At 65.6% G+C, this 57,041-nt stretch carries 48 protein-coding genes, 1 other RNA gene, 4 pseudogenes and 1 riboswitch (2 of these 54 cut by a window edge); of the genes and pseudogenes, 29 read left to right on the top strand and 24 right to left on the bottom strand.

The genetic code is table 11. The annotated features are described in order from the left end of the window. On the bottom strand, positions 1 to 779 hold the 5' portion of the coding sequence (locus MVA47_RS19630; RefSeq protein ID WP_247209419.1) for an NAD(P)/FAD-dependent oxidoreductase. Its footprint begins 535 nt before the window's first position; 779 of the gene's 1,314 nt are visible here — the first part of the coding sequence; the start codon lies at positions 777 to 779; its stop codon lies off the left edge, out of view. A 133-nt stretch (positions 780 to 912) separates the two neighbouring features. Between MVA47_RS19630 and MVA47_RS19625 the strand changes: the two genes are divergently transcribed. Then, complete coding sequence (locus MVA47_RS19625) at positions 913 to 1,791, top strand: LysR family transcriptional regulator (protein ID WP_247209418.1); 879 nt, start codon at positions 913 to 915, stop codon at positions 1,789 to 1,791. Positions 1,792 to 1,809: 18 nt separating this feature from the next. Here MVA47_RS19625 and MVA47_RS19620 read toward each other — a convergent pair whose 3' ends face one another. Further along, the gene (locus tag MVA47_RS19620) at positions 1,810 to 3,057 is read right to left on the bottom strand and encodes an SLC13 family permease (protein WP_247209417.1); all 1,248 of its coding nucleotides are present in this window, start codon (positions 3,055 to 3,057) and stop codon (positions 1,810 to 1,812) included. Positions 3,058 to 3,128: 71 nt separating this feature from the next. Here MVA47_RS19620 and rnpB point away from each other — a divergent pair. Both rnpB and MVA47_RS19610 read left to right on the top strand, forming a co-directional pair. After that, positions 3,129 to 3,540, top strand: an RNA gene (gene rnpB, locus MVA47_RS19615) — RNase P RNA component class A. A 63-nt stretch (positions 3,541 to 3,603) separates the two neighbouring features. Continuing rightward, complete coding sequence (locus tag MVA47_RS19610) at positions 3,604 to 5,016, top strand: RNB domain-containing ribonuclease (protein WP_247209416.1); 1,413 nt, start codon at positions 3,604 to 3,606, stop codon at positions 5,014 to 5,016. 15 nt (positions 5,017 to 5,031) lie between these two features. On the opposite strand, the gene MVA47_RS19605 is transcribed toward MVA47_RS19610, so the two are convergent. The 3 genes and pseudogenes from MVA47_RS19605 to panB form a co-directional block, all read right to left on the bottom strand. After that, positions 5,032 to 6,555, bottom strand: coding sequence for a CYTH and CHAD domain-containing protein (locus MVA47_RS19605; protein ID WP_247209415.1), 1,524 nt, complete (start codon positions 6,553 to 6,555; stop codon positions 5,032 to 5,034). Continuing rightward, positions 6,552 to 7,538, bottom strand: coding sequence for a prolyl aminopeptidase (pip, locus tag MVA47_RS19600; RefSeq protein WP_247209414.1), 987 nt, complete (start codon positions 7,536 to 7,538; stop codon positions 6,552 to 6,554). The genes MVA47_RS19605 and pip overlap by 4 nt, the downstream gene beginning before the upstream one ends. Before the next feature lie 63 nt (positions 7,539 to 7,601). Continuing rightward, positions 7,602 to 8,470 (bottom strand): annotated as a pseudogene (gene panB / locus MVA47_RS19595) (3-methyl-2-oxobutanoate hydroxymethyltransferase). Positions 8,471 to 8,774: 304 nt separating this feature from the next. On the opposite strand from panB, the gene MVA47_RS19590 reads away from it, so the two are divergent. From MVA47_RS19590 to MVA47_RS19575, 4 genes are all read left to right on the top strand, one after another. Further along, on the top strand, positions 8,775 to 10,298 hold the full coding sequence (locus tag MVA47_RS19590; protein WP_374474435.1) for an alpha/beta hydrolase: 1,524 nt from the start codon (positions 8,775 to 8,777) through the stop codon (positions 10,296 to 10,298). A gap of 85 nt (positions 10,299 to 10,383) precedes the next feature. After that, positions 10,384 to 11,727 carry a type I glutamate--ammonia ligase gene (gene glnA / locus MVA47_RS19585; protein ID WP_023953813.1) on the top strand — a complete coding sequence of 448 codons (1,344 nt, stop codon included), beginning with the start codon at positions 10,384 to 10,386 and terminating at the stop codon, positions 11,725 to 11,727. Between the two features lie 68 nt (positions 11,728 to 11,795). After that, positions 11,796 to 14,807 (top strand): bifunctional [glutamine synthetase] adenylyltransferase/[glutamine synthetase]-adenylyl-L-tyrosine phosphorylase, encoded by a 3,012-nt coding sequence (locus MVA47_RS19580; RefSeq protein WP_247209412.1) that lies wholly within the window; start codon positions 11,796 to 11,798, stop codon positions 14,805 to 14,807. Then, the gene (locus MVA47_RS19575) at positions 14,804 to 15,787 is read left to right on the top strand and encodes an endonuclease/exonuclease/phosphatase family protein (protein WP_247209410.1); all 984 of its coding nucleotides are present in this window, start codon (positions 14,804 to 14,806) and stop codon (positions 15,785 to 15,787) included. Before MVA47_RS19580 ends, MVA47_RS19575 begins: the two co-directional genes overlap by 4 nt. A 48-nt stretch (positions 15,788 to 15,835) precedes the next feature. Here the strand turns inward: MVA47_RS19575 and MVA47_RS19570 are convergent, their stop codons facing one another. The 3 genes and pseudogenes from MVA47_RS19570 to glnA (MVA47_RS19560) form a co-directional block, all read right to left on the bottom strand. After that, positions 15,836 to 16,426 carry an FKBP-type peptidyl-prolyl cis-trans isomerase gene (locus tag MVA47_RS19570; protein WP_247209408.1) on the bottom strand — a complete coding sequence of 197 codons (591 nt, stop codon included), beginning with the start codon at positions 16,424 to 16,426 and terminating at the stop codon, positions 15,836 to 15,838. Between the two features lie 118 nt (positions 16,427 to 16,544). Beyond that, a pseudogene (locus tag MVA47_RS19565) lies at positions 16,545 to 17,207 on the bottom strand (NADPH-dependent F420 reductase); the annotation flags it as partial. A 275-nt stretch (positions 17,208 to 17,482) separates the two neighbouring features. After that, entirely contained in the window at positions 17,483 to 18,916 is a 1,434-nt protein-coding gene (glnA, locus tag MVA47_RS19560; protein WP_247209406.1) for a type I glutamate--ammonia ligase, read from the bottom strand. A 261-nt stretch (positions 18,917 to 19,177) separates the two neighbouring features. Here glnA (MVA47_RS19560) and MVA47_RS19555 point away from each other — a divergent pair, with 261 nt between their 5' ends. Beyond that, positions 19,178 to 19,645, top strand: a complete 468-nt coding sequence (locus MVA47_RS19555; protein ID WP_023953801.1) for an RDD family protein — start codon at positions 19,178 to 19,180, stop codon at positions 19,643 to 19,645. A gap of 133 nt (positions 19,646 to 19,778) precedes the next feature. Here MVA47_RS19555 and MVA47_RS19550 read toward each other — a convergent pair whose 3' ends face one another. From MVA47_RS19550 to MVA47_RS19525, 6 genes and pseudogenes are all read right to left on the bottom strand, one after another. Next, entirely contained in the window at positions 19,779 to 20,519 is a 741-nt protein-coding gene (locus MVA47_RS19550; protein WP_030171555.1) for a DUF4191 domain-containing protein, read from the bottom strand. A gap of 86 nt (positions 20,520 to 20,605) precedes the next feature. Continuing rightward, positions 20,606 to 21,658, bottom strand: a complete 1,053-nt coding sequence (gene lipA / locus MVA47_RS19545; protein WP_023953797.1) for a lipoyl synthase — start codon at positions 21,656 to 21,658, stop codon at positions 20,606 to 20,608. After that, the gene (gene lipB, locus MVA47_RS19540; RefSeq protein WP_247209405.1) at positions 21,655 to 22,440 is read right to left on the bottom strand and encodes a lipoyl(octanoyl) transferase LipB; all 786 of its coding nucleotides are present in this window, start codon (positions 22,438 to 22,440) and stop codon (positions 21,655 to 21,657) included. Before lipB ends, lipA begins: the two co-directional genes overlap by 4 nt. Before the next feature lie 7 nt (positions 22,441 to 22,447). Then, positions 22,448 to 23,359 carry a TIGR01777 family oxidoreductase gene (locus MVA47_RS19535; RefSeq protein WP_247209403.1) on the bottom strand — a complete coding sequence of 304 codons (912 nt, stop codon included), beginning with the start codon at positions 23,357 to 23,359 and terminating at the stop codon, positions 22,448 to 22,450. 3 nt (positions 23,360 to 23,362) lie between these two features. After that, positions 23,363 to 25,129, bottom strand: coding sequence for a 2-oxoglutarate dehydrogenase, E2 component, dihydrolipoamide succinyltransferase (gene sucB / locus MVA47_RS19530; RefSeq protein WP_247209402.1), 1,767 nt, complete (start codon positions 25,127 to 25,129; stop codon positions 23,363 to 23,365). A 134-nt stretch (positions 25,130 to 25,263) separates the two neighbouring features. After that, positions 25,264 to 26,773: pseudogene (locus tag MVA47_RS19525) on the bottom strand (leucyl aminopeptidase). Positions 26,774 to 26,866: 93 nt separating this feature from the next. Here MVA47_RS19525 and gcvT point away from each other — a divergent pair. Both gcvT and MVA47_RS19515 read left to right on the top strand, forming a co-directional pair. After that, positions 26,867 to 27,985, top strand: coding sequence for a glycine cleavage system aminomethyltransferase GcvT (gene gcvT / locus MVA47_RS19520; RefSeq protein WP_247209401.1), 1,119 nt, complete (start codon positions 26,867 to 26,869; stop codon positions 27,983 to 27,985). A 91-nt stretch (positions 27,986 to 28,076) separates the two neighbouring features. Beyond that, on the top strand, positions 28,077 to 29,177 hold the full coding sequence (locus MVA47_RS19515; protein ID WP_247209399.1) for a branched-chain amino acid aminotransferase: 1,101 nt from the start codon (positions 28,077 to 28,079) through the stop codon (positions 29,175 to 29,177). A 17-nt stretch (positions 29,178 to 29,194) separates the two neighbouring features. On the opposite strand, the gene MVA47_RS19510 is transcribed toward MVA47_RS19515, so the two are convergent. Genes MVA47_RS19510 through MVA47_RS19500 form a run of 3 tightly spaced genes read right to left on the bottom strand, consistent with a single transcriptional unit; the run spans position 29,195 to position 32,373 of the window. Continuing rightward, entirely contained in the window at positions 29,195 to 29,959 is a 765-nt protein-coding gene (locus MVA47_RS19510; RefSeq protein WP_247209397.1) for an adenosylcobinamide-GDP ribazoletransferase, read from the bottom strand. Next, positions 29,956 to 31,695, bottom strand: coding sequence for a nicotinate-nucleotide--dimethylbenzimidazole phosphoribosyltransferase (gene cobT, locus MVA47_RS19505; protein WP_247209396.1), 1,740 nt, complete (start codon positions 31,693 to 31,695; stop codon positions 29,956 to 29,958). The genes MVA47_RS19510 and cobT overlap by 4 nt, the downstream gene beginning before the upstream one ends. Before the next feature lie 6 nt (positions 31,696 to 31,701). After that, a complete protein-coding gene (locus MVA47_RS19500; RefSeq protein WP_062799566.1) occupies positions 31,702 to 32,373 on the bottom strand; it encodes a DUF3043 domain-containing protein in 672 nt (223 codons plus the stop codon). 123 nt (positions 32,374 to 32,496) lie between these two features. Between MVA47_RS19500 and MVA47_RS19495 the strand changes: the two genes are divergently transcribed. The 3 genes from MVA47_RS19495 (at position 32,497) to MVA47_RS19485 (ending at position 35,245) form a co-directional block, all read left to right on the top strand. Further along, positions 32,497 to 33,552 (top strand): glycerate kinase, encoded by a 1,056-nt coding sequence (locus MVA47_RS19495; RefSeq protein ID WP_247209394.1) that lies wholly within the window; start codon positions 32,497 to 32,499, stop codon positions 33,550 to 33,552. 134 nt (positions 33,553 to 33,686) lie between these two features. Beyond that, complete coding sequence (locus MVA47_RS19490) at positions 33,687 to 34,061, top strand: iron-sulfur cluster assembly accessory protein (RefSeq protein ID WP_247209393.1); 375 nt, start codon at positions 33,687 to 33,689, stop codon at positions 34,059 to 34,061. 206 nt (positions 34,062 to 34,267) lie between these two features. Next, positions 34,268 to 35,245, top strand: coding sequence for a carbohydrate kinase family protein (locus MVA47_RS19485; RefSeq protein ID WP_099384302.1), 978 nt, complete (start codon positions 34,268 to 34,270; stop codon positions 35,243 to 35,245). Positions 35,246 to 35,271: 26 nt separating this feature from the next. Here the strand turns inward: MVA47_RS19485 and asnB are convergent, their stop codons facing one another. After that, positions 35,272 to 37,200, bottom strand: a complete 1,929-nt coding sequence (asnB, locus tag MVA47_RS19480) for an asparagine synthase (glutamine-hydrolyzing) (protein ID WP_247209392.1) — start codon at positions 37,198 to 37,200, stop codon at positions 35,272 to 35,274. A 297-nt stretch (positions 37,201 to 37,497) separates the two neighbouring features. On the opposite strand from asnB, the gene MVA47_RS19475 reads away from it, so the two are divergent. From MVA47_RS19475 to MVA47_RS19465, 3 genes are read left to right on the top strand one after another with little or no spacing between them, the layout of a single operon-like run. Then, positions 37,498 to 38,520 (top strand): cytochrome c oxidase subunit II, encoded by a 1,023-nt coding sequence (locus MVA47_RS19475; RefSeq protein ID WP_374474433.1) that lies wholly within the window; start codon positions 37,498 to 37,500, stop codon positions 38,518 to 38,520. A 17-nt stretch (positions 38,521 to 38,537) separates the two neighbouring features. Further along, positions 38,538 to 38,954, top strand: a complete 417-nt coding sequence (locus MVA47_RS19470) for a cytochrome c oxidase subunit 4 (protein WP_030171513.1) — start codon at positions 38,538 to 38,540, stop codon at positions 38,952 to 38,954. Between the two features lie 43 nt (positions 38,955 to 38,997). Next, positions 38,998 to 39,525 carry an N-acetyltransferase gene (locus MVA47_RS19465; protein ID WP_247209391.1) on the top strand — a complete coding sequence of 176 codons (528 nt, stop codon included), beginning with the start codon at positions 38,998 to 39,000 and terminating at the stop codon, positions 39,523 to 39,525. 273 nt (positions 39,526 to 39,798) lie between these two features. Here MVA47_RS19465 and MVA47_RS19460 read toward each other — a convergent pair whose 3' ends face one another. Genes MVA47_RS19460 through MVA47_RS19445 form a run of 4 tightly spaced genes read right to left on the bottom strand, consistent with a single transcriptional unit; the run spans position 39,799 to position 44,101 of the window. Then, positions 39,799 to 41,415 (bottom strand): cytochrome bc complex cytochrome b subunit, encoded by a 1,617-nt coding sequence (locus MVA47_RS19460; RefSeq protein ID WP_030171511.1) that lies wholly within the window; start codon positions 41,413 to 41,415, stop codon positions 39,799 to 39,801. Then, positions 41,412 to 42,584, bottom strand: coding sequence for a ubiquinol-cytochrome c reductase iron-sulfur subunit (locus MVA47_RS19455; RefSeq protein ID WP_247209390.1), 1,173 nt, complete (start codon positions 42,582 to 42,584; stop codon positions 41,412 to 41,414). The genes MVA47_RS19460 and MVA47_RS19455 overlap by 4 nt, the downstream gene beginning before the upstream one ends. Continuing rightward, on the bottom strand, positions 42,581 to 43,504 hold the full coding sequence (locus tag MVA47_RS19450; RefSeq protein ID WP_023953761.1) for a c-type cytochrome: 924 nt from the start codon (positions 43,502 to 43,504) through the stop codon (positions 42,581 to 42,583). The genes MVA47_RS19455 and MVA47_RS19450 overlap by 4 nt, the downstream gene beginning before the upstream one ends. A gap of 54 nt (positions 43,505 to 43,558) precedes the next feature. Next, the gene (locus MVA47_RS19445; RefSeq protein ID WP_197037988.1) at positions 43,559 to 44,101 is read right to left on the bottom strand and encodes a heme-copper oxidase subunit III; all 543 of its coding nucleotides are present in this window, start codon (positions 44,099 to 44,101) and stop codon (positions 43,559 to 43,561) included. Between the two features lie 217 nt (positions 44,102 to 44,318). Here MVA47_RS19445 and MVA47_RS19440 point away from each other — a divergent pair, with 217 nt between their 5' ends. Together MVA47_RS19440 and trpD are read left to right on the top strand one after the other, a co-directional pair. Beyond that, on the top strand, positions 44,319 to 44,801 hold the full coding sequence (locus tag MVA47_RS19440) for a hypothetical protein (RefSeq protein WP_247209389.1): 483 nt from the start codon (positions 44,319 to 44,321) through the stop codon (positions 44,799 to 44,801). Between the two features lie 9 nt (positions 44,802 to 44,810). Continuing rightward, positions 44,811 to 45,863, top strand: a complete 1,053-nt coding sequence (gene trpD / locus MVA47_RS19435) for an anthranilate phosphoribosyltransferase (protein WP_247209387.1) — start codon at positions 44,811 to 44,813, stop codon at positions 45,861 to 45,863. A 76-nt stretch (positions 45,864 to 45,939) separates the two neighbouring features. Here the strand turns inward: trpD and MVA47_RS19430 are convergent, their stop codons facing one another. Beyond that, complete coding sequence (locus MVA47_RS19430; protein WP_023953755.1) at positions 45,940 to 46,215, bottom strand: Lrp/AsnC family transcriptional regulator; 276 nt, start codon at positions 46,213 to 46,215, stop codon at positions 45,940 to 45,942. A gap of 4 nt (positions 46,216 to 46,219) precedes the next feature. Beyond that, positions 46,220 to 48,007, bottom strand: coding sequence for a DEDD exonuclease domain-containing protein (locus tag MVA47_RS19425; RefSeq protein ID WP_247209384.1), 1,788 nt, complete (start codon positions 48,005 to 48,007; stop codon positions 46,220 to 46,222). A gap of 203 nt (positions 48,008 to 48,210) precedes the next feature. Between MVA47_RS19425 and MVA47_RS19420 the strand changes: the two genes are divergently transcribed. From MVA47_RS19420 to MVA47_RS19370, 11 genes and pseudogenes are all read left to right on the top strand, one after another. Further along, positions 48,211 to 48,435, top strand: coding sequence for a hypothetical protein (locus tag MVA47_RS19420; RefSeq protein ID WP_247209383.1), 225 nt, complete (start codon positions 48,211 to 48,213; stop codon positions 48,433 to 48,435). 109 nt (positions 48,436 to 48,544) lie between these two features. After that, positions 48,545 to 48,724: riboswitch (cyclic di-AMP (ydaO/yuaA leader) on the top strand. Positions 48,725 to 48,738: 14 nt separating this feature from the next. Beyond that, a complete protein-coding gene (locus MVA47_RS19415) occupies positions 48,739 to 49,314 on the top strand; it encodes a C40 family peptidase (protein ID WP_030171502.1) in 576 nt (191 codons plus the stop codon). 381 nt (positions 49,315 to 49,695) lie between these two features. Further along, the gene (locus tag MVA47_RS19410) at positions 49,696 to 50,613 is read left to right on the top strand and encodes an NlpC/P60 family protein (RefSeq protein WP_308280573.1); all 918 of its coding nucleotides are present in this window, start codon (positions 49,696 to 49,698) and stop codon (positions 50,611 to 50,613) included. Positions 50,614 to 50,629: 16 nt separating this feature from the next. Continuing rightward, entirely contained in the window at positions 50,630 to 52,075 is a 1,446-nt protein-coding gene (locus MVA47_RS19405; protein WP_247209381.1) for a hypothetical protein, read from the top strand. Positions 52,076 to 52,094: 19 nt separating this feature from the next. Beyond that, positions 52,095 to 53,218, top strand: a pseudogene (locus tag MVA47_RS19400) (glycosyltransferase family 4 protein). 73 nt (positions 53,219 to 53,291) lie between these two features. Then, on the top strand, positions 53,292 to 53,711 hold the full coding sequence (locus MVA47_RS19395; protein ID WP_116914790.1) for an SRPBCC family protein: 420 nt from the start codon (positions 53,292 to 53,294) through the stop codon (positions 53,709 to 53,711). Then, positions 53,708 to 54,145: an SRPBCC family protein gene (locus tag MVA47_RS19390; RefSeq protein WP_023953741.1), complete on the top strand. Its 438-nt coding sequence runs from the start codon at positions 53,708 to 53,710 to the stop codon at positions 54,143 to 54,145. The genes MVA47_RS19395 and MVA47_RS19390 overlap by 4 nt, the downstream gene beginning before the upstream one ends. Continuing rightward, complete coding sequence (locus MVA47_RS19385; protein WP_281505483.1) at positions 54,142 to 55,398, top strand: ArsA family ATPase; 1,257 nt, start codon at positions 54,142 to 54,144, stop codon at positions 55,396 to 55,398. The genes MVA47_RS19390 and MVA47_RS19385 overlap by 4 nt, the downstream gene beginning before the upstream one ends. Before the next feature lie 38 nt (positions 55,399 to 55,436). Next, the gene (locus MVA47_RS19380) at positions 55,437 to 55,919 is read left to right on the top strand and encodes a hypothetical protein (RefSeq protein ID WP_247209379.1); all 483 of its coding nucleotides are present in this window, start codon (positions 55,437 to 55,439) and stop codon (positions 55,917 to 55,919) included. A 44-nt stretch (positions 55,920 to 55,963) separates the two neighbouring features. Then, positions 55,964 to 56,908, top strand: coding sequence for an ROK family protein (locus MVA47_RS19375; protein WP_030171484.1), 945 nt, complete (start codon positions 55,964 to 55,966; stop codon positions 56,906 to 56,908). 90 nt (positions 56,909 to 56,998) lie between these two features. Beyond that, positions 56,999 to 57,041, top strand: partial view of a 1-acyl-sn-glycerol-3-phosphate acyltransferase gene (locus MVA47_RS19370; protein WP_247209378.1) — the beginning only. Its footprint extends 665 nt past the window's final position; the window shows 43 of its 708 coding nt (coding positions 1-43); its start codon is at positions 56,999 to 57,001; the stop codon falls past the right edge of the window.

The raw sequence follows: 57,041 nt of genomic DNA, 5'->3' as shown, positions 1-57,041 counted from the left end.
GCCGCCCCGTCGCCGATCTTGACGGTGACGCCTTCTGAATCCATCTCGGTGACAAAGGCGTTCAGTACCACCTCGACACCGCCACGTTCCAGGGCCTTCTGCGCGTAGGCGGACAGCGAACCCCCGTACACGGGGAGCGCGGCCCCCGCGCCCTCGACGAGGTAGACCGAGACGTCGTCGAGCTTGTAATAGCGCGTGGCCAATTCGCGAATCTGGCCGGCCACCTCCACGCCGGTGGGGCCGGCGCCCACCACCACGAAGCTGAGCAACCTGCGACGCAGGTCCGGATCGTCCGTGCGCGCGGCCTCCTCGAAGCAGCGTCGGATCTGTGCGCGAAGACGGGTGGCATCGTCGATCGTCTTGAGCGCAAAGGAATATCGTGCGAACTCGTCACGACCGAAGTACGACTGGGTGGCACCTGTGGCCGCGATCAGATAGCGGAACCGGACGGTCTGGGCTGCGCCCTCTCCGCGGAATGTGAGGAGCCCGGCATCGGGATCCACCGCGGTCACCGTTCCCAGCCGCACCTCGATGTTCTTGTGGCGACGGAGGATGCCGGCCACGTCCGGGGCGATCTCCTCGCTGTTCAGGACGCCGGTGGCAACCTGGTAGAGCAACGGCTGGAACAGGTGCTCGGGAGTGCTCGAGACGAGGACCACCCGCAGACCCGACTTGGCGAGCCGCTGCGCTGCGGTGAGCCCACCGAAACCCGATCCGACAATGGCGACGTCGGCGTCGAGTTGCTGATTCGTGCTGGTCGTTGCGAAAGGTGCGTCCATGATCCTTTTATCTCCTGGGTGCGACATCTGCCAAGTACAGCGTCGACTCATCAAGGACTAATCCCTCTTCAGCCACTGATCAAACGAATTCTAAAGATAGGACTTATCGCGATTCGGCATATATGCTGCTCACATGGAGCTTCGCCAGTTGACGTATTTCGTGGCTGTCGCCGAGGAGCTGAGCTTCAGCCGGGCGGCGCAGCGCTGCTTCATCTCGCAGTCGGCAATCAGCCATCAAGTTGCCCGGCTCGAGCACGAGCTCGGGTCCAAGTTGATCGAACGGTCCACCCGGGCCGTGCGGCTGACCGAGCTGGGCGCGCAGGTACTCCCGCTCGCCAGGCAGATGCTGGGCATCGAATCGATGATCACGGCCGCGGCTCGGGCGCCCGGTGGCCGCGTACGGATGGCGGCGAACATGTCGTTCGCTCAGCAGTCGCTGGCCGCGATAGCGCAACTGCGCACCGAGCATCTCGATGTCGAGATCGAGTTCATCATCAAGAGTTTCGATCAGCGCATCGAGGCGGTGCTCGGTGGCGACGTCGACCTCGCGTTGATCCGAGGCGACATCGAACGCCCGGGCCTGGCGGTGCAGCGACTGTGGGTGGACGATCTGGTGGTGGCGATGTCGGATCGGCATCCGCTCGCGGGCACCGGTGACGTTCCGTTGTCCGAACTGGGCGCCTATCCGCTGTTGTTGCCGCCTGCGCGCGATCAGGTGTTGTTGCACAACGTGATCCGGGATGCGTTCGACCGGCACGGACTGGATCGCCCTCGTCAGGCGCCGCCGTTGCCGGTGGATCACACGGCCACCATGGAGCTGCTGAACCACCCCGACGAATGGACGGTGCTGTACGAACGGATGCCGCTGGCGGGTATCGCCTTCACGCGGGACCGCGAACGCGCACTGAGGGTTCCGGTGTCTGCTGTTGTTCGTTCACCCGGTGCGCATTCGGAGATCGTGGACGATCTGATCGCGACGCTGCAGGCCGTACACAAGCGGACCGAAGCGTAGCGGGAGCTCGACCAGGCTTCAGGTCACCAGCCAGAGTGCCACCACGGAGGCGACGAGGGCGGCGGGAACGGTGAGCAGGCCGACTGTGGTGAATTCCTTGACCGTCACGGATTGACCGCCGACCCGGACGAGCTTCAGCCACAACATGTTCGCCAACGATCCGAGATAGGTGAGCGTCGGGCCGATGTTGACGCCGAGCAACATGGCGAGCACCAGCGGAGTCGGGCATCCGGCACCGAGCGCGGCGAGCATCAGCAGGGTTGCGGGAATGTTGTTGATCACGTTGGCGATCACTGCTGACACGGCTGCGACAAGCAGCAGGTCGAGCAGGCCGGTTCCGTTTGGGAGGAACTCGGCGAGCCGGGAGCCCAGTGCGCCGTCGGCGATCCCGACGACAAGCACACCGAGGGCAAACACGAAGGCGAGGAATCCTGCGTTTGCCGACCGCGCGATCTCGACCACGGAGGTGCTGCGTGCGCGAATTGCCAACGCCGCCATCACCGTGGCACCGAGGACGGCAAACCACACCGGTTCGATACCGATCACCGAACTCAGCCCGAACAGCAACAGTGTGGCGGCGAGTACGGCCAGGGCTGCTGCGGGGGCGGGACCGGGTTCCTCGGTGTGTTCTGGACGCGGGAGGGTCTCCAGGTCGTCACGGAAGTACCAGCAGAACAGTATGTATTCGACTGTCACGATCACCAGCCACGGCAGCGCCATCAGCAAGGTGAACTCGACGAAACCCAGGCCTGTCGCGGCAAATGCCAGCAGGTTGGTCAGGTTCGACACCGGCATCAGCGTCGATGCCGAGTTCGCCAGGGTGAGAGAGGCGTAGCTGTACGGACGTGCGGCCACCTGTAGCGTCCGGGTCATCGACAGGAGGACGGGCGTCAGCAACAACACGGTTGCGTCGAGGCTCAGGGCGGCAGTGGTGAGGGCGCCGGCCACGAAGACGAAACCGAGGAGCCGGTACTTCGGCGCCGGCGTGCCTGCGGCCGGAACCGATCGGCGCGCGATGGTCCTGGCGAGCCAGGTGAAGATCCCCAGTGCGGCACACGCGTGCGACAGCACGAGCAGGGCCGCCAGGAACAGGACGGTCGGTGACAGGGTTCGGATCTCGGCCCAGGCCCGATCAGGTGCCACTGCGCCGATCGCGATCGCGAGTCCGGCCGCCGGAACTGCGGCTGCGGCCTCGGGTAGCCCTCGCGGCCGCCAGACAGCAATCCCCAGCGTCGCGACCAAGAGCACCAGAGCCGCAACATCCACGCGATGATTGTTCCCTGCGCCCGGTCGGGTGGACCAATCGGACAGGAGGGAACGTACAGTGATGGAGCGAACGAGTCGGCCGGGCGGCCGCGATCGCGGGAACAGTTGCCTCAGCGACCTGCCCGCGGTCGAGGAAAGTCCGGACTCCACAGAGCAGGGTGGTTGCCAACAGCAACCCGAGGTGACTCGCGGGACAGTGCCACAGAAAACAGACCGCCGGCGAAAGCCGGTGAGGGTGAAACGGTGCGGTAAGAGCGCACCAGCATCACGGGTGACCGTGATGGCTCGGTAAACCCCACCCGGAGCAAGGTCGAAGGTCGCATCAGGCAACTGGTGCGGCTGCGCAGGTGTTCGAGGGCGGCTCGCCCGAGCCTGCGGGTGGACCGCTCGAGGTACCCGGCGACGGTGTACCCAGATGGATGGCCGCCATCGGCGACCGCAAGGTCGCCGGTACAGGATCCGGCTTACAGGCCGGCTCGTTCGCCCACATCCGAATGTTTGCCCCGACAAGCCGTTGCCGGGGGAGCCCGCCGTTAGTCTTGGGCGGTGCAACGCAGACTCCGCGCAGCGGACATAGACTTCGGCGCCATCCGGACCGACCTGGGCTTGTCCGAGGACTTCGGCGCCGCCGCACAGGAACAGGCGCAGAACGCAACCGACCGGCTCGCCGATTCCCGCGCCGACCGCACCGACCTCCCACTGGTCACCATCGACCCGCCCGGTTCGGTTGACCTCGATCAGGCGGTCCACATCATTTCCGACGGTGACGGCTTCGTAGTGCACTACGCCATCGCAGACGTCGCCGCGCTCGTCCCTCCCGAGGGGCCGTTGGATCAGGAGACGCGCCGGCGAGGGCAGACCGTCTACTTCCCCGACGGGAACGTGCCGTTGCATCCTCGGCCGCTCTCGGAGAACATCGGGTCGTTGCTGCCCGATCAGACGCGGCCCGCGGTGCTGTGGCGGATCACCGTGGACTCCGCTGGGGAGCCGACGTCGGTGGACGTGCACCGGGCGTCAGTGCGTTCGGTGGCTCGGTTGGACTACGCAACGGTGCAGAGCGACGCAGACACAGGTCGTCTGCACCCGTCGATCGCGGCGCTGCCCGCCTTCGGTGAACTTCGCAGCAGACTTTCGATCAGCCGCGGTGCCATCGAATTGGGGTTGCCTGAACAAGAGGTCGTCCGCGAGCCCGGGGGCGGCTGGCAGCTGGTGGTGCAACCCCGCACCCGCGCCGACATGTGGAACTCGCAGGTGTCGCTGCTCACCGGGATGTGCGCCGGCCAGATGATGCTCGACGCCAAGACCGGGCTCCTGCGGACCCTGCCCGATGCCCGTCCGGAAGACGTGGACAAACTGCGTGCATCCGCCTCTGCTCTGGATGTGCCCTGGGCGCAGGGTGTTTCGGCGGGCGCCTTCTTGGCCGGGCTCGATCCGGCCGCTCCGAGCACCCTGGCACTGATGTGGGATGCGACCACTCTTCTGCGTGGCAGTGATTATCTGGCGATGTTGGGAGAGATCCCGCCGGACGCGGTCACCGACCACGGCGGTATCGCCGGTGTGTACGCGCATGTGACGGCACCGCTGCGCCGGCTTGCCGATCGTTTCGCGACAGAGGTGTGCCTGGCGCTCGCGTCGGGGGAGTCGATTCCTCCATGGGTTCGCACGGCGCTGCCGACTCTTCCCGATGTGATGCGGAGTTCGAGTTCGGTTGCCGGCAAGGCCGACCGGGCCGGCCTCGATCTCGCCGAGGCGATGCTGTTGTCGAGCCGGGTGGGCGAGAGTTTCACTGCCACAGTCCTGCACGGGAAGCGGGGTAACCGTCACGCTCAGGTCTTCATCTCTGACCCAGCGGTGTTCGGCAGCTGTCTCGGCGACCCGCCGGAAGGCACTCGGATCCAGGTGAGGCTGACCGAGGCCGACCCTCACGAACCGACGGTGGTGTTCACCGCCGTGCCGTGATGGTCGGCCACGCGATCACCGAGCCGAGCGGATCTTGTCGTACTCGGCGAGCGCAGCCTTGGCCGCGAACTCCTCACGTGCGTCGAGGCGTCCGTAGACAAAGGCATCAGCCGGGGTGATGCCGGATGCGGATGCCAGCGATGCGAGGTGCTCGCGACTGACTTCTGCATCGTGGAAATCGCCCAGCACGCTCTGTTCACCCTTGGCGACCTTTGCGACCTTGCGGTGTTTGTTGCTCTGCAGTTGCTCACCCGATTCGGCGCTGTACCGCAATTGCTTTGCGCGTTTGCGGATGGTGTGGAGTTGCTCCACCCATTCAGGTGTGCCGTCGGTGAGTTCCTCGAGTTTGCGTTGAGCCTTCTCGACACGCTTGGCGCTGCGTTTGATCGCGTGGTCGAGCGCGTCGGCGGCGGTGAGTTCTGCATCCTCGCCGGCTTCCGGCTCGGCGATGGTGCGGTCGAGCTCTTCGAGCAGCTCGAAATAGCGCTTCGAGCGCAGGAAGTCGATGGCCAGTTCGAGTGCGATGCGGTGCGTTTCGCGCTGGTCATCGATCAGTGCGGTGACGATCGACTCCGATGCCTTTTCGTTCTCGAGCAGGTGTTCGTTGCGTTCGAGTTGTACCTCGGCGTCCCGGGCTTCGCCGAGAACTGCTGCGAGATGCTTCAGCTCGCCGCCCAGATGTTCGGCCGTGTCAGCGGACAGCACATGCGGGAACGACTGCAGCACGCTACGCGCTCGTCTGGTTGCCACCCGCATCTGATGCACAGAATCGGGCGCATTCTCGCGGACGAGGGGATCCTGAGCGATCAGGTGGTCGCGGTGCTCGGCCAGCTCCGAGATGACGAGCTCGAGAGCGCTGGGCTTTTTCCCGATGGAGTGGGCCTTGCCCGTGGGGGTCGGCCCGATCGTCCTGGCCAACTTCGATGCACTGGACGCGGTGCGGGCTCCATTGGCGCGCAACAACTTGTCGGCTTTCTTGAGCAGCTTCTCGTTGCCGTTGACCAGTTCGAGTTCCCACTCGTTCCAGCTCTGGGCATGTCCGCCGGGAAGCAACGACTGGGCGGTCACGTTGTCGTCGCAGAGGACGGCCAGCACGTTGTCGTCCACGTCGCGCAGTTCGGTGATGTGCCGCACGGTGGCGATCGTCGCGATGGGGATCAGGCGCCGACCTCGGACGTGAACACCGACCTGGTCGGCCAATGCGTGGGGCACCACGGCCGCGAAATGGTCGGTCTGCGTTTCGGTGCTGGCGTCGGTCACCGCGTCCAGCGGGGCGTGTAGCTCGCGGCGGCCATTGCTGTTCGCGGGGGCGGGACGCTTGAGATGCCAGCCCTCGTCGTGTCCTCCGGCCCGTCTGCGCAAGGTGATCTTGTTGCTGGCCAGATCGAGAGCTTCGGTGTCGTAGTAGGTTGCGTCCAAATGCTCGACCACCGGCCCGGACACCGAATGCACCACGTCGAGAGTGGTCAGATCGGGTACGGACGCTCCGGCATTCAGGTCGTACTTGAGTTCGACTTCCAGAACCTCGTCGGCGCTCACCGGGTTCTTCCCTTCTGTTGGTCGAGACCGGCAAAGCGGTCGGTTGCTTCGATCAGGTGGTGGCGGATACCCGTTTCGAACGAGGCATGCCCGGCATCGTCCACCATATGCAACTCGGCCGCAGGCCATGCGCGGTGAAGGTCCCAGGCGCTTCGTGCCGGGCACACCACGTCGTAGCGACCCTGGACGATCACACCCGGAATGTGTGCGATCCGATGTGCGTCGCGCAGCAGTTGCCCCTCGTCGAGGAAACCCCGGTGCGTGAAGTAATGGTTTTCGATTCCGGCGAAAGCGAGTGCATAGCGTTCGGAGTCGCCGTCCTCGTCTGCGTCGGCGCGCTGAGGAAGTAGGTAGCTGGTCGATTTCTCCCACGTCGTCCACGCCACTGCGGCCCGCACCGCTGCGGTGCGATCGTCGCCCGTCAACAGCCGGTGGTAGGCCTCGACGAGGTCGCCGTCGCGGTCCGACTCGGGAATCGGCTCGAGGTACGACTCCCACAGATCCGGGTAGATGTTGGCGGCACCGCCGTTGTAGTACCAGTCGATCTCGCTGCGGCGCAGCAGGAATATCCCACGGAGTACCAGCTCTGTGACCCGCTCCGGATGCCGCTGTGCGTAGGCGAGGCCCAGCGTCGACCCCCAGGAACCGCCGAACACCTGCCACCGGTCGATCGCCAACTCCGTACGCAACTTCTCCATGTCGGCGATCAGGTGGGCGGTGGTGTTGACGGACAAGTCGGCGCCGTCGGCGATGTGCGGCCGGGACTGCCCACATCCCCGTTGGTCGAACAAGACGATCCGATAGGCGTCGGGGTGGAAGAACTGTCGCTGATTGGGAGACGTACCGCCGCCCGGACCGCCGTGGACGAACACCACGGGTTTGCCGCCCGGGTTGCCGCTCTGCTCCCAGTAGATCTGTTGCCCGTCACCGACATCGAGATGTCCGGAGGCGTACGGCTCGATGGCCGGATAGAAATCGCGCATCCGACCACTATGCCGGTCCGCCCGCGGACGGGCCTGCATTTGCGGCCGACCGAGCTGAAAGCCCTAGTAGCTGTGCTCCGGTCCGGGGAACTGTCCGCGACGCACCTCGTCCGCGTACTGCTCTGCGGCACGGCGCAATTCGCCGCCGACGTCTGCGTAGCGCTTGACGAACCGGGCGGTCTTGCCGTGCGTGAAGCCGGCCATGTCCTGCCATACGAGGACCTGTGCGTCGGTTTCGTTGCCGGCCCCGATGCCCACGGTGGGAATGGTGAGTTTGCGGCTGATCTGTCCCGCGAGGTCGGCGGGGACCATCTCCATCACCACCGCGAATGCGCCGGCCTCCTGGACGGCGATGGCGTCGGCGATCAGTTGGTCGCCGGCATCACCACGGCCCTGAACGCGGAAACCGCCGAGGCCGTTGACGCTCTGGGGAGTGAAGCCGATGTGTGCCATCACCGGGATGCCTGCCGCGGTCAGTGTGGCGATCTGGTCGGCCACGCGTTCGCCGCCCTCGAGTTTGACGGCATGGGCGCCGCCTTCTTTGAAGAATCGGATCGAGGACTCCAGGGCCTGCTGCGGCCCGGCCTCGTAGCTGCCGAAGGGGAGATCGGCGACCACCAGCGCGTGCGGCGCACCCTTCACGACCCCGCGGACCAGGGGGAGCAGTTCGTCGATGCTGACGGGGATGGTGGTGTCGTAGCCGTAGACGACGTTTGCCGCGGAATCACCGACAAGTAGAACCGGGATCTGGGCATCGTCGAAGATCCGGGCACTGGAGTAGTCGTACGCGGTGAGCATCGACCACTTCTCGCCTTCAGACTTCATCTGGGCCAGGTGATGCACGCGGGTGATGCGGCGGCGGGGGAGGAGGTGGCTGCTTCGCCAGTAGTTGGTGCGGAGGGAGCAGCGCCATAAACCGAATTTTCGGACATCGTTGTCTCTTTCGTGCCTCGAGTCCCGCATCTGCGGGTACCCGGGTGGGTGGATGACCCCACCAGTGTGGCACTCCGCGGCGCCATGAGAAATGGTGTCGGCAGTGGAACTTGTCACACGGATGTGATCTCGGCGGAACCTCACCGACTTCGCAGCGGGCCTGTACGGCGTCGTTCGCGTGGCACGATGATGACGGTGAGCATGGATGAGCGGCCGACCCGGCTCGTGGACCACGGCCCGACCGGACCCGTGGATCATGGGCCGTGCCTGCCGCGACGACGCGTCACGGTAACGACGATCCTGATGGCGCTGTTGCTGACGGCCGCATGCACCGAAGGTGTGTCGGGAACACCGACCAACGCAACGTTCACCACCGGTGTGGCCCCGACCCCGGACCTCGACCGGTTCTACGGACAAGAGGTCCGCTGGGGTCCGTGCACCGACTTCGCCGACCAGGAGCTGAACGGCTATCCGGCCGACCGCAGCGACTGCGCGACCGTGTCGGTCCCGGTGGACTACTCCGACCCTGAGGGGCAGGTGGCGCAGATCGCGATGTTCCGGCTGCGGGCGTCCGGCGACAAGATCGGCTCGCTGCTGGTGAACCCGGGCGGACCGGGAGCCTCCGCGGTCGAGTTCATCGCGGCGCAGGCGGGCTTCCTCGGCGGTCTCGACGTCTCCGAACGTTTTGACCTGATCGGATTCGACCCGCGGGGCATCGGCAAGTCCACGCCCGAGATCCGTTGCCTGACCGACGAGGAACGCGACGCGGAACGGGCCGAGACCCTCGTCGACATGACGCCCGACGGCATCGCCGCGATCGAGGACCGTGCGCGGTCGTTCGCCCAGAAGTGCGCCGAACGCCTGGGTGCGGGGTACCTGGCGCACGTCGGTACCGACGACGTGGTCAAGGACATGGACGTCCTCCGTGCGGTACTCGGAGACGAGCAGTTGAACTATCTGGGCTATTCCTATGGCACCCGCATCGGCGCGACGTACGCCGAGCAGTTCCCGACCAAGGTCCGGGCCATGGTCAACGACGGAGCAGTGGATCCGTCGGCCGACCCGGTCGAGGATGCCGTCGCGCAGCGAGAAGGTTTCCAGTCGGCGTTCGATGCGTTCTCTGCCGACTGCGCCCGGTACTCCGAGTGTGCGCTCGGTCCGGACCCGTCGAAGGCCACGTCACGGTTCCAGCAGTTGACCCGGCCGCTGATCGACGCGCCGGTCCCGACGACGCAAGACCGTCGACTCACCTACGGCGACGCGATGACGGGGGTGAGTCAGGCGTTGTATTCGGACTCGCTCTGGGAACCGCTGCGTGAGGGTTTGGCGCAGCTGACCGAGGGCAGCGGGAGTACGTTGCTGCGGCTGGCGGACCTGTACGAGGGCCGCGACTCCTCGGGCGCCTACACGAACACCTTGGACACCTTCACGGTGGTGCGTTGTGTGGACGACCCGCCACTGACCGATCAGGCCCAGATCGATCGTCTCGATGTCGAATCCCGCAGGGTGGCGCCGTTTGCCGACGACGGTCGCGGAACCGGCCGGGGCGCCCGTGACGCCTGCGCGTTCTGGCCGGTCCCACCGACGAGCACACCCCATGAACTCGATGTCCCCGCCCTGCCCACCACGGTCGTCGTATCCACCACCAACGACCCGGCGACTCCCTACCAGGCGGGTGTGGAACTCGCGCGGCAACTACGCGCCCGGCTGATCACGTTCGAAGGCGATCAGCACACGGCATCATTGCAGGGCGATGACTGTGTGGATGACGCGATCACCGCATACTTCGTCGATCTCACACTCCCGGAAGAAAACCTCAAATGTTGAGATTCCAGGGTCAAATCCGCTGGATATTCTGGTTGATGCGCGCTTGTAACATCGATTTAACACCGCGCTCCTAGGCTCCGATGTCATGGATCGCCAAAAAGAATTCGTGCTCCGGACCCTTGAAGAGCGCGACATTCGTTTTGTTCGCCTCTGGTTCACGGACGTTCTCGGATATCTGAAGTCGGTCGCGATCGCGCCTGCCGAGCTCGAGGGCGCTTTTGCCGAGGGTATCGGGTTCGACGGGTCGGCCATCGAGGGCTTTTCACGGGTGTCCGAGGCCGACACGATCGCGAAGCCCGATCCGTCCACGTTCCAGATCCTGCCCTGGACCACCAGCACCGGGCGGCACCACTCCGCGCGCATGTTCTGCGACATCGTGATGCCCGACGGTGAACCGTCCTGGGCAGATTCGCGCCACGTCCTCCGTCGGCAGCTCAACAAGGCCGCCGATCAAGGATTCAGCTGCTACGTGCACCCGGAGATCGAGTTCTTCCTGCTGAAGAACCCGCCCAGTGTCGACGGGTCGATCCCGATTCCCGCCGACAGCGGTGGCTATTTCGACCAGGCAGTACACGATTCGGCACCCAACTTCAGGCGCCACGCCATCGAAGCCCTCGAGTCGATGGGCATCTCGGTGGAGTTCTCCCACCATGAGGGTGCGCCCGGACAGCAGGAGATCGACCTGCGGTACGCAGACGCCCTGTCCATGGCCGACAACGTGATGACGTTCCGTTACGTCGTCAAAGAGGTCGCGATCGGTGAGAACGTCTGGGCGACGTTCATGCCCAAGCCGTTCAGCGAGTACGCCGGCTCGGCGATGCACACCCACATGAGCCTGTTCGAGGGCGACACCAATGCCTTCCACAATCCCGATGACCCGATGCAGCTGTCGGACACCGGAAAACAGTTCATCGCCGGCATCCTGCACCACGCCGACGAGATCAGCGCCATCACAAATCAGTGGGTGAACAGCTACAAGCGTCTGATCCACGGTGGTGAGGCCCCGACGGCCGCCAGTTGGGGCGCGGCCAACCGTTCGGCGCTCATCCGCCTGCCGCTCTACACGCCCAACAAGGCCTCGTCGCGCCGTATCGAGGTCCGCAGCCCCGACTCCGCATGCAACCCGTACCTCACCTTCGCGGTACTGCTGGCCGCGGGGCTCAAGGGGATCAAGGAAGGCTACGAGCTACCCGAACATGCCGAAGACGACGTGTTCGCGTTGACTCCCGCGGAGCGACGGGCCATGGGTTACCGCGAGTTGCCGGGAAGTCTGGCCGAGGCGCTCACGAAGATGGAGAAGTCCGAATTGGTCGCCGAGGCCGTCGGCGAACACGTCTTCGAGTACTTCCTGCGCAACAAGTGGGCGGAGTGGACCGAGTACCGCAGCCACGTCACGCCGTTCGAACTGAAGAACTACCTGGCCCTGTAACTCTCCGGCGGCGCCGGCCGTGTGGGCTGATGGTTCCGCCGACAGCTCGACCAGTACCGTTGTGTGTTGTGAACCCACCTGCCTCGCGATCTCGAGTGCCCAGCGTCGGCCGACTCGGACTGCTCGAAGCAACAGCGGCTGCGGATCTGGCGACGCTCGGCTGGGATGCAGAAGAGAGCGTCGATCTGTTGTGGGCGCTTTCGCGCGCACCGAGTGCGGACATCGCGCTCAGAGCGCTCGTCCGGCTGCACGCGGCCGTCGGCTCGGAATGGGCGGACATCGACGGGCTCTTACGCACCGACCGCGGTTTCCGGGGACGTCTGTTCGCCGTACTGGGTTCGTCGACGGCGTTGGGCGACCACCTCGTCGCCGAAAACCATGCCTGGCGATTGCTGACCCGCAACGACCTGCCCGAACCGGCAGAGGTTCTGCGGTCGATGCTCGATTCCGTTGACGCACAACCCGAGCCGGGACACGAAGACAACGGGAACCTGCTGTTCCGGGCACGCGAGACAGGCCCGAAAGCGGTGATTGCGCTACGGCTCGCCTATCGCGACCTGCTGCTGCAGGTGGCCGCCCGCGACCTCGCGCCCACCGTCGAGGACGAACCGGTCCTGTGGTTCAGCGATGTGAGCAACTTCCTGGCCGATCTCGCTGACGCGGCTCTCACCGCGGCCTTGGCGGTCGCCATCGCCGAGATCTGCGGCGACGACCCGCTGACCTGTCGCATCGGTGTGATCGCCATGGGCAAATGCGGTGCGCGCGAACTGAATTACGTCAGCGACGTCGATGTCATCTTCGTCAGCGAGCCCGCCGATGCGCAGACCAGCCGTATCGCCGGCGAGATGATGCGCGTGGGATCGCTTGCCTTCTTCGAGGTGGATGCCGCGCTACGGCCGGAAGGCAAGGCGGGCGCTCTCACCCGAACCCTCGATGCGCATGTCACCTACTACAAGCGCTGGGCCAAGACGTGGGAGTTCCAGGCCCTGCTCAAGGCGCGGCCGATGACCGGCGACATGGAACTGTGCCGCGAGTACGTGGAAGCGTTGAGCCCGATGGTGTGGGAGGCCTCTGAGCGCGAAGACTTCGTCATCGACGTGCAGGCGATGCGCCGCCGCGTCGAGTCGATGCTGCCCGAGGACATGCGCGAGCGCGAGATCAAACTCGGTCGCGGTGGGCTGCGCGATGTCGAGTTCGCCGTTCAGCTCTTGCAGATGGTGCACGGCCGGGTCGACGAAACGCTTCGGGTCAAGGGAACTGTCGAGGCCCTCACCGTGTTGCGGGACGGCGGGTACATCGGCCGCGACGACGGCGCCAATCTCATTGCCTCCTACGAGTTCTTGCGTTTGCTGGAACACTGCCTGCAGCTCCAGCGGCTCAAGCGCACGCATACGCTTCCCGAGTTCACCGATGTGGAGGCCATGCGGTGGCTGGCCCGCGCCGCGCACATCAGACCCACCGGCGACCTCGATGCGGGGGGCGTGCTGCGCGAAGAGATCCGACGGCAGTCGCATCGGGTCCGCCGCCTGCACGAGAAGATCTTCTACCGTCCCTTGCTCGAAGCGGTCACACGTTTCGACAAGGACGAGTTGAGACTGTCGGACGAATCGGCGATCCGGCGTCTGGGCGCACTCGGCTACAGCAAACCGCAGAACGCGCTGGGGCATCTGAAAGCGCTGGTCTCCGAGACCGGGCGCCGCGGCCAGATCCAGGAACTGCTGCTGCCGACGTTGCTCGAATGGCTCAGTCGCACACCGGATCCGGATGCGGGTCTTCTCAACTACCGGAGGCTCTGCGACGCGGCAGCCGATCGCGACTGGTTCCTGCGCCTGATCCGCGATGAGGGTGTGGTCGCCGAACGGTTGATGACTGTGCTGGGCACTTCGGCCTACGCAGCGGAGCTGCTGATGCGGTCCCCGGATGTGATCCGGTTGTATGCCGACGGCGCCTTGGGTCCCAAGCTCATCGAGGTCGATCCCAAGGACGTGGTCGGCGGCATGGTCGCCTCGGCCGTCCGGCAGCGTGACCTCAAATCGGCCATCGCAGTGGCGCGCTCACACCGGCGAGCCGAACTGGCCAGGGTTGCTTCGGCCGACATCCTGGGCATGCTCGACGTCCCGCAGGTGTGTCGAGCGCTGTCGCTGGTATGGGCAGGTGTGCTGAACGCCGCGCTGACGGTGGTCACCAAAGCCTCGGTCGCCGAACGAAAATCACCTGCTCCCGCCCGGATGGCCGTGATCGGCATGGGCCGGCTCGGTGGCGGTGAACTGGGTTACGGGTCGGACGCCGACGTGCTCTTCGTCTGCGACCCCGTGGAGGGCGTGGACGAGGCCGAGGCAGTCCGGTGGGCCAACTCGATCGCCGACCGGGTGCGCCAACTCCTCGGGACGCCGAGTGCTGACCCTCCGCTCGAGGTCGACACCGGGCTGCGCCCGGAAGGCCGCAACGGCCCGGTGGTTCGCACCCTCGCCGCCTACGCGGCGTACTACCAGCAGTGGGCGCAGGCCTGGGAGATCCAGGCCTTGCTCCGAGCGCACCAGGTCGCCGGCGATGAGGACCTCGGAGTCGCCTTCCTGCACATGGCCGACCAGATCCGATACCCGGAGGGCGGCGTGTCCTCGGATGCGGTCCGTGAGATCCGGCGGATCAAAGCCCGGGTGGATGCCGAACGTCTCCCGCGCGGAGCCGACCCGGCAACGCACACGAAACTGGGACGTGGTGGCCTCGCCGACGTCGAGTGGACGGTCCAGCTGTTGCAGTTGCGGCACGGGCACCGGATCCCGGCCCTGCACAACACATCCACCTTGCAATGTCTCGACGCCATCGGCTCGGCGGAACTGCTCGGGGAGAATGACGTCCACCTTCTCAAGGAGGCGTGGCTTACGGCGACAAAGGCACGCAATGCGCTGGTGCTGGTACGCGGCAAGGCGGTGGACCAGTTGCCGGCGCCGGGAAAGACGTTGCGCGCGGTTGCTTTTGCGGCCGGCTGGCACGATGACGACTCGGGGGAGTTCTTGGACAACTATCTGCGCGTGACCCGGCGGGCAAAAGCCGTGGTACTGAAGGTATTCGGCGGGTGAGGCGACGCTCGCAGCGTCTGGCAGACCGGGGAGCCGCGTTCAAGGTTCTCTACTTCTTTGCCGTGGTGATCGGCTGGGCGCTGTTCGCGGTTGCCCTGGCGGCGGTGTGGCTGCATTTCTTCCCTGGCCGTGGGCAGGTGGCGATCGCTGCTGCCAGTGCCGTACCGCTGATGTTGCTCGCCATCGTTCCTGCCATCCTCATCCTCGCCGTGACACGACGGTGGATCTCCACCGTGCTGGCGGTTGTCCTCTTGGGGGTGGGCATCTGGACCCAGGCGCCGCTGTTCAAAGCGGCCGATGCACCCACTCGCGGGTCTGTGACAGTGGTGCAGGCGAACCTCAAGCTCGGCCAGGCCGATGCCGGCGAAGTGGTGTCGCGGGTCCGGGCGACCGGGGCGGCGTTGCTCACCGTCGAGGAACTCACGCCCCAGTCCCTTGCTGCACTCGAGGGCACAGATCTACGCGGCATGATGCCGTACGAGTTCGTGGTACCCGGTGAAGGCGGTACCGGCACCGGCATATTCAGCCGTTACCCGCTCCGCAACACTGCTGAACTGAACGGGTTCGCGCTGGGAAATCTGCGCGCGGACGTGGACCTTCCTGGCGCGCCCGGCACCACCGTCTTCGCCGTTCATCCGATCCCGCCCTACCCCTACGACCCGGATCGATGGGTGGACGAGATGAAACGCCTGCGCGAAACGGTGCACGGGGTCACCGGAGATCGGGTGATCGTCAGCGGAGACTTCAACGCGACATGGGACCACGCGCAGTACCGGTCGCTACTGGAGCGCGGATTCCGGGATGCGACCGAGCAGTCGGGCGAGGGTGTGCAGTTGACCTACCCGGACGACCGCAGCTACCCGCCGCTGATCGGCATCGACCACGTGGTGACGCGCGGATTCACCGCGACGTCGTTGTCCACCTTCTCGGTGACGGGGTCCGACCATCGCGCGCTGGTCGTCGCACTGGTACCGAGCTGACGTCTCTCTGGTACCCAGCCGGCTGCGGCCTCAGTTCTCGACCTCAGATCAGCTCTCAGCGGAGATGATCTTGATGGCAAAAACCAGCGTGTCACCGGCTTCGATACCGGCCTGGGGATTGCCGTTCGCGTAACCATCGGCAGACGTCATCGCGACGGCCACGGTGGATCCGACCTTCTGGCCGGCGATGGCCTTCTGGAATCCTGGAACGACGCGGTCGAGTGGGAAGTCGACGGGCACGCCGCGCTCGTAGCTGCTGTCGAACACGGTGCCGTCGCGGCCGTTCACCCCCATGTAGCAGACCGTCACCTCGGCGGTGTCGCGCACGAGTGCGCCGTCACCCTCGGTCAGCGTGTGAACGGTCGTCTGGTCGACGGAGAAGGGTGTGGTGACCTCGATGGCGGGCGCGGTGGTGTCGGTGGAGCCGGTGACCGCGACCTCACCGGTGTTACCTGACAATGTCCACTCCGGCGCCACGTCGGCCTCCGGGGCCACCGTTGGGCATCCCGAGGGTGCTGCGGTGGTGGTGATTCCGGCGGCGGTTGATTCAGAGCTGGCGGAGTCGGCGTCGGAGCCGCATGCGGCCAGCATCAGCGTCGAGGACACGATGAGGGCCGGGAGCAAACGCTTGTAGGTCATCCAGGCAACGTAGCAGTTGCCGATCGCTGACCAATCACTGCGGTCGGCGAATGTGCTGTGACGCAAACACATCCGCCCGCGACGAATCATTCGGCGCGGGCGGACGTCGCTCGTGGGGTCAGGCGCGCCACTCGGCGGTGCGTTCCGGCGTCGCCTGCGCAAGCGCTTCGATGGTGCCGTCGATCCCGTAGTCCTTGCCGTACACCGGGGTACCCGGTTGCTGACGCCACGACTCTTCCAGGCTTCCGGCGTCGACCGGATCGAAACCCAGTTCGTCGACGAGCTGAGAGACGATCTTCTTGCCCTCGTCATCCGGGCCTGCGATCGGGAGCGCTATGCGGCCCTCGGTGCCGGCCGGGACACCCTTGTTGAGGAGGTGCTTCCAGAAGATGCCGTTGAAGACCTTGTAGACCGGTTCGCCGAGGAGCTGTGAGACCCACACGCTCTCGGGTGTGCCGTCTTCGATGGCGTCGATCTTTCCGTCGCGCTGCTGTGGGTAGTAGTTGTTCGTCTCGATGATGGGTGCCCCGGGTTTGCGCGACGAGACGATTCCTGATGCCAGGTTGGGAGTGTTCTTCTGCGGGATGCTGACGATCACCAGATCGGCGTCCTCGGCGGCTTCCTGCGCCCACACTGCTGTGGCCCCGGTTTCCGCTGCCAACTCGGTCAGCGTCTGAGGGTCGCGAGAGTTGGCGACCCGAACCTCGTGACCCAGCTGGGTGAGGCGGCGTGTGAGCGTTCCGCCGATGAAACCTGCTCCGATGATGCCGATCTTCACGAATGACTCCCTGCGATGTTGTGACGGGTGAACCTCTTCACGCCAACCGGTGCGGTCGACGGTTCATTCCGTGGGCAGGGTGTGGGCCTGGATACGCCGAACCGGCCCGGTGAACTGCGTGACAGTTCACCGGGCCGGCCGGGTGTGACGTACTCAGGCGCTGACCGCCGGAGGCGGATCAGACGTCCTTCGCCGGAGGCGGATCAGACGTCCTTCGCCGGAGGCGGATCAGACGTCCTTCGCCGGAGGCGGATCAGACGTCCTTCGCCGGAGGCGGATCAGACGTCGTAGTAGAGGGAGAACTCGTAGGGGTGCGGACGGATCTGCACCGGCTCGATTTCGTTCTCACGCTTGAACGAGATCCAGGTCTCGATCAGGTCCTCGGTGAATACGCCACCCTCGGTGAGGTATTCGTGATCCTCTTCGAGGCGGTCGATGACCGCGCCGAGCGACGTCGGGGCCTGGGGGATGCCCTTGGCCTCCTCGGGCGGGAGCTCGTAGAGGTCCTTGTCGACCGGCTCGTGCGGCTCGATCTTGTTCTTGATGCCGTCGAGGCCGGCCATCATCATCGCGGCGAACGCCAGGTACGGGTTGCCCGAGCTGTCCGGGCAACGGAACTCGAGGCGCTTGGCCTTCGGGTTGTTGCCGGTGATCGGGATACGCACGCAGGCGCTGCGGTTGCGCTGGCTGTAGACCAGGTTGATGGGGGCCTCGTAGCCCGGCACGAGCCGCTTGTAGGAGTTGACCGTGGGGTTGGTGAACGCCAGCAGTGACGGCGCGTGGTGCAGGATGCCGCCGATGTAGTGGCGTGCCAGGTCAGACAGTCCCGCGTAGCCGGCCTCGTCGTGGAACAGCGGCTTGCCGTCTTTCCACAGCGACTGGTGGGCGTGCATGCCCGATCCGTTGTCGCCGAAGAGGGGCTTGGGCATGAAGGTGACGGTCTTGCCGTTCTGCCATGCGGTGTTTTTCACGATGTACTTGAACAGCTGAACGTCGTCGGCTGCGTGCAGCAGGGTGTTGAACTTGTAGTTGATCTCGGCCTGTCCGGCGGTGCCCACCTCGTGGTGTCCGCGCTCGAGGATGAAGCCGGCCGTCTGGAGGTTGGTCGAGATCTCATCGCGCAGATCGACGTAGTGGTCGTACGGGGCGACCGGGAAGTACCCGCCCTTCTGGCGGACCTTGTATCCGAGGTTGGGTGAACCGTCGGGGTTGGTCTGCGAAACCGTGTTCCACCAGCCTGATTCGGACTCGACCTGGTAGTGGGTGCCGTTGATCTCGGAGCTGAAGGACACCGAGTCGAAGATGTAGAACTCGGCCTCGGCGCCGAAGAAGCAGGTATCGGCGATGCCGGTGCTGGCCAGGTAGTCCTCGGCCTTGCGGGCGATGTTTCGCGGGTCGCGGCTGTAGGCCTCACGCGTGAACGGGTCGTGCACGAAGAAGGTGACGTTCATCGTCTTCGCCTTGCGGAACGGGTCGATCCGCGCAGTCGCCGGGTCGGGGAGGAGCATCATGTCCGACTCGTCGATCGACTGGAAGCCGCGCACCGACGATCCGTCGAATGCCAGGCCGTCCTCGAAGACGCTCTCATCGAAAGCCGATGCCGGGATGGAGAAGTGCTGCATCACCCCGGGGAGATCGCAGAACCGGATGTCGACATATTCGACGCCCTCGGACTTGATGCCCTCGAGCAGTTCTTCTTTTGTGTTGTACACCTGTGGGTGACTCCTTCACTCGTACCCGTTGTAGTCAGACCGATTCTTGGGTTCTACCTGGGTCTGACGACTGTCCTTGCCACTCTAGAGCGGCGGATCATCACCGCTGACCGTATTGACACCAGGTTGCTTGGCAGATACCTCGTTGTTTCGCCTGTGTTACGTAGGGAAGTCCGCGACGCAACGACGGTACCGATCACGGCGTGTCGGGGCGAGTCGCGTCCGATCCGACAGGTTCGGCAGCACATCTATGATTGGGCAATGGGACGAATCACCGGATCGTGGCTTTCGGGCCCTCAGTCGGCTCTGCACGATGGTGTCGACGACGGCACCTACCGCGGTGAACAGCTCGGACTGCCCGAATCGGGACCCGGGGCGCTGGCGTCGTCGTGGCACCGCTGCGTGGGTCTGCTTGTGGATTGGCTGATGTGCGGCGGGATCTCGCTGCTGTTTGTCCAGGACCTGCAGTCGTCGTCGCTGTCGACGATCGTCCTGCTCGTCTGGTTTGTGGTCGGGGCCGTGACCTTGACCGCATTCGGCTTCACACCGGGCCAGTTCATCACCGGCTTACGGGTGGCCAGGGTGGACGGGGGCGAGCGGGTGGGACTTCTGCGGTCGCTGGGCCGGCAGATCCTCATCGTCTTCCTGGTTCCGCCCCTGATCAATGATGCCGATGGCCGGGGACTGCACGATCGGGCAACCGGTACCGCGTTGGTCCGCACGCGCTAGCCTCCCGCTGCACACACCGACGACAGCGCCACCCGTACGGCCCATCCTCCATCAGGGTGGATGTGACCAGAACGGGTGGCGCTGTGTTGTGCGGAGAAATCCGATGTGCGGGGAAGTGCAGCGTGCGGAGGAACTATCGGCGGCGGGCGGCGCGCTGGACGTTGCGCATCTTCGCGCCCTGCGGCATCGGGCCCTTGGGCATTCCCGGTCCGGGCTGCTTCCCGCCCAGCGCCGCAAGACGTGATTCCAGGGCGTCGATCCGGGCCTTGTTGATGTTGTTCGGCAGTTTGTTCAGGTGGCGTTCGAGGCTCTTGAGGGGTACCTGGCCCTCCTCGTTGCCGACGGTCACGTCGTAGATCGGTGTGTCGCCGACGAGTCGGGCGATCCGCTTCTTCTCCTGTGCCAGCAACGATTTGGTGCGATGGGGCGCGCCTTCGGCGACGAGGATGACCCCGGGCTTGCCGATGACCCGATGGATCGCGTCGAGATGGGCGGTGCCCGTGACCGCCTGCTTGACCCGCCACTGTCCACGCATGTTGTCCAGCGCCCACGCTGCGGCGCCGGCCTGGCCCTCCGCTTTGGTGAACACCGTCTTCTGAACACGACGACCGAAGATGATGAAAGCGATCAGCACACCCAGAACGATGCCCAGCGGCAGAACGAACACCAGCGATCCGGTGAGCACACCGATGAGCACGGCCAGGCCGACCAGGAGGACAACCGCGCCGATCATGTAGGGCAGCAGCAGCTTGTCTTCTTTGCGCTGCATCTGGAACGCCTGCCAGAGCTGCTTGCGGCGGGCCCGCGACGCTTCCTTACGGGCAGCCTTCGCTGCTGCCTTCGCCTCTTTTGTCGCTTTTGGTGCCTTAGCCATGTGGTCCAGGATACTGAACCATCCAAATCAGTTGACCAGGCCGTCCCAACCCGACGGTCAATGTCCGGTGGCGGCGGAGTGCCGGGTCAGCGGGCGAGGCGAGCGAGCAGCGACGTGGCTTCCTGCGTGGCGCTACCACCGTCGGTCAGGTGGGCCATCTCGGCGGGCAACTCCCGGCCGTGGTGAGCCATGGCCTGGGCATACAGACGGCCGGCCCGGTACGACGAACGCACCAGAGGCCCCGCCATCACGCCGGCGAACCCCAAGTTGTCGGCGAACGTGGAGTGCTCGACGAACTCTTCGGGCTTGACCCACCGATCGACCGGGTGATGCCGCGGTGACGGACGCAGGTACTGCGTGATGGTCAGGATGTCGCAGCCCGCATTGTGCAGATCGGCCATGGCCTCGCGGACCTCGTCCGGTGTCTCGCCCATCCCGAGGATAAGGTTGGACTTGGTGACCAGGCCGGCGTCGCGCGCAGCGGTGATCACGTCGAGGCTGCGCTGGTAGCGGAACGCGGGACGGATGCGCTTGAAGATGCGCGGCACCGTCTCGACGTTGTGGGCCAGCACCTCGGGCCGTGAGGCGAACACCTCGGCGAGTTGGTCGGGGTCGGCGTTGAAGTCGGGGATCAACAACTCGACGCCGGTGTTCGGGTTGAGTTGCTTGATGTAACGCACGGTCTCGGCGTACAGCCAGGCACCGCCGTCAGGGAGGTCGTCGCGCGCCACACCGGTCACGGTGGAGTAGCGCAAACCCATCGTCGCAACCGACTCCGCCACCCGGCGTGGCTCGTCACGGTCGAGGTCGCTCGGTTTACCGGTGTCGATCTGACAGAAGTCGCACCGACGGGTGCACTGTTCGCCGCCGATCAGGAAGGTGGCCTCACGGTCTTCCCAGCATTCATAGATGTTGGGACATCCCGCTTCTTCGCAGACAGTGTGCAGGCCCTCGCTCTTCACCAGGGCTTTGAGTTCGGTGAACTCCGGGCCCATGGTGGCGCGGGTCTTGATCCACGACGGCTTGCGCTCGATCGGCGTCTCGGCGTTACGCGCCTCGAGCCGGAGCAACTTGCGGCCATTGGGACCAACGGACCCGGGGGCGCTGGATTGAGATGGTTTGTCCTGCGAAACGGTCACTGGATCGATGCTACGCCGGTGCGGGCAGGTGCGAAGACCTGCGGGGAGGGCTCGGTCGGTGCCGGGTGGTCGCTGACCGGGAGGGTGCCGTCGAGCGCGTCGACCACGGCCTTCTCCAGCAGGGGGAGCACCTCGTCGACTGTGACCGTGCGACCCAATTCGCCTGTCAGAGAACCTGCCCCGGCGTCGGGGATACCGCACGGAATGATCGAACCGAACGCATCGAGATCCGGATTGCAGTTGATGGCGATCCCGTGCAGGGCCACAGCGCGAGCAACCCTGATTCCGATGGCACCGATCTTCCGATCCGCACCTCCGCCTTGGGCTGCGTCTCCGTGTTCTGGTCGAGCTCCGCCTTCGGCTGCGTCTCCGAGCACCCAGACGCCCGACCGGCCGTCAACCCGGTATGTCGGAAGGCCGAGCTGCGAACACACGGCGATCATCGCCTCTTCCAGCCGTCGCACGTAGTCCACGACATCGACCGGTTGGGCGAGCGCGACGATCGGATAGGCGACGAGCTGGCCAGGGCCGTGCCAGGTGATCTTCCCGCCGCGGTCCACGTCGATGACGGGTGAACCGTCCGTCGGCCGGTCGGCGTCCTCGGTACGCCTGCCGGCGGTGTAGACGGGCGGGTGTTCCAGCAACAGCAGTACGTCGTGGTCCAGCACACCGTCGGCCCGGTCAGAAGCGAGCCGGTGCTGCAGGTCGAATGTCTCCTGGTAGTCCACCCGGCCCAGTCGGCGAACCTCGATCGGGTCTCGGGACAGTCGTGAACTGGTCATCGCTTCTTCATCCTGGCGCTCCTCGGCCCTCGCGGCCGGTGGCATACGCCAACGCCGCGGCGATGGTCGGATGCCGATAGTCGAAATCGTTGCCGGTCAGCACAGCAGGTACAACGTTCTGGCCACCCAACAACATTTCCTCGGCCATCTCACCGGCACCCCTCTTGAGTGCAAAACCCGGGACCGTCCACGGAGCCGGGCGCCCCAGAGCGCGACCGAATGTCTTGGTGAACTCGTTGTTCGTCACCGACACCGGGCCACAGATGTTGACCGGCCCGGCAAGCGACCGATCAAGCACGAACTCGATAGCGCGGACAGCGTCCACGAGGCTGATCCAGGGGAGATACTGACGGCCGTCACCGAGTTTCGCGCCCAGTCCCAGCCGGAACAGAGGTCGGAGCCTGGCGAGAATTCCGCCCGTCGGCGACATCACCGGCGAGATCCTGAGCAGTGTGACGCGGTGCTCGCCGGGCACCGACGCCGACATCGCGGCGGCTTCCCAGTCGGTGGTCAGGTCTGCAAGGAAACCCGTCCCGGACGGGCTTTCCTCTGTGACCGCTGTCGGCCCGGTGTCGCCGTAGTAGCCGGTGGCGCTGGCGTTCACCAGTACCGGTATCCGGGCGGCCCGTACGGCATCGGCGAGCACCTGTGTCGGGATGATCCGGCTGTCTCGCAGTTGCTGCTTGACATGGCCGGACCAGCGCCGGTCGCCGATACCCCGGCCACACAGGTTGACCACGGCATCGGTGCCGCGCAGCGAACTCGGATCTATACCGAAAGATTCGGGCTGCCAATAGATCTCGTTCTGCGCCGTCGTCGGTCTGCGAACGAGACGGACCACCTGGTGGCCGGCCCCGGTGAGACTGTCCACCAGGGCCGTGCCGATCAATCCAGATGATCCCGCAACGGCGATGCGCATCGGTTAGAGGCCGAGATCTGCCTCAAACGCCGCTTCTTCCAGACGATGCTTCACCGTGGTGAGGAAGCGTCCGGCGTCGGCACCGTCGATCAACCGGTGGTCGTAGGTCAGCGGCAGATACGACATCGACCGCACCGCGATCGACTCGGAACCGTCTGCTCCGGTGAGCACCACCGGGCGTTTGACGATCGCGCCGGTGCCCAGCATCGCGGCCTGCGGCGGAACCAGGATCGGGGTGTCGAACAACGCGCCCTGGCTGCCGATGTTGGTGATGGTGAACGTGCCACCGGTCAGGTCGTCGAGCTTGAGCTTGTTGCTCCGCGCCCTGCTCGCGATGTCGGCGATCGCCCGCGCCAGTCCGGCGATCGAGAGGTCATCGGCGTTGTGGATCACCGGCGATAGCAGACCCTGCTCGGTGTCCACCGCAATACCGAGGTGCACCTTCGAGTAGTAGGTGATCTCCTTGGCATCCTCGTCGATCGACGCGTTCACGTTCGGATGAGCCTTGAGGGCCTCGACGACAGCCTTCGCGATGAACGGCAGGAACGTGAGGTTCACGCCCTCGCTCGATTTGAAGCCTTCCTTCGCCGCCTTGCGCAGCGTCACGATCTTGGTCATGTCGACCTCGAAGACCTGCGTGAGCTGAGCGCTCTCCTGCAGGGACTCGCGGGTCTTCTTGGCCGTGATCTGGCGAATCCTGTTGATCTTCTGCGTGGTACCGACCAGCTGGGCCAGCTCCGGCCGCGGTGCCACCGCAGACGAAGACCCTTGCGCCGCGGGTGCGGGCTCGGCGGACTTCTCGGCTGCCGGCGGAGTCTTTGCGGCCTCGGCGGCGGCGAGCACATCCTGCTTGCGGATGCGGCCACCGACACCGGTGCCCTTGATCGAGTTCAGGTCGACGTCGTTCTCGGCCGCGAGTTTGCGGACCAGCGGCGTCACGTATGGACTCGAGCCGCTGTCGCCACCGCTGGAGGCAGCGGCCGACTTGTCGGCGGGCTCAGACTTGGGGGCGGGCTCGGACTTCGGGGCCGGCGCCGGTTCGGGTTCCTTCGCCTCGGGCTCTGGCTCGGGCTCGGGCTCTGGCTCGGGTTCCGGCTCGGCTTTAGCCTCGGGTTCCGGCTCAGGCTCGGGTGCGGACGGTTTGGCGTCGGCCGAACCGATGACCGCCAGACGCCCGCCGACCTCGACCACGTCGTCTTCCTGGGCGACGATCTCCAGCAGGGTGCCGGCCGCCGGTGATGGGATCTCCGTGTCGACCTTGTCGGTGGACACCTCGACGAGGGCCTCATCGGCCTCGACCGAGTCGCCGACCTCTTTCAACCAGCGCGTCACCGTGCCCTCTGTCACGGACTCACCCAGTTCGGGCATGGTGACGTCGGTGCCTTCGCTCGATCCCGACCCCGAAGCGGCGGGCTTGGCCGGCTCGGGTTCGGATTCAGGCTCGGGTTCGGGTTCCGCCTCTTGCTCGGCGGGCGCCTCGTCGGAACCGGCATCGCCGGAGTCGGCGTCGTCGGAGCTTCCGCCCGATTCGCCTTCTTCGCCGATCTGGGCCAGCTCGCCGCCGACCTCGACCACGTCGTCCTCTTGGGCGACGATCTTTGTCAGGACACCTGAGGCAGGGGCCGGGATCTCGGTGTCGACCTTGTCGGTCGACACCTCGAGCAACGGTTCATCGGCCTCGACCGTGTCACCCTCCTGCTTGAGCCACCTGGTGACTGTGCCCTCGGTGACGCTTTCACCCAGGGCGGGCATTTGGACGGAGAAGGCCATCGTTGTCGACTCCTCGATTTCGAGATCCGGTGTACGGTCTGCGGTCTGAGTCCGAGCCACCGGTGTTGGTGACGCGGCGTTGTGGCGGTACTTCCTGGTGGGCCGAACCGCCGGTCTAAACCCTACCTTTTGCTCTACCCTTCGGCAGCGATCTCCTCGAGCACGGCGAAGATGGTGCGTACGGGGACGCCTGTACCGCCTTTACCGGTATAGCCCCACGGGCCTCCGGTGTTGAATGCAGGTCCGGCGATGTCGATGTGGGCCCACTCGACTCCGTCGGCGACGAACTCGCGCAGGAACACGCCGCCGAGAGCATTCCGCCCCAACGGTGATTGGTGATGTTGGCAAGGTCGGCGACCCTGGAATCGAGATCTGAACGCAATTCCTCGGGAAACGGCATCGCCCAACCTGATTCGCCCACCGAGCGGGAGATCGTCGCGACACGGTCACGGAACTCCTCGGTGCCCATCACACCTGGTGTGCGTGTCCCCAGGGCCACCATCTGCGCCCCGGTGAGTGTTGCGGTGTCGATGAGGTAGTCGGGGTTGTCCTCGCACGCGCGCACGATCGCGTCGGCGAGGATGAGCCGGCCCTCGGCATCGGTGTTGAGCACCTCGACGGTTTTGCCGCCGTACTGGGTGAGGACGTCGCCGGGACGTTGGGCGGTGCCGGACGGCATGTTCTCGGCCATCGGGACGGTGGCGATGACGTTGACACCGACGTCGAGTTTGGCCGCGAGGATGGTGGTGGCCACGATCGCCGCAGCTCCGCCCATGTCCGAGGTCATGTGGTCCATGCCGGTGCCGGCTTGATCGAGATGCCACCGGTGTCGAAGGTGATGCCCTTACCCACGAGCGCAACGGTTTTCGCCTTGCGGCCGGCGGTGTGGGTGAGCCGCACCAGCCGCGGTGGCCGGGAACTGCCCTGACCGACGCCGACGATGCCGCCATAGCCGTCCTTGGCCAAGGCCGCCTCGTCGAGGATCTCCACCTTGAGGCCGGCGGCAGAGCCGAGGGCCTTGGCGCGTTGTGCGAACTCTTCGGGATACAGATGGCTCGGCGGGGTGTTGACGAAGTCGCGGGCGGTCGCGACGGCGGTGGCGATGGCCTCGGCGCGCTCGAGATCTTTCTTGGTCTGCTTGTCCGTGGCGGGCACCAGGAGCTTGACCGCGGTGACCCCGGACTTCTCCGGCTCCTTCGAACGGAACTCGTCGAAGCGGTAGGAGCCGAGGAAGAAACCCTGAGCGACGGCGGTCAGATCGATCGTGGACAGCGTGGTGACAGCACTGGCCACCCCGTCGAGGCTCCGAGCGGCAACACCTGCCTGCCGTCGAACGTGTTCGCTGTCATCGAGTTTGGCCGGGACACCCAGGCCCACCGCGAGGACAGAGGAGACGCCGAGTCCGGGAGGTGCTGGGATCCGGGTGAGCTGGCCGGCCGCGCCGGTGGCCCCGACCGCAGACAGCGCGGAGTCCACTGCGCCTGCTTGCGCATCGTCGAGCAGTCCGTCGCCGATCACCAATGTGGGAGCGCCGTCGTCCTCGGCGGTCGTCAATCCGATGACCAGAACGTCGTCGCCCTTGCCGATCTGGGTCACCAGAGACAGTTCCGGACCCAGCCGACGGTTCGCGCTTGACTTGCTCACGTTTCACTCCCACTCGTAGCCGACATGCTTCCCGATTGTCGATCCTAGTTCGCCGCGCTCCCGGGCCCGCCGTGGGCGCGATAGCGTAACGCCATGAGCGAAGGTGAATTGCTGGCCGGGCCGATCGAGGAATCGCACCGCACGCTGGGCGCGAGTTTCGCGGCATTCGGCGGATGGAACATGCCGGTGTCCTATGCGGGCACCGTCGCCGAGCACACTGCCGTGCGTGAGGCGGTCGGGATATTCGACGTCAGTCACCTCGGCAAGGCGTCCGTCACCGGACCGGGAGCTGCGGAGTTCGTCAACCGCACCCTCACCAACGATCTGAACAAGATCGCGCCGGGCAAGGCCCAATACACGTTGTGCACCAACGACACCGGCGGGGTCATCGACGACCTGATCGTCTACTGGGTGTCCGACGACGAGGTGTTCATGGTTCCGAACGCCGCGAACACGGCTGCAGTGGTCGCGGCGCTCGCGGCCGTTGCCCCTGCCGGGATCGAGGTCCGGAACCGTCATCGCGACTTCGGTGTCATCGCGGTTCAGGGCCCACGCTCGGCGCAGGTGCTCGCGGACCTGGGCGTGCCGACGGAGATGGACTACATGTCCTTCGCCGATGCCGAGTTGGCGGTGGGTGACGCGAAGTATCCGGTGAGGGTGTGCCGGACCGGATACACCGGTGAACGCGGCTACGAGTTGCTGCCGTCGTGGGACGACAGCGCGCCGGTCTTCGATGCCCTTCTGTCCGCGGTTGTCGCGGCCGGCGGGCAGCCGGCCGGATTGGGAGCTCGCGACACCCTCCGCACCGAGATGGGTTACCCGTTGCACGGACACGAATTGTCGGTTGAAATCAGTCCACTGCAGGCCCGTTGCAGTTGGGCTGTCGGGTGGAAGAAGCCGGAGTTCTTCGGCCGCGACGCCCTGCTGGCCGAGAAGGAGGCGGGCCCGGTGCGGCGGCTGTGGGGTCTGCGGGCGACCGGGCGCGGCGTGCCGCGTGCCGATCTGCCCGTGTTGTCGGAAGCAGGCGGTGACCGGATCGGCGTGTGCACATCCGGCACTTTCTCTCCGACGCTCAAGACCGGAATTGCCCTGGCGCTCATCGACAGTGCCGCCGGTGTCGCCAAAGGCGACACCGTGGTCATCGATGTCCGGGGACGGGCTCTCGAGTGTGAGGTGGTGCTGCCGCCGTTCGTGACCGCGAACGCCGGCTGACCACACCCGTTTCGCCTGCGGTCCGGGGGTCGTCGGGCCACGCGGAATCGGTGGTCGGAATCGGCTCACGGGTGAGCGTTACCATTGCCTGATGACCTTGGAGTTCGTCCGGACCGAGCATCCCCAGCCGGTGTCCCAGTCGCGCCGCGCCGACATCCTGGAAGCCCCGGGATTCGGCAGGCATTTCACCGACCACATGGTGATCATCGATTACAGCGCGGACAAAGGCTGGCACGACGCGAGCATTGTCCCGTACGGCCCGATCGCCCTGGATCCTTCGGCGATGGTGCTGCACTACGCCCAGGAGATCTTCGAAGGTCTCAAGGCCTATCGGCAGTCCGACGGGACGATCGCATCATTCCGGCCCGACGCCAACGCAGCGCGGATGCAGCGTTCGGCGCGTCGGCTGGCCATGCCCGAACTGAGCACCGAGGACTTCATGGCCTCGCTGCAGGCCCTGCTGGCCGCGGATCACGAGTGGGTGCCCGCAGCCGGCGGCGAGTCGTCGCTCTATCTGCGCCCGTTCATGATCGCCACCGAGCCCGGCCTCGGGGTGCGGCCCGCCACCGAGTACCGGTACATGCTGATCGCGTCGCCTGCCGGTGCGTACTTCCCCCGCGGCGTTCATCCGGTGAGTGTCTGGCTGTCCACCGAGTACGTGCGGGCGGCGCCCGGCGGTACCGGCGCGGCCAAGTTCGGTGGCAACTACGCGGCGTCACTGCTGGCACAGGCCCAGGCCGCCGAACACGGATGCGACCAGGTGGTCTGGCTCGACGCCATCGAGCGTCGTCACATCGAAGAGATGGGCGGGATGAACCTGTTCTTCGTGTTCGGATCCGGTGCCGACGCAAAGCTCGTGACCCCGGAGCTGTCGGGATCTCTGTTGCCTGGGATCACCCGGGAATCGTTGTTGCAGTTGGCGACCGACGCCGGGTTCGACGTCAGTGAACGCAAGATCAGCGTCGAGGAGCTACGCAAAGGCGTGGCATCGGGCGAGATCACGGAGGTCTTCGCCTGTGGCACCGCCGCGGTGATCACCCCGGTTGGACACGTCAAGGGTGACGTCGACGACTACACGATCGCCGACGGTCAGCCGGGCAAGGTGACGATGGCCCTGCGTGACACCCTCACCGGAATACAGCGCGGGACGTTCGCGGACACGCACGGCTGGATGACCAAGCTCCACGGCTGAGGTCGGCGTCCGGCCTGTCAGCCGATCAGCATCCCGCACAGGGCGATCAGTGCGCTCAGCTCGACGAGAGCGCCGAGAACATCGCCGTTCACGCCGTCGAATCGTCGGGAACAGTGTGCGGTGAATGCCCAGGCGAAGGCTGCGACCGCCACGGCGGTGAACGCACCGGGGATGGGCGGTACCGGCTCGATGGCGAACCCGGCGATCACAGCCCCCATCACCCAGAACGGGATGGTCAACCGCTGCGTGCCCGCGGTCAACGCACCGAATTTGGATTTCTCGGTGGCGTGCAACGTGATCCGGCATCCGATCACGGGGGCCACGCGACTGAGGAAGACCACGAAGACGATGGCGGCCCAGTTTCCCTGTTCGATGAGGGCGCCGTATCCGGTTGCCTGCGCAGCCATCACCAGCACCAGCGTCGCCGCGCCGAACGGGCCGGTGCTGCCACTGTGCATCACCTCGTGAACCCGCTCGGGCGGACCGAAACAGCCCAGTCCGTCGGCGGTGTCCGCCAGCCCATCGAGGTGCATGCCCCGGGTCAGGACCGCCAACAACCCGACGATCAACAGACCGAGCATCAACACCGGTAGGTCGGTGAACGACAATCCGAAAGCGGCTGCGGCGGCGATGCCGCCGAGGACCGCACCGACCAGGGGAGTGGACCCGATAACCGCGCCGCCCAAGGCGCGGTCGAATGGGCCCGGTGGTTCCGCCACAGGCAGGATGGTCAACCAGGACAGCGCGGTCTGAGGACCGCGCAGCGCGCGGCGAAGGCTCATCGACCGGCGCGCGTGGGTTCCGGTGCGCCGGTGACCTGGGCTTCGGCGAAGGTGGCCATGGAGGCGAGTGTGGCCACCGCAGACTGCACCACCGGGAGAGCGGTCAAAGCGCCACTGCCTTCGCCGAGGCGCATCGAGAGGTCCAGGAGGGGCTCGAGATCGAGCTGCTTGAGCGCGATGCTGTGAGCCGGCTCGGCGGATCGATGCCCGGCCAACCACCACTCGCGAGAACCGGGCGCCATGTCGTTGGCAACCAGCGCCGCGGCTGTGACCACAAGACCGTCGAGGATGACCGGTGTGCGCCGTAAGGCAGCCTGGGCCAGGAAGCCCGCCATCGCGGTGATCTCCGCGCCTGCCACGGTGCGCATCAACTCGAGGGGAACCCTGCCGTGGGGGCGCGCACGACGCATCCCGTCGCGCACCGCGGCAGTCTTGCGGATCCAGCCGTTGTCGTCGATGCCGGTTCCGCGGCCGACCACCACGACGGGCTCGTTGTCCGTCAGAAGACCGACGAGAATCGTTGCGGGCGTGGTGTTGCCGATACCCATCTCGCCGGCGATCAGGAGATCGGCGCCACTGTCGATCTCCTGGTCGGCGATGGCTCGCCCGGCGGCGAGGGCAGCGCGGGTCTGCTCGGTGGTCAGAGCATCTTCGACGGTGAGGTCTCCCGAGCTGCGCCGCACCTTGAACCGGCTGATGGCTTCGGGGGTCTCGGCGTCGACCGCGAGATCCTCGACCCTGACCTTTGCACCGTGCAGTCTGGCCAACACGTTCACCGCGGCTCCACCGGCGGTGAAGTTGGCGACCATCTGTGCCGTCACCTCAGGTGGGTACGCCGACACCCCGGCGCGGGCGACCCCGTGGTCACCGGCGAACACAACAACCGTCGGCTGACCGAAAGGCGATGGGGGACAGATCCCTTGGCATGAAGCGACCCACACTGCGATCTCTTCGAGCCGACCCAGCGAGCCGGTGGGCTTGGTCAGTTCACCCTGTCGTGCCCTGGCCGCAATGGCTGCATCACGGTCGGGTGCGGCGATGAAGTCGAACTGCTCGGGGAGTTCGAACTCCGTTGCGGCGCCGAGGCCGGTGTGCTGCCCGGAATCGTCGGACCCCTCGGTCTGTGAGGTGGCCGACGTGGCCTCGATCTCATCGGCTGTCGATGCCTCGACCGGGACGGGCGCCGCGCTGACAGCGCCGGTGGCAGCCGGCTGCGTGTCGCCGATCTCGAGCACCTTGCCCGCGACAACCAGGACCGTTCGGTCACACGTCGCAGCCACGGCGTTGTTGAGAAGCCCCAGCTGATCCTGAAACAGTCGTCCCGCCGGCGTGGGCGCCACCAGGGACAGGCCCACCTCGGGGCTGATGATGACCAGGTCTCCGGTGAAATCTGCTATCGCAGAAACGAATTCGGCTATCTTGTCGGAGAGGTCGAAGTTGTCGTCGTCCCAGCCGCCCACATCGTCGATCTGTCTGCTGACCCACCCGCCGAGATCGTCGACAAGAGTCGCCACGTCCGGGTCGGACCGTAGTCGACCGGCGACGTCGGCGGACTCCACCGTCTGCCAACCGGCCGGCCGTCGTGACCGGTGGGCGGCGATGCGCTGTGACCACTGCGGGTCACCGGTTGCCGGATCGGCCGCGGTGGCGATGTATCGGACGCCGGTTGCCGGGAGCAGTCCCTCGCCGAAAGCTGATTTACCTGAACGAATTCCACCAAGGATCAGAGTGCGCATCGTCGCTCAGACCGCGTCACCCGGCTTGACCCTCGGTTTTGGTGCCCGCATGAACCGCAGCTGCATCGCGCGGCTGAATCCGTACCAGCCGAGCTTGAATCCGCCGTCTTCGGTGCTCGGGAACCGCTCGCGGACGCGGTTGTTCAGGATCCGCCCCAGCAACACTCCGTCGATCACCAGGAAGATCACGAAGACCAGCATGAGCAAGGTGGCGTACACCGCGATGGCCGGCACGAACATGACGATGATCAGCAGGATGGCGAAGGGCATGAACATCCCGGCGAAGTTCCGGCGGGAGTCGACGATGTCGCGGGCGTAACGACGCACCTCGCCCTTGTCGCGCGGCATCAGATACCGCTCGTCGCCTTCCATCATCTTCTGACGCTGATCGGCGCGCTGCTGACGGCGGGCGTCGGCCTGGTCCTTTTTCTCGGCCTTGGTCAGGGTGACGTTCGACCCCTTGAGTTCTTTCTTCCGTGCCCGTGCCTCGGCGCGGGTCAGCGGGGCCGGGCTGACCGGTCCGCGTCGCTTGCCCTGGGCGTCGCGCCGCTTGGGAGTCGGGCGACCTTTGCCCTCGGTGTACCTGCGACTGCCCGCAGTTTCTTCCACCGTTGTCTGACCGGCGGTCGTGTCGACGGTGTCGCCTTCGACGTCGTCCTTCTTCCAGGGCAATTTCACCCCGTCAGATTATCTCCCCGGCGGCAGTTCTGATCCCCGGGTGGTGCAGGACTCCCTGCCGGCGGGGTGGCCGGCGCCTTCGCTGCGCTGCCGGAGCTGCCGTGCCGTTCCTATACTCCCTCCATGAAGGCTTTGATCGCCCCGGACTCCTTCGGTGACACCCTCACAGCGGTCGCGGCCGCCCAGGCCATCGCGGCCGGGTGGAAGCTCGGACGTCCCGGCGACGAGTTGATATCGGTGCCGCAGTCCGACGGCGGACCGGGATTCGTCGATGTCCTGGCCAGCCGGTTCGGCGATCGCCGCAGCGAGACGGTGGCAGGTCCACTGGGAGCGTCGGTTCGGGCCGACTGGCTACTGGATCGTCGCGGAGACCGTGCGACCGCCTACGTCGAATGTGCCCAGGCCTGCGGGCTGCACCAGTTGGGAGGCGGCCCCACTCCGCGGACCGCGCTGTCCGCGGACACGTTCGGGGTCGGCCAGCTGGTGGCCGCAGCGGTGGCCGCCGGCGCCACCGAGATCGTTGTGGGGCTGGGCGGCAGCGCGAGCACCGATGGCGGTCGTGGTCTGATCGACGCGCTGGGTGGTCTCGACGGTGCCGCACATTTGCTGAGGTCGGTCACGTTGGTGGCTGCGTCGGATGTCGAGAACCCGCTGCTGGGCCCAGGTGGTGCAGCACATGTGTTCGGGCCGCAGAAGGGCGCTGACCCACAGACCGTCTCCTTGTTGGAGGAAGGTATGGCCGAATGGGCCACGTCACTCAACGGTCTCGCCGGCCGCGACATCACCGAGGATGCAGGCGCAGGTGCGGCCGGGGGACTGGGTGCCGCGCTGATCGCGCTCGGGGCGACGAGGGTGTCCGGCGCAACTGTGATCGCCGAGGCGACCGGACAGCAGCACTTGATCGACGACGTGGACCTGGTGATCACCGGCGAGGGGCGGTGTGACGAACAGACCCTCAAGGGCAAGGTCGTCGCGGCACTCACCACAGCCGCGCGTCGGCGAGGTATCCCGACCGTTGTGCTGGCAGGCCAGGTGACGCTCACGCCCGCGCAGATCGCCGAGGCGGGCATCGCCAGGGCTGACTCGATCGTCGACATCGCAGGATCGGTCCAGCTAGCGATGGATGACGCCGACAACCAGCTGCGCCGACTCGCGCGGCACGTCGCCGAGGAGTGGTGACCGGCGCTTTCGCCCGCCCGCGTGGCGCGGGAATAGGTGGGACAGGAGTACGGTTATAGGCGTTGGAAGTTCGCATCCGATACCTGGCAACTGTGCCGATCGCACGCCTACGCCCCGCACACTGAGGAGAATCCATGACCGCATCGAATGAGACCGCTGTGCAGACCGAGACCGAAGCGCCTGCCCACGGTGTGATTCTGACCGATGCCGCTGCCGCGAAGGCTAAGGCCCTGCGCGAGCAGGAAGGTCGCGAAGAGCTCATGCTGCGCATCGCGGTTCAGCCCGGTGGCTGCGCAGGCCTGCGCTACCAGCTCTACTTCGACGACCGCAACCTCGACGGCGACCTGGTTGTCGAGTTCGACGGCGTCGGACTGGCCGTCGACCGGATGAGCGCGCCGTACGTCATGGGCGCGAGCATCGACTTCGTCGACACCATCGAGAAGCAGGGCTTCACCATCGACAACCCGAACGCAACCGGCAGCTCAGCCTGCGGCGACTCGTTCAACTGACGCCCCGCCCCGACGGGGCTCTGGCTTTCGGCAACGGCCGCATCCGATCACTCGGATGCGGCCGTTGTCCTGTCTGGGCAGTTGTCATGCCGGCCGGACCGGAGGCGCCCGCCCATACTTTTGACGGTTTCGGGGTATGCCCTGCTTCGTCTGTGGGCGTATGTAGCGTTAGCCCCATCACCGGGTGAACAGAAAGGCTCGTTTTCGTGGCCATTGCCATTTGTGGATCGATCGCGACAGATCATTTGATGCGTTTTCAGGGGAAGTTCTCCGAGCAGCTGCTTTCCGAACATCTCGACCACATTTCTCTCAGCTTCCTGGTCGAGGAACTCATCATCCGGCGCGGCGGTGTCGCCGGGAACATCTCGTATGCGATGGGTGTCCTGGGTGGTTCGCCGTTGCTCGTGGGGTCGGTGGGCAGCGACTTCGACGACTACCGCAAGTTCCTGGAGGACAACGGTGTGGACACGCGCGGTGTCCGCGTCTCGGAGACAGCCCACACGGCACGCTTCATGTGCACCACCGACGATGAGATGGCGCAGCTGGCCAGTTTCTACGCCGGAGCGATGAGTGAATCCCGCCAGATCTCGCTTGCCCGTCTCGCCGAGGAGTTCGGCAAGCCTGAGCTGGTCCTGATCGGCGCCGATGATCCCGAGGGGATGATCGTGCACAGTCGGGAGTGTCGTGAGCTGGGCATACCGTTTGCCGCCGACCCCTCGCAGCAACTCGCGCGACTCGACGGCGAACAGGTACGCGAACTCATCGACGGGGCCACCTACCTGTTCACCAACGAGTACGAGTGGGGCCTGCTACGTCAGAAGGCCGGGCTCAGCGATGCCCAGGTCGCCGAGATGGTCGGTCTTCGTGTCACCACGCTGGGCAGCGGTGGTGCCGAGATCGTCGAGGCCGACGGAACACGCACCCATGTGCCGGTGGTGCCCGAGACCGAGAAGGTTGATCCGACCGGCGTCGGCGACGGCTTCCGGGCCGGATTCCTTGTCGGTAACGCAGCGGGTCTGAGTCATGAGCGTAGCGCCCAGCTCGGTTCGATGGTCGCCGTTCTGGTGCTGGAAACCATTGCGCCGCAAGACTGGACGTGGAACCGCGAATCAGCGTTGGCCCGCATTGCGGGCGCGTACGGAGACGAAGCCGCTGCCGAGATCGGAGCGGTCATCCCGGCGTGAGATGACCGCCCCGGCCTACGCCGAGGCTAGAGCTTGACGGGGTAGCGGTGGTCTTCGATCTGGGGCGTGATGGTGCCCTCGACGAAGATCCCGTGCCACACCATGAAAACAAGCACCGTCCAGAGTCGTCGACTGTTGTCGACCACTCCGGCGCGATGCTCCGTCAGCATCTGCCGCACCGCGTCTTTGTTGAAGATGTGCTCGGTCTGAGACTTCTCGACGGTCTGCTGAGCCCAGTCGTAGAGCTCGGTCCCGGCCAGCCAGTGACGCAGCGGGACGGGGAAGCCCAGCTTCTTGCGGTGCAGGACGTGCGCCGGGACGATCTGCTCGAGGGCCTTCCGCAACGCGTATTTGGTGGTGCCGTGCGAGATCTTCTCGTCGAAGGGCAGGGCCTCGGCGACCCGCATCACCTCGGGGTCGAGGAAGGGAACCCGCAACTCGAGCGAGTTCGCCATGGTGATCTTGTCGGCCTTCACCAGGATGTCGCCGCGAAGCCAGGTGAACAGGTCGAGATGCTGCATCCGCGCCACCGGGTCCCACCCCTGGGAGGTCGCGTAGATTGGAGCCGTCACATCGGTGTGAGTCCAGTCCGGCCGGAAATCCTTCAGGACAGCGCGTAGCCGGGCGTCGTCGAAGCTGCGCGCGTTCCCGTAGTACCGCTCTTCGAGCGACATCGAGCCGCGGTGCAGCAGGCTCTTACCGCGTGTGCCCTCGGGTATGCGGTCCGACAACCGGCCCGCGGCCTTCCGCAGTCCTCGGGGTAGCCGCTCGAAAGGCTTGAGCGACAACGGTTCTTTGTAGATCGTGTACCCGCCGAAGAGTTCGTCGGCACCTTCTCCGGACAGGACCACCTTGACGTGCTTACGTGCTTCCTTCGCCACGAAATACAGCGGCACCAGAGCCGGATCGGCGACGGGGTCGTCGAGGTACCACACGATCTCCGGGATCGCGGCGGCGAACTCGGCAGGTCCGACGACCTTGACGACGTGCCGAGCGCCGATGGCCGCGGCCGATTCGGCTGCCACGTCGACCTCTGAGTAGCCCTCGCGCTCGAACCCGGTCGTGAACGTGATCAGGTCCGGGTTGTGCCTGATCGCCAGCGCCGCGATGGCCGTCGAATCGATGCCTCCGGAGAGGAACGAACCCACCGTGACGTCGGCGCGCATGTGTTTGGCGACCGAATCCTCGAGCGCTGCGGCTATCTCGTCGTATCGCTTCTGTTGGGTGTCCGGGGTGAACGGGCGAACCTTGAACTGGGGAGTGAAGTACCGGCGCACCTGCGGTCGTTGTCCGGGCTTGATGGTTGCGTAGCTGCCGGACTCGAGGCGACGGATGCCCGCGTGCAGCGTTTCTGGTTCCGGTACGTACTGCAGCACCGTGTAGTGCTGGACTGCGCGGGGGTCGAGACCGTCCGCGACGCCGATCCGGTCGAGGAGTTCGAGGAGGCTCTTCTTCTCGCTGCCGAAGACCGTTCCGCCCGAGCCTGTCGCGATGAAGAGTGGCTTGATACCGAAGGGGTCGCGGGCGATGAACATCGACCGCTCCTCGGTATCCCAGATCGCGAATGCGAACATGCCACGCAGTCGGGCGACCGCGTCAGGACCCCAGTGATGGAAGGCGGCGACGATGGCCTCGCCATCACCCTGGGTGCGGAACTCTGCACCCTCGTCCCGGCTCAGCTGCTCACGAAGCTCGAGGTAGTTGTAGATCTCGCCGTTGAAGACCAGCGCGTACCGCTCCGGATTGTCCGCAGGACCCCAGCGCAACGGCTGATGCGAGTGCTCGATGTCGATGAATGCAAGACGGTTGAACCCGAAGGCCACATCCGCGTCGTGCCACGTCCCACCCGGCTCGTCAGGCCCACGGTGGCGCATGCAGTGCGACGCCGCGGCCACCAATTCGGCAGACTCTCCCGCAGACGCGTCGCTGGACAACAGACCTAGCAGACCACACACGAAAAAGCCTCAATTCGTCCTCCGGACAGCACTTCGAACATGCCCGAGTATGCCGCAACAACGGCCGCCCCCGCCCGCCCGGCCCATGCGCGTCCTCGGCTTTCCGGGCGTCGGTGACACGAACCCAAACCCCGATACGAATGTTGCGGGCGGTTGGTCTACGCTGCGTAGTACACGAGCTACCAATCGTGGGTGGCGGTGTGGCTGTTTGCAGTCTGGGCAGGGTAGGAAGGCGTGAAATTGGCACACGGTGGGCGACCTCCGGCATCGACTAAGCGTCAGCACCGCGGACGTCGAATCAAGCAGATCAGCGCGACCCTGTTCTTGGGTGTCGGCGCGATGATGCTGTCGAGCTGCAGCGCTGAAGAAGTGATGCGGTTCGGCTGGCCCGAGGGCATCACGCCCGAGGCCGAAAGCATGCGTCACCTATGGACCTGGTCGGTGATCGCTGCCCTCGTCATGGGAATCATCGTGTGGGCGCTGACCTTCTGGACTATCACCTTCCACCGCAAGAAGCCCGGTGGCGACGAGTTCCCGCGTCAGACCGCTTACAACGTGCCGCTCGAGTTGACCTATACGGCCATCCCGTTCGTGATCATCGCGGTGCTCTTCTACTTCACGATCATCGTGCAGAACGATGTCGAGGCGAAGAAGTCCGATCCAGATGTGGTCGTGAACGTCACTGCCTTCCAGTGGAACTGGAAGTTCGGTTACCGCACGGTGCAGCTGGAAGACGGCGCCCGTTACGACGGCACTCGCGAGAACCCGTACGAGAACCAGCGGGCCGAGCTAGAAGAGCATGCCGGCGAGAAGGCCGAGCAGGCCGGCCACAACGAACAGAACGCAATCGACGCGGAGCGCAACAACATCCGCGAGTACCTCATGTACGACAAGATCGAGACCACCGGTAACTCCGAAGAGATCCCGGTCCTGGTCTTGCCGACCGGCAAGCGCATCGAGTTCGAGATCGCTTCGAACGACGTTGTCCACTCGTTCTGGGTCCCCGAGTTCCTGTTCAAGCGCGACGTGTTCCCCTTCCCGGAAGAGAACCACACCGACAACCGCTTCCAGGTCAGCTCGATCGACCGCGAAGGCGCCTTCGTCGGGCGTTGTGCCGAGATGTGCGGTACCTACCACTCGATGATGAACTTCGAGGTGCGTGCTGTCAGTCCCGAGGAGTTCGATCGCTACATTAAGTTCCGCGACTCGAACCCGAACGCCACCAACGCCCAGGCACTCGAATCGATCGGTGAGCCCGCCACTGCGCTGACCACCAAGCCTTTCGACACCCGCCGCGGCACCCAGACGGCCTCGAACTAGCACCCAGGAGCCACGAGATGAGAATTGAAGCGCGCCTCTTCGAGGTGCTCACCGGGTTCTTCTTCCTGGTCGCCATCGCCTACGGGCTGGCCAGTGGACTGTCCAGCAAGAACGTCGAGTGGGTGGGTGTCACCGGCCTGGTCATGACCGGCGGCCTGACCCTGATCATCGGGACATACTTCCGATTTGTCGCTCGCCGCGTGGACATCCGCCCCGAGGACTACGAAGACGCCGAGGTGTCTGATGGTTCCGGCGAATTGGGTTTCTTCAGTCCCGGCAGCTGGTGGCCCGTGGTGATCGCGCTCGGCGCTGCAGTGCTCGCCGTGGCCATGGCAACAAGCAACTTCTGGTTCGTTGGCTTCGCAGCCGCCTGCATCATCGGTGCGGTCGCCGGCCTGGTGTTCGAGTACCACACCGGGCAAGAAAAGCACTGACCAGCAGCACAACATCAATCCTTCTTCGCACTCAGCTCCTGGGATGCCCGTAGAGATACGGCACACCTGGGAGCTGAGTGCTTTGCAACGCCGTCACCTGCGTGAGCTCTTCAACCGAGCTTTCGACGGTGCATTCGCAGACACCGACTACGACCACGCCCTCGGCGGCCTGCACGTCATGGTCGCGTCCGACTGCGGCGAGGTGGTGGCCCACGCGGCGGTGGTGGCCAGATCCATGGTCGTCGACGAAAAGCCGCTCCGCGTCGGGTATGTGGAAGCGGTTGCCGTCGATCCCACACGGCAACGACAGGGTCTCGGGCATCAGGTGATGGATGCTTGCGAGCGAATCGTCCTGGGTGCCTACGACTTCGGAGCGCTCAGCGCCAGCGCGGCCGGCGAAGCACTGTATCGGGCGCGAGGCTGGCGTCCTTGGGAAGGCGAGCTCGGGGCACTGACGCCAGACGGCCCGATCACGACGCCTGACGACCGTGGAGGGGTCCACGTCTTCGGTGAGATCGGACGGCCCGATGGTCGTCTGCTGTGCGAGTGGCGCTCCGGCGACCTCTGGTGATCCTGGTGGCTCTGTAGCGCCGCCGTTGTACCCGCCTGCTCGTGTTTACGTATCGGACGTCCCCGGGGCCAGATCGTCCTGACCGGATGCAGCGCGCGCCGAGTGGTTTCAGTCTTTCCCCGTCGTTGTCGAGGCGCTCAGAACGATCCCTTCTGTCCACATCGATCGCGAGCATGGCGGTGAGGTAGGGGAGAGGTGCCACATCTGAGAGGCCGTACATACACAAAAATCCGGGCCCCGATGTGGGACCCGGATTTCTTGTGGTGTTGCAGATCAGTCGGTGAACGGGCTTCCGCCACGAGCCTGAAGAGCGCGCAGCGCGTCCTTCTCGACGTGGTGGGCTTCGCTGTCGAGCTCGATCTGACGCTGTTGCTCTTCCGGCGGGTCGGCCACCAGCAGCGAACCGCTACCGGGGTGTCCGGCCGAGCCCAGCTTGTTCATCCGCTTGGGCAGCGCTGCACCCTCGTACGGCATCGGAAGCGGGTGACCGTGATCATCGAGAGGTCCGAGCGGCTGGTGCAGCTCGATGTACTCACCATGCGGAAGGCGCTTGATGATTCCGGTCTCGATGCCGTGCTCGAGCACGAATCGGTCACTGCGCTGCAGGGCCAGGGCCCAGCGGTAAGCGATGTAGTACGCGAGCGGCGGCACGATGATCAGGCCGATGCGTCCCATCCACGTGGTCGCGTTGAGCGAAATGTGGAACTTGTACGCGATGATGTCGTTCATGCACGACACGGTGAGCACGATGTAGAAGGCGAGTGCCATCGCGCCGATACCTGTGCGCACCGGGGTGTCGCGAGGCCGCTGCAGCAGGTTGTGGTGAGCATCGTCGCCGGTGAGGCGCTTCTCTATCCAGGGATAGGCGAACATCACGGTGATGATGATCCCGATGACAACAACCACCCAGAAGATCGCCGGGATCGTGTACGCGTTCCCGAAGTAGACCTCCCACGCCGGCATCAGGCGGGCAAGTCCGTCGGTCCACATCATGTAGATGTCGGGCTGCGAACCGGCCGACACGTGTGCCGGGTTGTATGGCCCGAGCACCCACACCGGGTTGATCTGGAAGATGCCGGAGATGATCGCCAGGAAGCCGAAGGTGACCGCGAACAGCGCACCGGCCTTTGCCGCGAAGATGGGGAGGATGCGGACGCCGACGACGTTCTGTTCGGTACGGCCGGGGCCGGGGAACTGAGTGTGCTTCTGGTACCAGACCAATGCGAGGTGTGCACCGATCAGGGCCAGGATGATGCCTGGGAAAAGCAGCACGTGCAGTATGTAGAGCCGCGGAATGATGATGTCGCCCGGGAACTGACCGCCGAACAACGCCCAGTGGATCCAGGTACCGACAAGCGGTATTCCGAGGACGATGCCCGACATGGCAGCGCGGACGCCGGTGCCCGAGAGCAGGTCGTCGGGGAGTGAGTATCCGAAGAAGCCCTCGAACATCGCCAGGAGCAGCAGCATGCAGCCGATGACCCAGTTGGCCTCACGTGGCCGGCGGAACGCACCGGTGAAGAAGATGCGCGCCATGTGGATGATGATCGACGCCGCGAACAGCAGTGCTGCCCAGTGGTGGAGCTGTCGGACGAACAGACCGCCGCGGACCTCGAACGAGATGTCGAGTGTGGTGGCGTACGCCTTGGTCATCATCACGCCGTTGAGCGGTTCGTAGGCGCCGTTGTAGACGACCTCGCTCATCGACGGATCGAAGAAGAACGTCAGGTACACACCCGAGATCAGCAGGATCACAAAGCTGTAGAGCGCGATCTCGCCGAGCAGGAAGGACCAGTGGGTGGGGAAGACCTTGTTGATCTGCCGACGGAGACCGGGAGCCAGGTGATACCGGCTGTCGACCTCTTCTGCGCGTTGCGCGAGTTTGCTCATGGTCTGTCCTTCCCCTGGCCGCGTTCCCAGAACGCCGGCCCGACGGGTTCGATGAAGTCGCCGGCCGCCACCAGATAACCCTGTTCATTCACAGTAATGGGCAACTGCGCGAGCGCGCGAGCAGCTGGACCGAAGATCGGCTTGGCGAACTCGAGGGCATCGAACTGGGACTGGTGACACGGGCAGAGGATTCGGTTGGTCTGCTGCTCGAAGAGCGATGCGGGGCAACCGAGGTGCGAGCACACCTTCGTGTATGCGAAGTAGTCGCCGTAGTTGAAACTTTCCTGGTTCTTGCGCTTGATGGCCCGGGCCGCGTCGTTGGGACGCAGACGGATCAGCATCACGGGGTTGTCCACCGCACGCAGTCCTTCGAGGAGCTTGTGCCGAGACTCTTCCGTCTCGCCGACGCCATCTGAGACCCGCCATGGGAACACTGTCTCCATGCCGCCGGCATCGAGGTCTTCTGGTCGGACGAGGACCACCTGGTGGGGGTTGCCGGTGTCGCGACGCAGGAAGACCGTCTCATTGGGGGCTTCAGGGGAGTTGTGGATCGGCGACCACCCGGTGTTCCAGAGAGGGGCATCCTTACCCTCGGCCCACGGGTTCTTGATGATTCCACCGACCAGGGCGACGAGGCCGGTGACCGCGAAGGTTCCGAGTCCGAAGAGTCCGGCACCGATGATCATCTTCCGACGACCGATCGTGGACGACGTCATGGTGTTGCCGAGCATGGCGGCAGCGGTCTTCTTGTCGACCTCTGCCGAGCCGCCGTCGTGGCGGTCCTGGACCGAGATCTCTTCGGGGATGAACTTCTTGGTGAACTGGATGGCGCCCACTCCGATGGAGAGGATCGACAATCCGAAGGTCACGCCCAGCAGGGGAGTGTTGAAGATGTACTGCCAGTAGTGGTCGCCACCGGGCATCACGAATTCCCAGTGGTTGAAGATGAAGATGACAAAGCAGGCCACTGCCGATAAACCGGCCAGCAGGAACCAGAACGCGACCGACCGCTCCGCGCGCTTCTCAGCCTTGCTGCCAGGCTCGGGGAACCGTTCCCGACGGTGGATGATCTCCACACCATCGAGGTTGGTTCCGAGCTTGACCAGCTGGTCGTTGCTCATCCCGTCGAGCTCGTCCTGGGTGGGGACAGATTTGTGTTGATCGCTCATGTGCGTGATCCCATCCACATCGCGGCGGCGACGATAGCCACTACGCCGACAGCCCACATCGCCATTCCCTCGGAGACCGGTCCGAAGCCGCCCAGGGCGTACCCGCCCGGTGCTTCGGGGCGCGTCGCGTACTTGACGTAGCCGATGATGTCCCGCTTTTCCTCATCGGTGAGCTGACGATCCGAGAACTTGGGCATGTTCTGCGGTCCGGTCAACATCGCCGTGTAGATCTGTTGCTCATTGGCCGGGTCGAGGACCGGCGCGAACTTGCCCGACGACAGTGCTCCACCGCGACCGGTGAAGTTGTGGCACGACGCGCAGTTCAGCCGGAACAGCTCGCTACCGCGGCCGATGTTCTCACCACGCAACTGCTCTTGCTCGACAACCGGGTAACCGTCTTCGAAGATGACGTTTCCGTTGGCGTCCTTGGCGTACACGACCTGGGGGCCGCCGCCGACCGACTGGATGTAGGCGCCGAGTTGGTCGATCTGGGCCTGGGTGAACTTGGCCGGCTTGCGCTGGATCTGGGCTTCACCACGGACCGCGGGCATACGCCCGGACGAGACCTGGAAGTACACCGACGCATCGCCGACGCCGACCAGCGACGGTCCGCGGTCGAGCACACCTTCGAGGTTGGCACCGTGGCACGTGATGCAGGACGTCTCGTAGAGCTTGCGGCCGTCCTGGATCAGCGCCGCACTCGACTCGCTGTCCGCCTTGGCGACCTGCGGGTCCGGGGTGATCGCAGTGGCCAGGCCTCCGGCGACCACAAGACCTGCGAGCAACAGCAGGATGCCGGATGCGCGACGTCGCAACTTGCGGCGTGCCTTGGCCTTTTTCGCGTCGATCCTGCCTGCGCCCTCGCTCAGGGCGCCCTCAACCGAATCCCCGGGTGAGGTGGGTGGGGGAGATGAACTCATCTGTGTCTCTCTGCTAAGCGGACTGACTCTGCCTGGGCTGAAGTGTGGTGCGCGTTACCGGATGAAGTAAATGGTCGCGAACAGGGCAATCCAGACGATGTCGACGAAGTGCCAGTAGTAGGACACGACGATCGCGGCGGTTGCCTGAGCCGGGGTGAACTTGCTCAACCGCGTGCGGATCAGCAAGAAGACAAAGGCGACGAGACCGCCGATCACGTGCAGGCCGTGGAACCCGGTGGTGATGTAGAACACCGAGCCGTAGGCGCTAGACGACAGCGTCGTGCCCTCGTGAACCAGGTGGTAGTACTCGTACGCCTGACCGGCGACGAAGATCGCGCCCATGATCAGGGTGATCGTGTACCACCGGCGAAGGCCGAAGACGTCGCCACGCTCGGCGGCGAAGACACCGAGCTGGCATGTCACCGACGACAGGATCAACACGGTGGTCACCGGGATCGCCAACGTCAGGTTGAGCTCGGTGGGCTCCATCGGCCAGTTGCCGTAGTTTCCGGCTCGCGCGACGAAATACATCGCGAACAATCCGGCAAAGAACATCAGCTCGCTCGAAAGCCACACAATCGTGCCGACGCTGACCATGTTGGGTCGGTTCAGCGAGTGCACGCGCTGGGTGATAGCTGATCCTGTGGGTGCTGCAGCGCTAGTCACCCCAGAAGTATGACGGTTCGTAGTAAGCGATGACTACTGGGGTCCAGAATTTTTCTGGCGCGTCGCGACGACCCAGCTAAACGTACGCATATCCCCAGTTCCCGGCGTGTCCGAGAGCTGAAAATCACACACCTGGGAGGCTGGTGGGGTGCCTCGCGACGTGAACGGGAACCCGATCGAAGTGTCCCGGTGGAAACGATGGTCCGGTCGGCTCGCCGGTGGCCGAAAGTCCAACGGGGAGTTGTCTGCCGACGATCCGTCCCTGGTCGTGACGGCCGAGAGTTTCGACGACGCGAAGGCGGCGTCGTCGGTGCTCGCCGATTCCGGTTGGCGCGAACACGAACAGTCGGTTCTTCGGCACCTCCTGGTGCTGCCGTCCGGGTCCGTCCCAGGGGCTCTGGAACTCGCGGCCCAGGACCACTACGGACCCGTTCCGGTCCCGCCGGGAACCGGTGTCGTTGCCGCCGGCGGCAACGAGGTGGTGGCCCTGGCCCGCGTACAGCTGATCGATGCCCTGCACGTGTCCCAGGAACGCTCCCGGATGGCTGGTTTGGCCCAGCGGCACGGCGGCTCTGCAGTGGGCTGGCAGGTGCTGCAACCGCCGACGAATCAGGTTGCGGGGGGTGGCTAGGCTGCCACTGTGACCCACTCGAACGTTCCGGCCCGTACGTGGCCGCAGATTCTCGGCGTACTGGCCGATGGCCACGACCTGGATCCCGACGGTGCCGAGTGGGCGATGAACGAGATCATGACCGACAACGCGACCCCAGCGCAGATCGCCGCCTTCGGGGTGGCGATGAAGCTCAAGGGGCCGACCCCCGGGGAATTGCTGGGCCTGGCAACGGGGATGCTCGCCCACTCCAGTGTGGTGCCCACAACGCGCGATTGCGTCGACATCGTGGGAACCGGTGGTGACCGGTCGAACACGGTGAACATCTCGACGATGGCATCGGTCGTGGTCGCCGCAGCCGGTGTGCCGGTGGTCAAGCACGGCAACCGCGCGGCGTCGTCGAAGAGTGGTGGCGCCGACGTCCTGGAGGCGCTGGGCGTCAAGATCGCGCTGACCGCCGATGGCGTCGCCACCTGTGTCGGTCAGGCGGGCATCGCCTTCTGTTTCGCCCCCGTGTTTCATCCCGCGTTGCGGTTCGCGGCGGCTCCCCGCAAGGAGATCGGCATACCGACGGTCTTCAATGTGCTTGGCCCCCTGACCAATCCGGCACAGCCGACCAGCGGTCTGGTTGGGTGTGCCTTTGCCGATCTCGCGCCGGTACTCGCCCAGACATTCGCTGATCGGGGTCACTCGGTACTTGTCGTCCGCGGCGATGACGGCCTCGACGAACTGACCACGACGACGACGTCAACCGCGTGGCAGGTCGTCGACGGTGCCGTGCACAAACAGACTGTGGACCCCACGACCATCGGTCTGGCCCGGGTCGAGTTGGAAGCACTTCGAGGCGGCGACGCGGACCACAACGCGCAGGTCGCGCGGGACCTGTTCGCCGGAGCGACCGGGCCGGTACGCGATGCCGTGGTGCTCAATGCTGCCGGTGCACTGGCTGCCTACCGTCCCGACCGCGGCGCCGATCTGCACGAACAGCTGCGCACGCAGATCGACGTGGCTGCCGACGCAATCGACTCCGGCGCGGCCGCGACCTTGCTCGACAACTGGGTGCGCGTGAGCAACGCCCTCTGACGCACTCTCCATGGGGGTTGCCCTGCGGGCTCCCCGGTTGGCCACCGACCAGGGCGGCCAACCGGGTGTTCCTTCGTCACTCTCCGATGGAGAAGCCGGCGTCGACGTCGGCGCTGGAGTAGCTCTTGAAGGCGATGTGGGTGGCGGTGTGCTTCACACCCGGCAGCCGACTGATCGCGGCGGTGACGACGTCGGCGATCTCCGCGTGGTCCCGGACTCGGATCTTCGCGATCAGGTCGACGTCACCGGCACACGAGTACACCTCGGTGACGCCTGAGATGTCGGCCACAGCCTGAGCGGTCTCCGGGATCTGATGGACATCGGTCTGGATCAAGACGATGGCGGTAATCATTGACTCAGCCTAGGTCGCCCTCGAGTGTGATGGTGCGACGCGCCGTGCCCACCTTGTCGCGCCAGTGGACGTGCCGGCCGCCACCGTGGCGCGGCAAGCTGAACCCGCTGGTGGCGCAGACGATTCGAACCCCTGGTCCGGTGAGCCACCGGTACACCAACGCAACTTCCTCGTGGGGCGCGCCGTACAGCGGTCCCGGTTCGGGGAGCACCGTCTCCGCACCGGCCGCGAGCGCGGCCACCACGGGCATCGGCGGAACGCCCCGCGCGGCGACCCCGGCGCTTGCGAGGCGGCCGTGCCTGATCACCGCCAAGTCCCATCCGCCGCGTCCATCGGGTGCGGCGGCGACCATCTCCGAGATGCGGGCCAGCGCGGCCAGCCGCTGACACCGTTCCAGGTGGGCGATGAGGTGGTCGAGGCGATCGCGCAACCGCGCGGCGTTCTCGAAGAGTTCGGCACGGGCGAGCGACTCGAGTTTGTCCAGAGCCAGCTGAACGGGGAGGTCGCTTCGGCCGCTGAACAGCTCGGCGACGGTTCGGGCTCGGGGGAGATATGCCTCGGCGGCAAGTGGTTCGGTGGTGGCCGCGTGGCAGCCGCCGACCACACGCCGCCCGCCCGGGCCCACCTCGCACACGTGAAGTGCAGTGGCCCGTAGCGCGGTACGGCACGTGCGCAGGCCGCATGTGTCGGCGATGAGGTCTGCGACGTCATAGGCAGTGGCGCGGGAACGAAAGGGGCCAACCGAGGTCGCGGTCGGGGTCCGGCTGATCTTCAAACGCGGGAACGCCTCCTCGGTGAGACATATCCACCAGCCGAGATGTGGGAACTTCGACCGGCGGTTGTATGGCGGCGCGTAGGCGCCGAGGAGACGCAGTTCGCGCACCCCTGCCTCGATCCGATGGGCACACTGGACGTGGTCGACGCGCGTCGCCAGTTCGACCATCTCGCGTACCCGGGTGCGGTTCTCCGAACCGGTGAAATAGCTGCGGACCCGCCTGCGCAGGTCGGTTGCGGTGCCGACGTACAAAACCTCATCAGAGGGGCCGCGGAACATATAGACACCGGGTTCTGACGGCAGGTGGTCTGCCAGGCCCCTCTTGTTCCGCGTGGCACGGGAGACCCCGGGCAGGAAGTTGCGGAGGTCGCCGAAGGTGTGGATGCCGAGATTGCCGACCCGTTCGAAGAGCCGGTGCATCACCTCGACTGTTGCACGGGCGTCGTCGAGTGCCCGGTGGGTCGGGCGGGTCTGGACGGCGAAGAGGTCGGCGAGAGCCGAGAGCTTGACAGTCGGTGCCTCGTCTCTGGTCAGGACTCGACGGGCCAGCTTCACGGTGCACAGCACCCGGCGGAACGGCCACGGGTGGCCGAGCTCGGTGGCAGCGGCGCGCAGGAAGCCGGTGTCGAACCGCGCGTTGTGCGCCACGATCACCGCGTCGCGGGCGAACTCGAGGAAGGCCGGGAGTACCTGGTCGATCGTGGGGGCCTGGTAGACCATCGCTTCGGTGATGCCGGTGAGGCGAACGATGTGTGGTGGGATTCCGCGCTGTGGATCCACGAGCGTCGCGAAGTCACCGAGCACCTCGCCGCCCCGGACCTTCACGGCGCCGATCTCGGTGATCCGGTCGCCCATCGGGCTGCCCCCGGTGGTCTCGAGGTCCACCACCACGAATGTGGTCTCCCGCAGGGGGACGTCGTCGGGGTGGTCCAGTACGGGATCGTCGAAACACAGCTGAGTCCCAGCAGCCTCACCAACAACACTCACACTGCGAACATTAGTTCGATCCACCGACATCGCCGCGGGGGCGCAGTGCGAGATGGCTTGTCAGACCGTGGAGTTAGCGTTCGGCCATCGGGGTCGAACCAAGGGCTCCGGACCTCAGGGAGAACCCTGAGGACCCTGAGAAAAGGCCCCCTAAACCGAATGAGACGGAGATCACAATGCTCATAGACTGCAACACCTGCCCGGGCCGTCGGGTCGCCTGCGACGACTGCATGATGACCGTTTTCCTGGGTCCCGTAGGTGTCCCTAACAGCGCAAACGACGAAGTTCGCTGTGATGAATTCGTTATTGACCACCAGGCGCGCATCGATGACGCGATTGCGGTGTTCCACGCTGCGGGCATGATCGGCAAGTCTGACCGTCACGGTCAGGACGCGGCAGTCAACGCAGGTGGCAGGGTTTTTGTTCCCCGATCCGGCGGTCATCTGCGAGCTGGATGACCCGACACGCCGGTTGGCCTCCTGTCGGTCCCCTAGTGGACACGGACCATCACGGTTTCGTAACCTTTCTGAGACCTTGCGAAAGCGTCCACTCCAACCGGAGCGGATCGTAGGGTCGCCGCTCAATCACCGTCCTGGTGAACCGGGGAACCACTGATGCGAATGCGAGTTCACATCCGGGGTGAATCCCATTGAACCCTGAGGTCGTCAGACTTCTGGGTTCGCCGGGTAGGGCCATCTTCCGGCCCGAATCCGACAGCTAACCCGGTAGGCGGATAGGGAAGAAACAGGAGACATCGCTTCGTGGCGAAACATCGTTTGCAACAGCCGAACCGGGGCATCAAGAGCGCCCGGGGCGCACTGATCGCCGGATCGATCACCCTCGGCACCATGGGAATGGCCGCCGCGCCGGCCATGGCTGCTCCGATCACCGTTCCCGGTGTAGGAACCTTCGAGATCCCGGGCCTGGCCGAAAACCAGATCCCCAATGAGTTCAAGTCCCCCAACATCCTGCCGCAGGCAGCGCAGCCGGTCCGGCCCGCAGGCCAGATCGCCGCTGATGCCGCAGTGAGCAAGATCGGTTCGCCGTATGTCTACGGCGCCGCCGGCCCCAGCGCATTCGACTGCTCAGGTCTCGTCTACTGGTCGCACCAGCAGGCCGGTCAGACCATTCCTCGGGACAGTTACGGCCAGCTCGGCGGTGGCACCCACGTCGACGCCGCGAACATCCAGCCCGGCGACGTCGTGATCTACAACGGTGGCGGCCACGCAGGCATCTACGTCGGTGGCGGCCAGGTCGTCCACTCCTCGACCGAGGGCGTGCCCGTCGGCCGGATGGGTCTCAACGACCAGTCGATCGTCGACATCCGTCGCTACTGATCTACACAACTGAACACGACCATTGGGCGGGGCCGCACTCGAGCGGCACCCGCCCAATGGCTTCCGAACACCCGGTTGCAGACAGTCTGGCCGTCCGCGCTCGGTGGGGCGAAGGCCTGTGTAGCCTGGCCGGGTTGGTCAGTGCAGCGGGATCGGTCGAAACAAGACGTACCGAGTGGGCAGCTGATCTGTTCGGTACACACAGAGGTAAAGGGCTCGGGTTGGCCCGCGTGAAGTGTTGAGGAGTTTCATCGTCGTGGTGCGGAAGCGTTATGCCGCCGTCATGCACACCGTGATCGCGGCTGTGGTGCTGGCGTTGGCGGTTGCACTGGGCGCAGGTGCGCCGCCGGTGCCGAACCGGGACCGCAGAGCCCGGATGACATGCTCACCGAATACACGCAGCTGGGCCGCGAGGCCGAGCAGGCCACCGAGGCCATTCACAACACCACGATCGAACTGAACAACCAGCGTGGCGCTGTCGCGGCGGCGAACGAGGCCGCCCTGGCAGCCGAGCGCACCCTTGCCGAGCAGGAGAAGCAGGCCGAAAGCCTGCAGGGCGCAGTTGATGCACTGGTCAACGCCAGTTACCGGGGCGCGCGGGTCAATCGTCTCTACGCCGTCCTCGTCAGTGACTCGCCGCAATCCCTGCTCGACCAGATGTCCGGACTCGAGATGATCTCGCGTCAGACCGTTGCCGACGTGAAGACGTTCAAGGTCGCCAACGACAAAGCGCTGGAAGCGCAAAAGGTGGCGCAGGACGCGAAGACGAAGGCCGAGCAGGCAGTGGCGGCCGCCGAGAAGACCAGCGCAGACCTGCAGGCCAAGCAGAGTGAACGAATCTTCAAGGCCACCGAGATCAGGGCGATGTACGAGTCGTTGACCGGCAAGCAACTCGCTGCACTGGCCGGGCCCAAGATCGAATTCGACGCCTCCATGTTGCCCGCCGGGACGGCCCCCGAGGTCATCGCTGTTCGTGCAGCGCTCACCCGGATCGGCGATCCCTACGTGTGGGGCGCCACCGGGCCGGATCAATTCGATTGCTCCGGACTGATGGTGTGGGCGTACAAACAGGCAGGGAAGACGCTGCCGCGGTCCAGTCAGGCGCAACTGGCGGGCGGCACCGCGGTCGAGCGAGATGCTCTGCGGCCCGGCGATCTGATCATCTACTACCCCGACGCCACCCACGTGGGCATGTACATCGGTAACGGCTACGTGGTGCACGCCTCGACATTCGGTGTCCCGGTCAAGGTCGCCCCGATCGACGGAGCCGGCCCGTACAACTCGGCCCGTCGATACTGAGGGCACCGGATCGCCAGTGACTTCCGAGCGCGAGTCCCCAGAGCGCGAGGACCTCGACGCCGCACCGGCAGCGGACGCCGCGTCCGAGCGCCGGAATCCGCTGGGCCGGAAGTGGCTGTGGATCCTGATCGCTGTGGTGCTCGTGGCCGTTGTCGGCATCGTCGCGACAGTGCTGGTGTCGTCGTCGGGCTCTGACACCGACTCACCTGCTGCAACTCCGTCCGCGCGTCCGCAGAATCCGTACGAACAGTCACGGTCGCTGGGGGTCACGCTGACCTTGCAGGCCTACACCGATGCCCTGCGCGACGGGGATGCCGAGTCGGCTCTGGCTCAATTGGATGCCTCGGCGACCACTGCCTTGCGTGAGCGGACGGGTGCATCGGCGGCGGGTCTGCCGGCTTTGCCGCTCAGTGCTTTCGAGTTCCGATTGTCGGCCAGCCGCGAGTTCGAGCGTCTTGTCCCCGCCGACCTCCAGGAGCGTCTCGACGCGCAGGGGAGCAGCGACTCCTGGGTGGCCCCCGTGCAGTTGCGATACGGCTACGAGGGGATCGACTCGATCCCGGTTGTGCTCGACCTCCCCATGGTGATGGCCCAGTACCCGGACGGCTGGAAGATGGTCGCCGATGCGGGGCCGCTGTTCGGGCAGCCCGCGCCTGCGGGACAGGTGTGGGAGTTCCCCTCACCGTCGGCGACGTCTGTCGCCACCGCGCCAGGGGAGTCCTTGGTGTTGACCAACGGGTCCGACACCGGCTTCACCGCCCGCCTGGAGGAACTGCTGCCGGCCGCCGCCGGAGCCGTCACGCAGTTCTGGGGCACCAAGTGGCCGCAGGGCGCGGGGATCATCGCTGCCCCCACCGATGACGAGTTCCGATCGCTCACCGGTGCTGCGACCGCCGACGCCCAGGCTGCCGCGGCCGTCTCGATCTTCACAGGGATCGATCCCGCTGGACCGACCGCCCTGGGGCAACGTGTGGTCTTCAGTCCTCAAGCGGCGCAGCTGGATCCGAACGCACTCGCGGTGGTACTCCGGCATGAGCTGTTCCACGTCGCCGCTCGTACCGTCACTGCTCAGGCGGCCCCGGTCTGGGTGACCGAAGGGGTGGCCGAATATGTCGGCCGCCGAGGGACGTACACCCGCCTCGCCGACGCCGCCCCGACCCTGGCCGGGCAGGTCGCAGCCGGTGAGGTGCCTGCGGACCTTCCCAGCGATGCGAATTTCTCCCCGGGCAGTCCCGACGCGGCGTTGTCCTACCAGTCCGCGTGGTCTGTGGCGGCCTTCATCGCGGACAAGTTCGGTGACGACAAACTCAAACGTTTTTATGTGGCGTTGGCCGGGGCTGATCAGCCGACCGACCCTCAACTGGTGATCAAGTCCCAGGACACCGCCTCGAACATCGTTCTGGGGATCTCGCGCGAGGAACTCGTCGATCAGTGGCGTGGCTGGCTCACTGCGTCACCCTGATCGCCGCTACGGTGAGCCAATGCACCGTACGCTGTTGGTCACCAACGACTTTCCGCCCCGGCAGGGGGTATCCAGTCGTACTTGCAGAACCTGATCGAGCGGTTGCCCGCCGGCGACGTGGTCGTCTATGCGCCGCGATGGCGCGAGGACAGCCACATCAGGTTCGATGCGGAGCAGGACTACGAGGTCGTCCGCCATCCCACGACGTTGATGTTGCCCACGCCTGCGGTTGCGCGGCGGGCAGCCGATCTGGTTCGGGCGCATCAGGTCGACACCGTCTGGTTCGGGGCGGCAGCCCCGCTGGCCGTGCTCGGTCCGGCCGTGAGACGCGCAGGCGCACAGCGTGTGATCGCCAGTACGCACGGGCACGAGGTCGGCTGGTCGATGCTTCCGGTGGCGCGGCAGGGGCTCGGCGTGATCGGCCGCGGCACGGACGTGATCACGTACGTGAGCAAGTACACGCGTGACCGTTTCAGTGCCGCATTCGGCCCCCGCGCGGCACTCGAACACCTACCGCCGGGTGTGGACACCGATCGGTTCAAGCCGGATGACGTTGCCCGACAACGTCTTCGACACTTGCACGGACTCGGAGATGCGCCGACCATACTGTGTCTGTCCCGGCTGGTCCCACGCAAAGGGCAGGACATGTTGATCCGGGCGTTGCCCGAGGTCCGTGCAGAGATCCGCGACGCGACATTGGTGATCGTCGGGGGCGGCCCCGACGCCGAACGGCTTCGGGACCTGGCACGCAAAGTCGGTGTCGCCGAGCACGTTCTGTTCACCGGCTCGGTACCCGCCGACGAGCTTGCCGCGTACCACAACATCGCGGATGTCTTCGCGATGCCGGCGCGTACCAGAGGCCGGGGACTGGACGTGGAAGGTCTCGGCATCGTCTACCTGGAAGCCTCGGCGTCGGGGATCCCGGTGATCGCCGGTGAGTCGGGAGGCGCCCCGGAAACGGTGAAGCAGGGCGAAACGGGTCTGGTCGTGGACGGCCGGTCGATCAGAGAGATCACCGATGCCCTGACAGCTCTGTTGGGAGACCCGGACCTGTGCGCATCGATGGGTGCTGCGGGACGGGATTGGGTCCAGTCGCGGTGGCGTTGGGAGCACATGGCCGGCCGGCTCCGGCAGCTGCTGTGACCGGCTGCCGCGCTGCGCACCGTCAAGGCAGGGTTGTGGTCGGACCGGCACGCCGATATGTGAAGCTAATGCGGTGACCAGTATCCAGGTTGCCGACCAAACCTTCATCGCGGCGCCGCCCGAGTCGGCGACCGCGGTGATCTCCGACCGCGCCAATTGGCGCCGATGGTGGCCTGATCTGCGGTTGACCGTGGTTCAGGACCGAAAAGAGCAAGGTGTGCGCTGGAAGGTGTCGGGCCCCGTCGAAGGGACGACGGAGCTGTGGCTCGAGCGGGTGCTCGACGGCTTCGTGCTGCACTATTTTCTGCACGCGGAGCCGACCGGGACGCTCCCGTCTGAACCCAGGGCGCGCGGGACCGAGCTGGCGCGGATGAATCACCGGCGCCGGGTGGCCGGTCGTGTCATGTCGTTCGAGGTGAAGGACCGCCTCGAGCAATCTCGCCACGTCGGTGGGCCTGCCGCCGGCGCACCAGCCGCGGGAGGTTCGCGATGACCGACCGCACCGAACAATCCATCGTGATCAATGCAGATGCGGCCGACATCATGGCGGTGATCGCAGATTTCGAACAGTACCCACGTTGGGTGTCGGCGGCGCGCAAGGTGGAGGTGACCGTCCCGGGCCCCGGAGGCCGCGCGAAGCAGGTTCGGTTCGTGCTCGATGCAGGTGTCCTCAAGGACACCTACGAATTGAGTTACGAATGGGCCGCCGATGGGCACTCTGTGAGCTGGGACCTGGTCAGCAGCGATCTGCAGACCGCGCAGCACGGTAGTTACCGGTTGGTGCAGCAGGCACCCGGGTCGACGAAGGTCACCTACGAACTGACCGTGGACCTGTCGATACCGATGATCGGACAGCTCAAGCGGCGGGCTGAGAAGGCCATCACCGACGCGGCCCTGAAAGAACTGAAGAAGAGAGTCGAAGACTGATCGATCTAGCGCCCATCCACCTCGTTCTCGGGCCGGGTGGTGCCGGAACGTCGACGGTTGCCGCCGCCGGTGCCGTCGGCCTGCCGCAACAGCAGGGCGGGTCCGGACGACGCGGGAAGACGCTTCTGGTGTCACTCGGCCGCTTCCGTGACGTCTCGGCGATCTTTGGCGTGTTCGCTTCTCCGGGCGAGCCTGTGCCTGCGTCGCAGCAGGTGAACATACTCGAACTGGACACATTGGCGATGGTCTCGCAGATGTGGGGTTCGGTGCGTTCTGCGCTGACCGCTGGGGAACTGACCGGTACGGGTGTGCCCGGGGCCGGCGCGGTGGTGTCCGGCCTGGACCCCGAGGAGATCCTTGGGATGCCCGGAGTCGAATCGTTGCTGGCGCTGCGCCGGATTCGCGATGAGGCAGCGTCAGGTGAGTGGGCGCAGGTGGTGATCGACATGTCCGGTGGTGTCGATCCCTTCGAGCTCATGCGGGTTCCGCAGATGGTGGCCGACATGATCGAGAGGTTGTGGCCGCGTCACCGGCGACTGGCGGCCGCAGCGGACAACGCACGTATCGCCCGCGTCGTGGGGATGGTCGATGCCCTGGTGCGCGATTGCGCGGACGTCGACGAGCTGCTGTTCGACGCGTCCGGTGTTCACGTCCACGTGGTGGTCGGGGTGGACCGCGACGGTGCGGCCTCGCTGGACCGCGCCCGGGCCGTCTTGCAGGTGATGGGGCTGCCGGTGTCGACCATCGTGGCCAATCGGGTGATGCCCGAGGTGTTGTCGGTCGACGCGCAGACACCAGTCGCGCCTGACCGTTCTTCGTGGCTCGATGACCAGATCGCCGCCCAGTCGGCGGCGATCGATCATCTGAGGGCGACGAAGGACGAGGCCGAAGTGGTGTGCGTGCCGTGGGTGTCCGGGTCGATCGATTCGGTCGTGTCGTTGCGCAAACTCGGCGTCGATCTGTCCGGCGGGCAGATGGCAGCGGTGGGCCCACGGGCCGCGCGGGTCGAACGCGAGTCCGGGTCCGGACTCGATTCGGTCTACCGGATGACCTGGAAGCAGTCACTTCCGGACCCATCGGGACTACAGCTCGGCCGCAGCGGCGACGATCTGATGATCACGGTGAGCGGGGTGCGGCAGCGGATACGGTTGCCGTCGGTCTTGCGGCGCTGCGTCGTCCTGGGCGCATTCTGGGATGCCGGCGACCTCACCGTACGCTTTCGGCCGGACCCCGATGTGTGGCCGCAGAACTGACAGATGAGTAAGAATGGCGGGCACCGCGCGAGTGTCCGATGGCGCAAGCAATCGAACGAGAGAAGGCCGGCGTGAGCGACGAGCAGGGCAGGGCCGCAGGTGGGCCCAGCGGCGCCCGGTCAGGAGGCGATGCCGAGGCCTGGCGCACCCTCGTCCTCGGTGTCCTCGAGCGAGTCGACCACTTTGCGTCCGTGCTGCTCGACGAGAACGGGACGGCTGCGAGACGGGCGGGCGACGGCGCGGCAGGGAATGACGGCTCGTTCGTGGCCACCGACTTCGCCGGTCAGGCCCGTTTGGCGTTCGACACGATCATCGACGAGGCCGGAGATCTGTTGTGGCAGCTCCTCAGTCAGCTGATCGCCATCCTCGAGGCCGTTCAGCAGGCGCTGGAGCAGGTCATCGGCGCGCGTCCAGAACCCGGGCCGCGGCGCCCGCCGGGCACGAGTGCCCGGGCCGCCACCTATCAGCCCATCACCGTGCTGTTCGAGCCGGTGGGGGACGTCCCGCGGGGTGAACCGTGAGTGCCCGCGAGTCGACGCCGAACCGTCAGGGCCAGCGCGGGGACATGGCGATCGGTATCGACATCGGGGGCACCAGCATCCGTGCCGCGATCGTCGACGAGCAGGGTCAGGTGCACGACACGGTGCGGGCTCAGACCCCCACGACGGTGTCGGCGCTCGAGACGTGCCTCGACCGCACCGTCGCCGAACTGACCGCACGCTGGGACGTCATCGGGGTGGGTGTCGCCGTCGCCGGGTTCCTCACCAGTGATCGTCAGGTCATCCGCTTCTCGCCACATCTGCCCTGGCGCGAGGCGCGTGTGGCCGAGGAGATGTCGCGCAGGATCGGACTGCCGGTGGTCTGCGAACACGACGCCAACGCCGCCGCTGTCGCCGAGTATCACTTCGGCGCGGCCGCGCGAGGTCACAACACATTGGTCATCGCGATCGGCACGGGTATCGGAGCGGGTTTGCTGCTCGACGGCGAGATCTACCGCGGTAGCTTCGGTGTGGCCCCCGAACTCGGCCATCTGCGGGTGATGCCCGACGGCCGGCCGTGTTCGTGCGGCAAGTTCGGGTGTTGGGAAAGGTATTGCAGCGGAACGGCTCTGGTCGACACGGTGGTCGAGCTGATCGCCGACGGTGGGATGTGGAACAGCAAACTCGCCCGCGACATCGCCGACGATCCCGGCTCGCTGACCGGACGGCGGATAGCGGCGGCGGCGCACGAAGGCGATGCGCTGGCGCTGGCGGCGTTCGCCGAGTTCGCTCGATGGCTGGGTCTGGGGCTGGCGATGTGCTGTGACGTGTTCGACCCCGACCTCGTGGTACTCGCAGGCGGTGTCGGTTCGTCCTCGGGCCTGTTCCTCGACGAGGCGCGCGAACATTACTCGGCGTTGCTCACCGGTGCCGGACACCGGAGGATGGCGCGAATCCGCGGGACCCAGCTGGGTGAGGCGGCCGGGATGATCGGCGCAGCCCAGATCGCGAGGACCGAGGCCAGGCGCTGACGCCACCGCAGCGGGGTGGGTAAGGTTTTGTGCGTATGTGGTGTCGGTGACAGTGGCGGTCGGAAGTGATTCGTCGGAGAGTGGGAAGACATGTGGTACTGGGTCTTCAAATACGTCCTGATGGGGCCGGCGC

The organism is Williamsia sp. DF01-3, assembly GCF_023051145.1.
GTDB lineage: Bacteria > Actinomycetota > Actinomycetes > Mycobacteriales > Mycobacteriaceae > Williamsia.
The sequence above is the reverse complement of the archived record's forward strand: the minus strand, read 5'-3'. Positions and strand labels throughout refer to the sequence as shown.

What these genes read in the sequence shown, in the direction of transcription:
- MVA47_RS19625 (WP_247209418.1), top strand. Translation starts at nt 913, where the DNA reads ATGGAGCTTCGCCAGTTGACGTATTTCGTGGCTGTCGCCGAGGAGCTG.
- pip (WP_247209414.1), bottom strand. Translation starts at nt 7,538, where the DNA reads ATGCGCGATTTCTATCCGGCCATCGAGCCGTACGCCTCCGGACATCTC.
- MVA47_RS19590 (WP_374474435.1), top strand. Translation starts at nt 8,775, where the DNA reads ATGGCGCTGTTGCTGACGGCCGCATGCACCGAAGGTGTGTCGGGAACA.
- glnA (WP_023953813.1), top strand. Translation starts at nt 10,384, where the DNA reads ATGGATCGCCAAAAAGAATTCGTGCTCCGGACCCTTGAAGAGCGCGAC.
- MVA47_RS19570 (WP_247209408.1), bottom strand. Translation starts at nt 16,426, where the DNA reads ATGACCTACAAGCGTTTGCTCCCGGCCCTCATCGTGTCCTCGACGCTG.
- MVA47_RS19555 (WP_023953801.1), top strand. Translation starts at nt 19,178, where the DNA reads ATGGGACGAATCACCGGATCGTGGCTTTCGGGCCCTCAGTCGGCTCTG.
- MVA47_RS19550 (WP_030171555.1), bottom strand. Translation starts at nt 20,519, where the DNA reads ATGGCTAAGGCACCAAAAGCGACAAAAGAGGCGAAGGCAGCAGCGAAG.
- lipB (WP_247209405.1), bottom strand. Translation starts at nt 22,440, where the DNA reads ATGACCAGTTCACGACTGTCCCGAGACCCGATCGAGGTTCGCCGACTG.
- MVA47_RS19535 (WP_247209403.1), bottom strand. Translation starts at nt 23,359, where the DNA reads ATGCGCATCGCCGTTGCGGGATCATCTGGATTGATCGGCACGGCCCTG.
- sucB (WP_247209402.1), bottom strand. Translation starts at nt 25,129, where the DNA reads ATGGCCTTCTCCGTCCAAATGCCCGCCCTGGGTGAAAGCGTCACCGAG.
- gcvT (WP_247209401.1), top strand. Translation starts at nt 26,867, where the DNA reads ATGAGCGAAGGTGAATTGCTGGCCGGGCCGATCGAGGAATCGCACCGC.
- MVA47_RS19515 (WP_247209399.1), top strand. Translation starts at nt 28,077, where the DNA reads ATGACCTTGGAGTTCGTCCGGACCGAGCATCCCCAGCCGGTGTCCCAG.
- MVA47_RS19510 (WP_247209397.1), bottom strand. Translation starts at nt 29,959, where the DNA reads ATGAGCCTTCGCCGCGCGCTGCGCGGTCCTCAGACCGCGCTGTCCTGG.
- cobT (WP_247209396.1), bottom strand. Translation starts at nt 31,695, where the DNA reads ATGCGCACTCTGATCCTTGGTGGAATTCGTTCAGGTAAATCAGCTTTC.
- MVA47_RS19495 (WP_247209394.1), top strand. Translation starts at nt 32,497, where the DNA reads ATGAAGGCTTTGATCGCCCCGGACTCCTTCGGTGACACCCTCACAGCG.
- MVA47_RS19490 (WP_247209393.1), top strand. Translation starts at nt 33,687, where the DNA reads ATGACCGCATCGAATGAGACCGCTGTGCAGACCGAGACCGAAGCGCCT.
- MVA47_RS19470 (WP_030171513.1), top strand. Translation starts at nt 38,538, where the DNA reads ATGAGAATTGAAGCGCGCCTCTTCGAGGTGCTCACCGGGTTCTTCTTC.
- MVA47_RS19465 (WP_247209391.1), top strand. Translation starts at nt 38,998, where the DNA reads ATGCCCGTAGAGATACGGCACACCTGGGAGCTGAGTGCTTTGCAACGC.
- MVA47_RS19460 (WP_030171511.1), bottom strand. Translation starts at nt 41,415, where the DNA reads ATGAGCAAACTCGCGCAACGCGCAGAAGAGGTCGACAGCCGGTATCAC.
- MVA47_RS19455 (WP_247209390.1), bottom strand. Translation starts at nt 42,584, where the DNA reads ATGAGCGATCAACACAAATCTGTCCCCACCCAGGACGAGCTCGACGGG.
- MVA47_RS19450 (WP_023953761.1), bottom strand. Translation starts at nt 43,504, where the DNA reads ATGAGTTCATCTCCCCCACCCACCTCACCCGGGGATTCGGTTGAGGGC.
- MVA47_RS19445 (WP_197037988.1), bottom strand. Translation starts at nt 44,101, where the DNA reads ATGGTCAGCGTCGGCACGATTGTGTGGCTTTCGAGCGAGCTGATGTTC.
- MVA47_RS19430 (WP_023953755.1), bottom strand. Translation starts at nt 46,215, where the DNA reads ATGATTACCGCCATCGTCTTGATCCAGACCGATGTCCATCAGATCCCG.
- MVA47_RS19425 (WP_247209384.1), bottom strand. Translation starts at nt 48,007, where the DNA reads ATGTCGGTGGATCGAACTAATGTTCGCAGTGTGAGTGTTGTTGGTGAG.
- MVA47_RS19420 (WP_247209383.1), top strand. Translation starts at nt 48,211, where the DNA reads ATGACCGTTTTCCTGGGTCCCGTAGGTGTCCCTAACAGCGCAAACGAC.
- MVA47_RS19410 (WP_308280573.1), top strand. Translation starts at nt 49,696, where the DNA reads ATGCTCACCGAATACACGCAGCTGGGCCGCGAGGCCGAGCAGGCCACC.
- MVA47_RS19390 (WP_023953741.1), top strand. Translation starts at nt 53,708, where the DNA reads ATGACCGACCGCACCGAACAATCCATCGTGATCAATGCAGATGCGGCC.
- MVA47_RS19380 (WP_247209379.1), top strand. Translation starts at nt 55,437, where the DNA reads ATGGCGCAAGCAATCGAACGAGAGAAGGCCGGCGTGAGCGACGAGCAG.
- MVA47_RS19375 (WP_030171484.1), top strand. Translation starts at nt 55,964, where the DNA reads ATGGCGATCGGTATCGACATCGGGGGCACCAGCATCCGTGCCGCGATC.